At 41.8% G+C, this 57671-nt stretch carries 55 protein-coding genes and 1 tRNA gene (2 of these 56 running past the window's edge); 43 read left to right on the top strand and 13 right to left on the bottom strand.

What is annotated here, in order from left to right; genetic code table 11:
- The 6 genes in view from PAN94_RS05130 to PAN94_RS05105 are tightly spaced (at most 28 nt apart) and all read left to right on the top strand, a layout consistent with a single transcriptional unit that may run on beyond the window.
- Nucleotides 1-19 carry the 3' end of a PspC domain-containing protein gene (locus PAN94_RS05130; protein WP_285874968.1) on the top strand. Its footprint begins 335 nt before the window's first position, so 19 of the gene's 354 nt are visible here — the last part of the coding sequence; its start codon lies beyond the left edge, outside the window; the stop codon is at nucleotides 17-19.
- 15 nt (nucleotides 20-34) lie between these two features.
- Nucleotides 35-775 (top strand): DUF3169 family protein, encoded by a 741-nt coding sequence (locus tag PAN94_RS05125; protein WP_285874967.1) that lies wholly within the window; start codon nucleotides 35-37, stop codon nucleotides 773-775.
- A 28-nt stretch (nucleotides 776-803) separates the two neighbouring features.
- Complete coding sequence (locus PAN94_RS05120; protein ID WP_247950733.1) at nucleotides 804-965, top strand: hypothetical protein; 162 nt, start codon at nucleotides 804-806, stop codon at nucleotides 963-965.
- Nucleotides 966-984: 19 nt separating this feature from the next.
- Nucleotides 985-1818 carry an ABC transporter ATP-binding protein gene (locus tag PAN94_RS05115; RefSeq protein WP_285875009.1) on the top strand — a complete coding sequence of 278 codons (834 nt, stop codon included), beginning with the start codon at nucleotides 985-987 and terminating at the stop codon, nucleotides 1816-1818.
- Nucleotides 1811-2503, top strand: a complete 693-nt coding sequence (locus PAN94_RS05110; RefSeq protein WP_285874964.1) for an ABC transporter permease — start codon at nucleotides 1811-1813, stop codon at nucleotides 2501-2503. Before PAN94_RS05115 ends, PAN94_RS05110 begins: the two co-directional genes overlap by 8 nt.
- A gap of 13 nt (nucleotides 2504-2516) precedes the next feature.
- Nucleotides 2517-3077 carry a DUF3267 domain-containing protein gene (locus PAN94_RS05105; protein ID WP_285874963.1) on the top strand — a complete coding sequence of 187 codons (561 nt, stop codon included), beginning with the start codon at nucleotides 2517-2519 and terminating at the stop codon, nucleotides 3075-3077.
- Nucleotides 3078-3265: 188 nt separating this feature from the next.
- Here PAN94_RS05105 and ald read toward each other — a convergent pair whose 3' ends face one another.
- On the bottom strand, nucleotides 3266-4378 hold the full coding sequence (gene ald / locus PAN94_RS05100) for an alanine dehydrogenase (protein ID WP_285874962.1): 1113 nt from the start codon (nucleotides 4376-4378) through the stop codon (nucleotides 3266-3268).
- Nucleotides 4379-4553: 175 nt separating this feature from the next.
- Here ald and PAN94_RS05095 point away from each other — a divergent pair, with 175 nt between their 5' ends.
- From PAN94_RS05095 to PAN94_RS05015, 17 genes are all read left to right on the top strand, one after another.
- A complete protein-coding gene (locus tag PAN94_RS05095; protein ID WP_285874961.1) occupies nucleotides 4554-5123 on the top strand; it encodes a GNAT family N-acetyltransferase in 570 nt (189 codons plus the stop codon).
- A gap of 49 nt (nucleotides 5124-5172) precedes the next feature.
- Nucleotides 5173-5245: transfer RNA gene (locus PAN94_RS05090), tRNA-Thr, on the top strand.
- A gap of 139 nt (nucleotides 5246-5384) precedes the next feature.
- Nucleotides 5385-5882 (top strand): rRNA maturation RNase YbeY, encoded by a 498-nt coding sequence (gene ybeY / locus PAN94_RS05085; RefSeq protein WP_015605451.1) that lies wholly within the window; start codon nucleotides 5385-5387, stop codon nucleotides 5880-5882.
- Nucleotides 5863-6267: a diacylglycerol kinase family protein gene (locus PAN94_RS05080; RefSeq protein WP_045499229.1), complete on the top strand. Its 405-nt coding sequence runs from the start codon at nucleotides 5863-5865 to the stop codon at nucleotides 6265-6267. The genes ybeY and PAN94_RS05080 overlap by 20 nt, the downstream gene beginning before the upstream one ends.
- A 15-nt stretch (nucleotides 6268-6282) precedes the next feature.
- On the top strand, nucleotides 6283-7182 hold the full coding sequence (era, locus tag PAN94_RS05075) for a GTPase Era (RefSeq protein WP_285874958.1): 900 nt from the start codon (nucleotides 6283-6285) through the stop codon (nucleotides 7180-7182).
- A gap of 13 nt (nucleotides 7183-7195) precedes the next feature.
- On the top strand, nucleotides 7196-9220 hold the full coding sequence (locus tag PAN94_RS05070) for a hypothetical protein (protein ID WP_285874957.1): 2025 nt from the start codon (nucleotides 7196-7198) through the stop codon (nucleotides 9218-9220).
- Nucleotides 9221-9392: 172 nt separating this feature from the next.
- Nucleotides 9393-10217 carry a DNA-formamidopyrimidine glycosylase gene (gene mutM, locus PAN94_RS05065; protein ID WP_285874955.1) on the top strand — a complete coding sequence of 275 codons (825 nt, stop codon included), beginning with the start codon at nucleotides 9393-9395 and terminating at the stop codon, nucleotides 10215-10217.
- 5 nt (nucleotides 10218-10222) lie between these two features.
- Nucleotides 10223-10819: a dephospho-CoA kinase gene (gene coaE / locus PAN94_RS05060; RefSeq protein ID WP_285874954.1), complete on the top strand. Its 597-nt coding sequence runs from the start codon at nucleotides 10223-10225 to the stop codon at nucleotides 10817-10819.
- A gap of 4 nt (nucleotides 10820-10823) precedes the next feature.
- Entirely contained in the window at nucleotides 10824-12026 is a 1203-nt protein-coding gene (locus PAN94_RS05055) for a multidrug efflux MFS transporter (protein ID WP_285875007.1), read from the top strand.
- Nucleotides 12026-12175 (top strand): 50S ribosomal protein L33, encoded by a 150-nt coding sequence (gene rpmG / locus PAN94_RS05050; protein WP_005590723.1) that lies wholly within the window; start codon nucleotides 12026-12028, stop codon nucleotides 12173-12175. Before PAN94_RS05055 ends, rpmG begins: the two co-directional genes overlap by 1 nt.
- A gap of 41 nt (nucleotides 12176-12216) precedes the next feature.
- The gene (gene secG, locus PAN94_RS05045) at nucleotides 12217-12450 is read left to right on the top strand and encodes a preprotein translocase subunit SecG (protein WP_005590722.1); all 234 of its coding nucleotides are present in this window, start codon (nucleotides 12217-12219) and stop codon (nucleotides 12448-12450) included.
- Nucleotides 12451-12533: 83 nt separating this feature from the next.
- A complete protein-coding gene (gene rnr, locus PAN94_RS05040) occupies nucleotides 12534-14882 on the top strand; it encodes a ribonuclease R (RefSeq protein WP_285874952.1) in 2349 nt (782 codons plus the stop codon).
- The gene (gene smpB, locus PAN94_RS05035; RefSeq protein ID WP_002894882.1) at nucleotides 14845-15312 is read left to right on the top strand and encodes an SsrA-binding protein SmpB; all 468 of its coding nucleotides are present in this window, start codon (nucleotides 14845-14847) and stop codon (nucleotides 15310-15312) included. The genes rnr and smpB overlap by 38 nt, the downstream gene beginning before the upstream one ends.
- A 152-nt stretch (nucleotides 15313-15464) precedes the next feature.
- Nucleotides 15465-16430, top strand: coding sequence for a hypothetical protein (locus tag PAN94_RS05030; RefSeq protein WP_285874949.1), 966 nt, complete (start codon nucleotides 15465-15467; stop codon nucleotides 16428-16430).
- Between the two features lie 312 nt (nucleotides 16431-16742).
- Nucleotides 16743-17606 carry an SAM-dependent methyltransferase TehB gene (tehB, locus tag PAN94_RS05025; RefSeq protein ID WP_285874947.1) on the top strand — a complete coding sequence of 288 codons (864 nt, stop codon included), beginning with the start codon at nucleotides 16743-16745 and terminating at the stop codon, nucleotides 17604-17606.
- A gap of 324 nt (nucleotides 17607-17930) precedes the next feature.
- On the top strand, nucleotides 17931-19637 hold the full coding sequence (locus tag PAN94_RS05020; RefSeq protein ID WP_285874944.1) for a C69 family dipeptidase: 1707 nt from the start codon (nucleotides 17931-17933) through the stop codon (nucleotides 19635-19637).
- A gap of 208 nt (nucleotides 19638-19845) precedes the next feature.
- On the top strand, nucleotides 19846-21132 hold the full coding sequence (locus tag PAN94_RS05015; RefSeq protein ID WP_285874942.1) for a peptidase U32 family protein: 1287 nt from the start codon (nucleotides 19846-19848) through the stop codon (nucleotides 21130-21132).
- Between the two features lie 146 nt (nucleotides 21133-21278).
- Here PAN94_RS05015 and PAN94_RS05010 read toward each other — a convergent pair whose 3' ends face one another.
- Nucleotides 21279-21635 (bottom strand): hypothetical protein, encoded by a 357-nt coding sequence (locus PAN94_RS05010; protein WP_285874941.1) that lies wholly within the window; start codon nucleotides 21633-21635, stop codon nucleotides 21279-21281.
- Between the two features lie 89 nt (nucleotides 21636-21724).
- On the opposite strand from PAN94_RS05010, the gene PAN94_RS05005 reads away from it, so the two are divergent.
- On the top strand, nucleotides 21725-21940 hold the full coding sequence (locus PAN94_RS05005; protein ID WP_005590703.1) for a YdbC family protein: 216 nt from the start codon (nucleotides 21725-21727) through the stop codon (nucleotides 21938-21940).
- A gap of 9 nt (nucleotides 21941-21949) precedes the next feature.
- Here the strand turns inward: PAN94_RS05005 and PAN94_RS05000 are convergent, their stop codons facing one another.
- Nucleotides 21950-22504: a biotin transporter BioY gene (locus PAN94_RS05000; protein WP_285874939.1), complete on the bottom strand. Its 555-nt coding sequence runs from the start codon at nucleotides 22502-22504 to the stop codon at nucleotides 21950-21952.
- 644 nt (nucleotides 22505-23148) lie between these two features.
- The gene (gorA, locus tag PAN94_RS04995; protein WP_285874938.1) at nucleotides 23149-24498 is read right to left on the bottom strand and encodes a glutathione-disulfide reductase; all 1350 of its coding nucleotides are present in this window, start codon (nucleotides 24496-24498) and stop codon (nucleotides 23149-23151) included.
- Nucleotides 24499-24711: 213 nt separating this feature from the next.
- Between gorA and PAN94_RS04990 the strand changes: the two genes are divergently transcribed.
- Genes PAN94_RS04990 through PAN94_RS04980 form a run of 3 tightly spaced genes read left to right on the top strand, consistent with a single transcriptional unit; the run spans nucleotide 24712 to nucleotide 27801 of the window.
- Complete coding sequence (locus tag PAN94_RS04990) at nucleotides 24712-25863, top strand: efflux RND transporter periplasmic adaptor subunit (protein ID WP_285874937.1); 1152 nt, start codon at nucleotides 24712-24714, stop codon at nucleotides 25861-25863.
- Complete coding sequence (locus PAN94_RS04985) at nucleotides 25847-26545, top strand: ABC transporter ATP-binding protein (RefSeq protein ID WP_285874936.1); 699 nt, start codon at nucleotides 25847-25849, stop codon at nucleotides 26543-26545. The genes PAN94_RS04990 and PAN94_RS04985 overlap by 17 nt, the downstream gene beginning before the upstream one ends.
- The gene (locus PAN94_RS04980) at nucleotides 26545-27801 is read left to right on the top strand and encodes an ABC transporter permease (protein WP_285874934.1); all 1257 of its coding nucleotides are present in this window, start codon (nucleotides 26545-26547) and stop codon (nucleotides 27799-27801) included. The genes PAN94_RS04985 and PAN94_RS04980 overlap by 1 nt, the downstream gene beginning before the upstream one ends.
- Nucleotides 27802-27900: 99 nt before the next feature.
- Here PAN94_RS04980 and lysS read toward each other — a convergent pair whose 3' ends face one another.
- The 5 genes from lysS to PAN94_RS04955 all read right to left on the bottom strand — a co-directional run bounded on the left by lysS (nucleotide 27901) and on the right by PAN94_RS04955 (nucleotide 32456).
- Nucleotides 27901-29391, bottom strand: a complete 1491-nt coding sequence (gene lysS, locus PAN94_RS04975) for a lysine--tRNA ligase (protein ID WP_285874933.1) — start codon at nucleotides 29389-29391, stop codon at nucleotides 27901-27903.
- A 92-nt stretch (nucleotides 29392-29483) separates the two neighbouring features.
- On the bottom strand, nucleotides 29484-30125 hold the full coding sequence (locus PAN94_RS04970) for a histidine phosphatase family protein (protein ID WP_285874930.1): 642 nt from the start codon (nucleotides 30123-30125) through the stop codon (nucleotides 29484-29486).
- 33 nt (nucleotides 30126-30158) lie between these two features.
- On the bottom strand, nucleotides 30159-30635 hold the full coding sequence (locus PAN94_RS04965; RefSeq protein WP_005590691.1) for an aminoacyl-tRNA deacylase: 477 nt from the start codon (nucleotides 30633-30635) through the stop codon (nucleotides 30159-30161).
- The gene (locus PAN94_RS04960) at nucleotides 30635-31477 is read right to left on the bottom strand and encodes a DUF368 domain-containing protein (protein WP_247950746.1); all 843 of its coding nucleotides are present in this window, start codon (nucleotides 31475-31477) and stop codon (nucleotides 30635-30637) included. Before PAN94_RS04960 ends, PAN94_RS04965 begins: the two co-directional genes overlap by 1 nt.
- Nucleotides 31478-31610: 133 nt before the next feature.
- The gene (locus PAN94_RS04955; protein WP_285874928.1) at nucleotides 31611-32456 is read right to left on the bottom strand and encodes a glycoside hydrolase family 25 protein; all 846 of its coding nucleotides are present in this window, start codon (nucleotides 32454-32456) and stop codon (nucleotides 31611-31613) included.
- Between the two features lie 227 nt (nucleotides 32457-32683).
- Here PAN94_RS04955 and ftsW point away from each other — a divergent pair, with 227 nt between their 5' ends.
- The 6 genes from ftsW (at nucleotide 32684) to pyk (ending at nucleotide 44110) form a co-directional block, all read left to right on the top strand.
- Nucleotides 32684-33898, top strand: coding sequence for a cell division peptidoglycan polymerase FtsW (ftsW, locus tag PAN94_RS04950; protein WP_062005754.1), 1215 nt, complete (start codon nucleotides 32684-32686; stop codon nucleotides 33896-33898).
- A gap of 47 nt (nucleotides 33899-33945) precedes the next feature.
- Entirely contained in the window at nucleotides 33946-36792 is a 2847-nt protein-coding gene (ppc, locus tag PAN94_RS04945) for a phosphoenolpyruvate carboxylase (protein ID WP_125382491.1), read from the top strand.
- Nucleotides 36793-37019: 227 nt separating this feature from the next.
- Nucleotides 37020-38024, top strand: a complete 1005-nt coding sequence (gene ccpA, locus PAN94_RS04940) for a catabolite control protein A (protein WP_005590686.1) — start codon at nucleotides 37020-37022, stop codon at nucleotides 38022-38024.
- A 322-nt stretch (nucleotides 38025-38346) separates the two neighbouring features.
- The gene (locus PAN94_RS04935) at nucleotides 38347-41457 is read left to right on the top strand and encodes a DNA polymerase III subunit alpha (RefSeq protein WP_285874924.1); all 3111 of its coding nucleotides are present in this window, start codon (nucleotides 38347-38349) and stop codon (nucleotides 41455-41457) included.
- An 84-nt stretch (nucleotides 41458-41541) separates the two neighbouring features.
- On the top strand, nucleotides 41542-42552 hold the full coding sequence (gene pfkA / locus PAN94_RS04930) for a 6-phosphofructokinase (protein WP_005590682.1): 1011 nt from the start codon (nucleotides 41542-41544) through the stop codon (nucleotides 42550-42552).
- Between the two features lie 52 nt (nucleotides 42553-42604).
- The gene (pyk, locus tag PAN94_RS04925) at nucleotides 42605-44110 is read left to right on the top strand and encodes a pyruvate kinase (RefSeq protein WP_285874923.1); all 1506 of its coding nucleotides are present in this window, start codon (nucleotides 42605-42607) and stop codon (nucleotides 44108-44110) included.
- Between the two features lie 265 nt (nucleotides 44111-44375).
- On the opposite strand, the gene PAN94_RS04920 is transcribed toward pyk, so the two are convergent.
- Nucleotides 44376-44756, bottom strand: coding sequence for a hypothetical protein (locus tag PAN94_RS04920; RefSeq protein WP_285874922.1), 381 nt, complete (start codon nucleotides 44754-44756; stop codon nucleotides 44376-44378).
- Between the two features lie 356 nt (nucleotides 44757-45112).
- On the opposite strand from PAN94_RS04920, the gene cshA reads away from it, so the two are divergent.
- The 10 genes from cshA (at nucleotide 45113) to lacD (ending at nucleotide 54472) form a co-directional block, all read left to right on the top strand.
- Nucleotides 45113-46687 (top strand): degradosome RNA helicase CshA, encoded by a 1575-nt coding sequence (cshA, locus tag PAN94_RS04915; protein WP_285874920.1) that lies wholly within the window; start codon nucleotides 45113-45115, stop codon nucleotides 46685-46687.
- A 287-nt stretch (nucleotides 46688-46974) separates the two neighbouring features.
- Nucleotides 46975-47721: a DeoR/GlpR family DNA-binding transcription regulator gene (locus PAN94_RS04910; protein ID WP_005590674.1), complete on the top strand. Its 747-nt coding sequence runs from the start codon at nucleotides 46975-46977 to the stop codon at nucleotides 47719-47721.
- 327 nt (nucleotides 47722-48048) lie between these two features.
- A complete protein-coding gene (locus tag PAN94_RS04905; RefSeq protein ID WP_125379349.1) occupies nucleotides 48049-48525 on the top strand; it encodes a PTS sugar transporter subunit IIA in 477 nt (158 codons plus the stop codon).
- A gap of 20 nt (nucleotides 48526-48545) precedes the next feature.
- Nucleotides 48546-48851, top strand: a complete 306-nt coding sequence (locus tag PAN94_RS04900) for a PTS sugar transporter subunit IIB (RefSeq protein ID WP_005590672.1) — start codon at nucleotides 48546-48548, stop codon at nucleotides 48849-48851.
- Nucleotides 48852-48903: 52 nt separating this feature from the next.
- The gene (locus PAN94_RS04895) at nucleotides 48904-50379 is read left to right on the top strand and encodes a PTS galactitol transporter subunit IIC (protein ID WP_125370638.1); all 1476 of its coding nucleotides are present in this window, start codon (nucleotides 48904-48906) and stop codon (nucleotides 50377-50379) included.
- Between the two features lie 157 nt (nucleotides 50380-50536).
- Nucleotides 50537-51433 (top strand): aldose 1-epimerase family protein, encoded by an 897-nt coding sequence (locus PAN94_RS04890; protein WP_285874916.1) that lies wholly within the window; start codon nucleotides 50537-50539, stop codon nucleotides 51431-51433.
- Nucleotides 51434-51578: 145 nt separating this feature from the next.
- Nucleotides 51579-52004 carry a galactose-6-phosphate isomerase subunit LacA gene (gene lacA, locus PAN94_RS04885; RefSeq protein WP_285874914.1) on the top strand — a complete coding sequence of 142 codons (426 nt, stop codon included), beginning with the start codon at nucleotides 51579-51581 and terminating at the stop codon, nucleotides 52002-52004.
- 30 nt (nucleotides 52005-52034) lie between these two features.
- The gene (gene lacB, locus PAN94_RS04880) at nucleotides 52035-52550 is read left to right on the top strand and encodes a galactose-6-phosphate isomerase subunit LacB (RefSeq protein WP_125370635.1); all 516 of its coding nucleotides are present in this window, start codon (nucleotides 52035-52037) and stop codon (nucleotides 52548-52550) included.
- Nucleotides 52551-52560: 10 nt separating this feature from the next.
- Nucleotides 52561-53490 (top strand): tagatose-6-phosphate kinase, encoded by a 930-nt coding sequence (locus tag PAN94_RS04875; RefSeq protein ID WP_285874912.1) that lies wholly within the window; start codon nucleotides 52561-52563, stop codon nucleotides 53488-53490.
- Between the two features lies 1 nt (nucleotide 53491).
- The gene (gene lacD / locus PAN94_RS04870; RefSeq protein WP_285874910.1) at nucleotides 53492-54472 is read left to right on the top strand and encodes a tagatose-bisphosphate aldolase; all 981 of its coding nucleotides are present in this window, start codon (nucleotides 53492-53494) and stop codon (nucleotides 54470-54472) included.
- Between the two features lie 39 nt (nucleotides 54473-54511).
- On the opposite strand, the gene PAN94_RS04865 is transcribed toward lacD, so the two are convergent.
- The 3 genes from PAN94_RS04865 to PAN94_RS04855 all read right to left on the bottom strand — a co-directional run.
- Nucleotides 54512-54775 carry a GIY-YIG nuclease family protein gene (locus tag PAN94_RS04865; protein ID WP_285874909.1) on the bottom strand — a complete coding sequence of 88 codons (264 nt, stop codon included), beginning with the start codon at nucleotides 54773-54775 and terminating at the stop codon, nucleotides 54512-54514.
- Nucleotides 54765-55511 carry a tRNA1(Val) (adenine(37)-N6)-methyltransferase gene (locus tag PAN94_RS04860; RefSeq protein WP_285874908.1) on the bottom strand — a complete coding sequence of 249 codons (747 nt, stop codon included), beginning with the start codon at nucleotides 55509-55511 and terminating at the stop codon, nucleotides 54765-54767. Before PAN94_RS04860 ends, PAN94_RS04865 begins: the two co-directional genes overlap by 11 nt.
- A 92-nt stretch (nucleotides 55512-55603) precedes the next feature.
- Nucleotides 55604-57671 carry the 3' portion of a cation-translocating P-type ATPase gene (locus PAN94_RS04855; protein ID WP_285874906.1) on the bottom strand. The gene runs 272 nt beyond the window's last position, so only the last 2068 of its 2340 coding nucleotides appear in the window; its start codon lies beyond the right edge, outside the window; its stop codon occupies nucleotides 55604-55606.

Genomic DNA, 57671 nt, shown 5'->3' with positions numbered 1-57671 from the left:
GCTGACTGCGCTTATTTAAGAATAGGAGAAAACAATGTCAACAAAGAAAAGAATATTGAGAAATATCGGCATCTTAATTCCTGCTGTTATATTAGGAGGGGTAGTTGGTTTTATGATGGATCATTTTGAGCATATTTCTTGGCCGACCGTCTTAAATGTTGAGCTGCTGAAGAACATTGGTCGAGCGAGTTTGTTCATTCTCTATCCCGTAACCTTTTTCTTGCTCTATCAGACGCATAAAGTTCACGGAGCTTACCAGAGAGAAGAAGATGATGACAGAAGCTATGAGCTCTATCGTCAAACTTTCAAAACCCTAGAATATGCGACGATTTTATATAATATCTCGTCTGCTCTGACTCTATTCACCCTCTTTGTAGGAGTGAGCTACCTAGGTCCGCTACTAAGGTCAGAAACGGCGATTCACATTCCGTTTTATGATATTGCACTGTTTCTTGCTTTGATTTTAGGTCAAATTCTTGTATTGAAAACCACTCAGAAGGTTCGTCAATATAAATTATCTGCTATGCCAACCATTGAGGAGATGAAGGACTATGCTCTGTCTTATGATGAAGGGGAGTTGCAGGCTCATTATGAGCAAAGCTTTTTAACTCTCTTTAATCTCAATCAGCGCCTCATTCCAGGTCTTTATATCTTGCTCTTTATTCTTGGAGTTGGGACACCGATGCAGGTCGTATCTGGCATGATTGTCTTAACCATTATTTTTGTCTATATCAATGTGGACTCCTATCAAGCAGTTAAAAGATATTTCAAATAAGCTGTTTGTCGGCCAAAAAGGAGTTCGTTTGAAACTAGTGAGCTTTATCTTTCCTAGTATCTATATTGGACTGATACTGCTAAACTTCCTATTCCAGTTGGATACGATTTTGGCTTGGATTGCGGTATCGGTCATCTATCTTTATGTTACTGTCAGCCAGTACAAAATCGTTAAACGTTATTACAAGTAAGAAAGTGAGAAGAAGCCTTATGTCACAAGTGATTCAAGTAGAGAATATTTCTAAAAGTTTTGGAGATAAAAAAGCTTTAGAACGGATTAATTTTCATATCAATCAAGGAGAGATTTTCGGATTTTTAGGACCATCTGGATCGGGAAAAACAACCTTAATTAATATCCTAACAGGCCAGCTTGATGCCGACAATGGTCAAAGTAAAATCCTTGGTAAGGCCTCAAATACTATTAATGCTCAGGATTTGGTGAAAATTGGCCTAGTATCTGATACAAGTGGCTTTTATGAGAAGATGTCTCTCTATAAAAACCTGCAGATATATGCGAAATTATACGGTTTAAAAAATGAGCGGATAGATGAAGTTTTAGAGCAGGTTGGTTTGTTAGAAAGCAAAAATATTGTAGCAGAGAAGCTTTCGACAGGTATGAAGCAGCGGATGTTTCTAGCTCGGGCTCTTTTAAATAATCCTGAGGTCTTATTTTTGGATGAACCAACTAGTGGACTTGATCCCCGTACTTCCAAGGTGATTCATGAGCTTTTGCTTGAGCTGAAGAAAAAGGGAACAACCATTTTTCTGACGACGCATGATATGCATGAAGCGAGCGCCCTTTGTGATCGACTGGCCCTGCTAAATAAGGGAGTATTAGTAGAATATGGCAAGCCGAAAGCTATTATTCAAAAATATAACGCAGCCAAGAAAGTTAAAATTAGCTATGAAAATGGAGAAACTGAGCAAATTTCATTCTCAGAATTGGCTACAAAAGACCTAAAATTAGCTATTACAGTACATTCTTGCGAACCTACATTAGAAGAAATCTTTATTCAATTAACAGGAGAAAAACTAGATGTATAAAAAAATTAAAGCTCTCACATGGCTGCGTACTCAGATTCTATTGACAAATTCTTCTTTGCTTATGTCCGTCTTGCTGCCCTTTGGCCTCCTCTTTTTGTACAATATGATTTTAAATAAGAATGGCAATGCAGGTCAAGGGCTATTGAAGATGATCCTGCCTATGACCTTTGCCATGAGTGGCGGCTACATGGTGTCTATTATGATGGCAGAGGACAAGGAGAAGCGTAATCTAAAAACCTTGATGCTGAGCGGGGTTCGTTCTGGCGAATACCTCTTATCCATGTTGGTTTATCCCTTCCTATTTACAGTCTTTGCCTTGTTTTTTTTCCCATATTATTTGCATGTAGATCTGTCTGGCAAATGGCCTATCTATCTTTTGATCAATCTCTTAATTATTGTTATTATCCTTTTAATCAATCTTTTTATTGGTGGTATTTCCAAGACACAATCACAAGCTCAGGTTTATAGTTTATTTCCGCTGTTGCTGATTAGTTTCGTACCATTATTTGCTAGTTTTGATAAAACAATACAGCACATTCTACGTTTTACTTTTATGAATCCTTTTATCAACTTCTTTGAAGCAGGAGACTATTCATTTAAAATTGAAGATGTCTCTAATTTGGTGATTTGGCTTCTTATTTTTATCAGTGCAAGCACCTATGTCTTGAGTAAAGGTCGAAAATGATGGAGGAGATTTTATGAAACTCATTAAAAAAATTAATTTTATGGAAGAAAAGAAATATGTAATCGGTTTAAATGTAGCGGGGCTCTTACTGATTTTTCCTTTCTCCATGCTTTTTGCGAAATTGACCCAGCTAATCTTCCGTGCAGACCATTATGATTTTTCGGGTCTAGATCTTGCCTATTTTTTAGTTTTTACCTTTATCCTTATCGTCATCCACGAGTACATTCACGGTTTCTTCTTCAAGTTTTTTGGTAAAGGGAAAGCCAAGGTCAAGTTTGGTTTTAAAAATGGGATGGCCTATGCGACTAGTCCAGGAACCTTCTACCATCGTAAGGACTTCTTGGTCATTGGTTTGGCTCCCTTTGTTTTGATTAGCCTGTTTCTGACCTTATTGGCCATGCTTGGCTTGCTCAGTTCAACTCTCTACATGCCTCTAGCTAGTATTCATGCAGCGGGCTGTGTTGGTGACTTTTACATCGCTTTGCTGCTGTTGGGCCAGACTGATGATATTCTGGTCGAGGATACTGAGGTTGGGATGAACTTTTACCAGAAAGAAGAGCCTAGTCAGGGCTAGAAATCACTTGTGTTAGATACTTCTTGTAAAATGTCTATTAAAGAGTAATATACTTGATAATTTAAAGATGTGGAGCAATGTCGATCCTGCCTAAATGGATGGTAGCGTGATACTAAATTCAAATTTAAAATAAATGAAACCCGAAGGACTAGAAGTTCCTTCGGGTTTTGTATATAAGATAAAAATGATTAGACAAGTTCGTCAATAGAAGTGTAATCGAGATTCAAGCCTTCTGCAACAGGTCGGCTTGTGATGTGGCCGTGATAGGTTGTGACACCTTCACGCAATCCAGCATCGTCTGCAATAGCTTGTTTGAAGCCTTTGCCAGCCAGCGCTTCGATATAAGGAAGGGTGACATTGGTCAGGGCGATAGTAGAAGTGCGAGCCACGGCACCAGGGATATTGGCTACCGCATAGTGGAGAACACCGTGTTTCTCATAAACTGGCTCATCGTGGGTTGTCACGCGGTCAGCAGTCTCGATAACGCCACCTTGGTCAACGGCCACGTCAACAATGACAGAACCAGGGTGCATTTGCTTCACCATATCGTCAGTCACCAGTTTTGGAGCTTTAGCACCAGGAATAAGCACAGCTCCAATCACGACATCTGCTTCACGGACGCTTGCCTCAATGTTAAATGGATTGGACATGAGGGTTTGAATTTGGTTGCCAAAGACTTCTTCCAGCACGGATAGACGTTTGGCACTAATATCGAGAATCGTAACTTGAGCGCCTAGTCCCAGAGCGATACGGGCTGCATGAGTTCCTACAACACCGCCTCCGATAATGGTAACTTTACCTTTTGGCACTCCTGGTACACCGCCAAGGAGAACGCCAGAGCCACCTGTTTGCTTGGTTAGGAAATGAGCTCCGATTTGAACCGCCATACGACCAGCAACCTCACTCATAGGTACTAAGAGTGGTAGTTGTCCTTGTCCGTCACGTACAGTCTCGTAGGCTACCCCGGTAGTTTTAGCTGTTACCATAGCTTGGGCTAATTCGGGAGCAGCGGCCATGTGCAGGTAAGTGAAGAGGAGGAGGTCGTCACGCAAGTACTGATATTCAGTTTCCAGCGGTTCTTTAACCTTAACAACCAACTCAGCTGCCCAAGCTTCAGCAGCAGTGGCAACGATTTTTGCACCTTGCTTTTCATAGTCTGCATCTGCAAAGCCAGATCCAAGTCCAGCATTTGTCTCGATCAAAACCTGATGGCCTTTTCCTACAAGACTGTGTACACCAGCTGGCGTCAGAGCAACGCGATTTTCATTATTTTTAATTTCTTTTGGAATTCCGATTAACATAGAGCTTTACTCCTTTTTCTAACGCTAGGATCTCCGAATACAGGACTACAAAGGGACCTAGGTCAATTATTGTGATGTTTTCATTTTAAAGGAAACTATCGCAAAAAGCAAGAAAAAAAGGATTGTTTTAGATGGGGAATTATGCTATTCTGTTAAGAAAAATTAGGAGGAAGAGATGGAAAATATTTACGTTAAGCTGAGCCAGCATTCCAGAATTGAGACGGAGCGATTGATCTTGCGTCCAGTGACCTTGGAAGACGCTCCAGCCATGTTTGAATATGCTTCAGACGAGGAGAATGTTCGCTATACCTTTGCGACCAACAAAACTTTAGAGGAAACCCGCAATAATATCGCCCTGTTTTACCTAGCTAATCCTTTGGGTCGCTGGGGCATTGAGCTGAAGGAGACTGGCGACTTTATCGGGACGATTGACCTGCATAAGATCCGCTTGGACTTGAAAACGGCAGCTATCGGCTATGTGATCCATAAAAAATACTGGAATCAGGGCTACACAACTGAGGCCACTCGGGCGGTAATCAAGCTAGTTTTTGAAGAAATTGACATGAACAAATTGGTTGCCCTACACGATATTGATAATCCTGCCTCCGGCCGTGTCATGCAAAAGTCAGGCATGATCTTTTCGCACGAAGAGCCTTACGCAGCCTTGGACAAGCATGAGGAAGGGCGCATCGTGACGCGGCTGCATTACTATCTGACCAGAGACCAATATTTCGCAAAAAAGTGAGAAAGAATATTGACAAGTACCTGTCTACATGATATAGTAGATGGGTAATGCTGATTTAGCTCAGTAGGCAGAGCGCATCCATGGTAAGGATGAGGTCGCCGGTTCGATCCCGGCAATTAGCACTAGATAAAGAGGTTGAGATTTTCTCAGCCTTTTTTGGTTTTAAATTAGGATTTCTCCTCGTTTAAATGCAATGCTTGTGGCTCTCATAGGCGCCCAAATATGATATAATAAAAGTAATATTAGCAAGGCAGGTAAAATATGTATATCGAAATGGTGGATGAAACCGGTCAGGTTTCTCAAGAAATCATCAAGCAGACTCAGGAAATCTTGGAGTTTGCGGCTCAGAAAACGGGCAAAGAGAATAAGGAAATGGCTGTAACCTTTGTGACTAATGAGCGCAGCCATGAGCTCAACTTGGAATATCGAGACACAGATCGGCCGACGGATGTCATCAGCTTGGAATACAAGCCAGAGCTGGATATTGCCTTTGACGAGGAAGATTTGGCGGATAATCCTGAGTTGGCTGAGATGCTGGAGGATTTTGATGCTTATATCGGTGAGCTCTTCATTTCGGTGGACAAGGCGCGGGAGCAGGCAGAAGAATACGGGCACAGCTTTGAGCGAGAGATGGGTTTTTTGGCGGTGCATGGTTTTCTGCATATCAACGGCTACGATCATTATACACCGGAAGAAGAAGCAGAAATGTTTGGCTTACAGGAAGAAATTTTGACAGCTTATGGACTTACAAGACAATAAAAATAACAAACGCAAGTGGAAAAATCGAGATGTCATATCGAGTTTGGAGTTCGCTCTGACGGGGATTTTCACAGCTTTTAAGGAAGAAAAGAATATGCGGAGTCATGTTCTTTCAGCTGTAGCTGCCATCATTGCAGGTTTGATCTTTCGGATTTCAGCGACGGAGTGGCTTTTCTTGCTGCTAAGTATTTTTTTGGTAATCGCTTTTGAAATCATGAATTCAGCCGTTGAAAATGTTGTGGATCTAGCTAGTGATTATCACTTTTCTATGCGGGCTAAGAATGCCAAGGATATGGCGGCTGGTGCAGTTTTGGTAGTTTCTGGTTTTGCAGTTATCACAGGTTTAATTATCTTTCTGCCAAAACTGTGGGATATTATTTTTTAGAGAAGGAATAGAACAATGACTTTTAAATCAGGCTTCGTAGCCATTTTAGGTCGACCAAATGTCGGCAAATCAACTTTTTTGAATCATGTTATGGGGCAAAAAATTGCCATCATGAGCGATAAGGCTCAGACCACTCGCAATAAAATTATGGGGATTTACACGACGGATAAGGAGCAGATTGTCTTTATTGATACGCCGGGAATCCACAAGCCCAAGACAGCTCTAGGTGATTTTATGGTGGAAGCAGCCTACAGCACCCTGCGTGAGGTGGATACCGTTCTCTTCATGGTGCCAGCTGATGAGCCGCGTGGCAAGGGTGATGATATGATTATCGAACGTCTGAAAGCGGCTAAGGTGCCGGTGATCTTGGTAGTTAATAAGATTGATAAAGTCCATCCGGATCAGCTCTTGGCGCAAATTGATGATTTCCGCCAGCAGATGGACTTCAAAGAAATCGTTCCAATTTCAGCTCTGCAGGGCAACAATGTTTCCCGTCTGATTGACATCCTTAGTGAGAATCTGGAGGAGGGTTTCCAATATTTCCCAGAAGACCAGATTACCGACCATCCAGAGCGTTTCTTGGTTTCAGAAATGATCCGCGAAAAGGTTCTACACCTGACTCGTGAAGAAATTCCCCATTCAGTCGCAGTGGTTGTTGACAGCATGAAGCGAGACGAGGAGACGGACAAGGTCCATATCCGAGCGACGATCATGGTCGAGCGTGACAGCCAAAAAGGCATTATCATCGGTAAAGGTGGTTCCATGCTCAAGAAAATCGGATCCATGGCTCGCCGTGATATCGAGCTCATGCTGGGGGACAAGGTCTTCCTCGAAACATGGGTCAAGGTCAAGAAAAACTGGCGGGACAAGAAGCTGGACTTAGCGGACTTTGGCTATAATAAGAAGGAGTATTGAAAAATAAATAAAAATGGAGCATAGGGTTAAGTTTTATGGGGCTAATGATTTTTCAATTTCTTATTACCTTAGTAGAATGGAAATAATCTTTGATTTATTTATAGAGAAAAAGAAAGAGATTAGTAATTTTACAGATGCCATTGAACTTGAGAATACTTTTAAAATCTTTGATTCAGGAAATTATTCTACAAATTGGTCAAAAGAATATATTGACAAAGTTAATTCTTATAAAAATGTATTAAAAAGTAAAATTAATGAATTTTATGGTAGAGCATCCAGTGAATTGATTTTAAAATATATGATTCTGTTGAAATATGAATACAAATATCGAGAAGATTTTTTTGACATTTTTTGTAGGTTTAACTATGGTTCAAAGATATCTGAAAATGAATTTGAAGATAATTTTTGGAAAAGTGAGTTGCCAATATATTATTTATTAAAGGATAAATATTTTAGCATTGTCTACCCAAAATTTATTAAAGAAAGTTTTCTTGCAAAAGCGAAACATCTTGAATATTTATTAAGCAACTATATAAATTCGACTAAATGCTTCTACCATATACCTAGTAATATATCTTCAGATGAGTGGAACGAACTTTTAGATGATTATATAAATTGTTTAGAAGTAAATCCAAATTATCTTAGACTTCTTTTAAAGCCAATTCGAGGGCTTGGTACCAAATATTTTGAAGTTACACGACATCAGAAGTCAGAAATTCAAAAAATATTAACATTATTTTATCAAAGCTTTGATAGTTCAGAATTAGGACTTCATGTAATTTTTGAAGTATATTTTGATAGAAATTTATATGAAAAAAAGATTGTTGAATTAAATGAGAAAAGCCCATTGTCACCGCCAGAATTGATTGATAATAGTATTATTAATAATTTAATGAAATCTTCTGGGGAAAAAGTTGCTGAGCAATTGACCTTGTATATGGTTTCTTTGGTTGATTACGAAAAAATAAAAGACAAATGTGATTATAATAGTTTATTTACATATTTCTTAAATGATTCTGATCTTTTTTCAAGGAAAAGAATGTCAGAATTACCAAGTTTTCCAAATAAAGAGACATTAGGAGTTACAAAATCTATCGGAGTTTTAACTAGGAATTCTTATCAAGATACTCAATATTTTAAACTAAAGCAAAAGTTAGTCTCATTGAAAATTTGTGCTTATCAGAGATTATTTAGTGAGTTTGATTTAAGTATCGAACAGGTAGTGGATTGGTTTTTCTTTCACTACTGTGATGAAGGAAAAATAAAATGGTTACCTTTCAGTTTTTCACCTCTTGATGATAAGACCGATAACAAAACAGCAACAATTTTTAGAAATGAAGAAAAAATAAGGAAACAATATTTTTTACTGATGGAAGATGGGGAGATTAGCATTGAACAATATAATTTGTTAGACTCAACTCCAAGTATAGTGAGTCTACCTAGCAATATTCCTAAAAAGTATGCCTATATTGTTGATAATTCCGATATTAAAAATATTTTGTTTTTATTATTTTCTGATCAATCTCATTTGACATTCATTGATGAACGAAAAAACGGTAAAACTTTTGTAGAATTAATCAAAAATAATATTGTAAGGAAAGAAGATTTTCCAAGAGTTGATAGAGGCAAAATACAATTTTTGGTTGACAATAAAATACTTTCTGAAAAAAATGATAGGCTTGTTTTTTTAAATTATAAAGAAATTGATGTATTACAAGACTTATTTCAGTATGATGAATTAAGTTATTTTAACTCAAACAATGATGAAAAAGTAATTTTAGATTGCCTTTCTGAGAAAGGTATGATTGAATTTGAGAGTAATCTTTTTTCAAAAAGCGAAGCAAATTATCTAAATTTCCTATTAAACAACAGTAAGTTTGATAATAGTTGGGCGATAAGGAATAAGTATCAACATGGTTCCCCGTCTTATGAATCAGAAGAACTGTATCAAAGTGATTATTCTTTCGCTTTATTAATTTTAGTAATGTATATGATTAAGATTGATGAAGAATTATCTTACAAATTATCTGTCACTTGATTAAAGATATTGATTTATAAGTATGAACTAAAACTTTATTTCCTTTATTCACTCCAAGATGAGAGATGATAAGATTATCCCTAGTTTTGCTGGCTATCTGTGACACGTTGGATTGTCAGCCTTCGATATTTTAGAGTATATCTCTGACTAAAAGAAGATAGAAAGGAGCTTTATGCCTGAATTACCTGAAGTGGAAACGGTTCGGCGCGGTTTGGAGCGTCTGGTTGTTGGCAAGACGATTGGGCAGGTGCAGGTCCGCTATACCAAGATGATTGGAACGGGAGTGGATAGCTTTGTCCATGACTTGCCAGGTCAGACCATTGAAAAGATTGGCCGTCGGGGCAAGTATTTGCTCTTTTATCTGACGGGTGGAGTGCTGGTTTCCCATCTGCGAATGGAAGGTAAGTATCTTTTTTATCCTGATGCGGTACCTGAGCGTAAGCATGCTCATGTCTTTTTCGAGATGACGGATGGTGGGACGCTTGTTTATGAGGATGTCCGAAAGTTTGGGACTATGGAGCTATTGAGAAAGGAACAGCTAGAGGCCTATTTTACTGCCAGAAAGCTTGGTCCTGAGCCGACAGAGGCGGACTTTCTTTTGTCGCCTTTTGCTGCAGCTTTGAGTCGTTCCAAGAAGCCCATCAAAGCCTATTTGCTAGAGCAGACCTTGGTCGTTGGGCTGGGCAATATCTATGTAGATGAAGCCCTTTGGCGGGCGCGGATTCATCCGGCCAGGCCAGCAGATAGTCTAAAGCCTGCTGAAGTGAGGCGGCTGCGTGAGCAGATTATAGAAGTTTTGCAGCTTGGGATTGAAAAGAGAGGATCGACCATTCGGACTTACCGCAATGCTTTGGGCGAAGATGGCACAATGCAGGATTTTCTGCAGGTCTATGGAAAGACTGGTCAGCCTTGTGCTAGATGTGGCAGTCCCATTGAGAAAATCAAGCTAGGCGGACGTGGTACTCATCTCTGTCCTCATTGTCAGAAAGCGAGGTAGCTGTTGTGACAAGAATTATTGGTATCACCGGCGGCATTGCTTCGGGTAAGTCAACAGTGACAGAGTTTTTGCGGCAGCAGGGCTACCAAGTCATCGATGCGGATCAAGTGGTGCATGAGCTACAGGAACCGGGCAGCCGACTTTATCAAGCTCTTCTATCTGCTTTTGGGCCGAGTATATTGCAGGAAGATGGCCGCTTGGACCGTCCCAAGCTGGGAGCTATGATTTTTGGGAATCCTGAAGTCTTGGCGCGGTCCAGCCAGCTTCAGAACGAAATAATCCGAGAGGAACTGGCTCACCGGCGTGACCTACTAGCAGAGACAGAAGCTGTCTTTTTCATGGATCTTCCCTTGTTGTTTGAGTTAGAATATGATAACTGGTTTGACCAAATCTGGCTGCTGGACGTGACGGAGGAAACTCAGCTCAGTCGCCTTATGGCGCGAAATACTCTCAGTCAGGAAGAGGCAGAAAAACGCATAGCAGCTCAGCTATCTCTCCAAGAAAAACGAAAGAGGGCGGATGTGCTCATTGATAATAATGGCTCGCTTGAGGGAACACGACAGCAGCTTCGCGATGCTTTGCAGAAATTAGAAAGAAGATGATTCTATCACGGTAAAAGTAAATTGGAAACACAATCTGAAAATCGCCTGGTTTGGGAACTTCCTGACAGGTGCCAGTATTTCTCTAGTCACTCCTTTTATGCCCCTTTTTGTGGAGCAGCTAGGAGCGCGTGGTCACGAAGTGGAGTACTATGCTGGTCTGGGTATTGCCCTTTCGGCTGTTTCAGCGGCCGTTCTCTCTCCTGTCTGGGGCAGTCTGGCTGACCGCTATGGCCGTAAGCCGATGATGATTCGGGCTGCTACGGCTATGGTCTTTACCATGGGCGGTATTGCCTTTGTGCCCAATATTTTTTGGCTCTTGGTCTTACGCTTTCTCAACGGCGTTTTTGCGGGCTATGTGCCAAACAGCACAGCCTTGATTGCCAGTCAGGTTCCTAAGGAAAAGACTGGTTATGCGCTGGGAACTTTGGCAACAGGTGTTGTTGCGGGTAATCTTATGGGGCCCTTGATTGGTGGAGTGATTGCTGAAGTCTTTGGTATCCGCAATGTCTTTCTACTGATTGGCTTTTTCTTTCTGATTGCGACTCTGATGACGGCTGCTTTCATCCGAGAAGATTTTAGGCCAGTCACTAAGGAAGAGGAGATTGGCTTCGGGGAACTCATTCGCCAGATTAGATATCCCAAGCTCTTGCTCACTCTTTTTCTGACCAGTTTTGTGATCCAGTTTGCAGCCCAGTCCATCGGCCCAATTCTCTCCCTTTACATTCGGGAGTTGGGTCAAACGGACAATCTGATTTTTGTATCTGGCCTGATTGTTTCGAGTATGGGCCTGTCCAGTATGCTGAGCTCGAGTATTCTAGGTCGCATGGGGGATCGCATGGGCAATCATCGCTTGCTTGTTCTGGCTCAGTTTTATTCCATTATCATTTACCTGCTTTGTGCTCATGCAGGCTCTTCGCTCCAACTCGGTTTTTACCGTTTCTTGTTTGGTTTAGGGACCGGAGCTTTGGTGCCGGGGGTCAATGCTCTATTGAGCAAAATTACGCCTAAGTTTGGAATTTCTCGAATCTTTAGCTACAACCAGATTTTCTTTTATCTGGGTGGCGTCATCGGCCCCATGTCAGGTTCGGCTATTGCAGCGACAGCAGGCTATCATTCAGTTTTTTATGCTACAGCAGGCTTAGTGGGACTGAGTCTTCTTATCAACCTTTTTTGTTTTGGAAATTTATTGAAAAAGAAGGAAATCTAGTGCGCGTTAAAATTCATTTGAAATGCTCCAGTTGCGGCAGTCAGAACTACCTGACTAGTAAGAATAGTAAGACTCATCCTGATAAGATTGAGGTATTGAAGTACTGCCCCAAGGAAAGAAAAGTAACCTTACATCTTGAATCTAAATAGATTTTATGATAAAATAGAAAGGATTTTAAGGAGTTTTATTTATGTATAGCCTATTATTAACGATTTTAGTCATTTTATCAGGTTTTATCGTCATTGCTATTTTTATGCAACCGACTAAAAACCAATCTAGTAACGTGTTTGATTCGAGTGCCAACGACCTTTTTGAGCGGTCTAAAGCACGTGGATTTGAAGCTGTAATGCAGCGTCTGACCGGATTTCTGATCTTTGTCTGGTTGCTGATTGCCTTGATTTTGGCAGTATTATCTAGTAAATAAAATGGGCTCTGACTATGTCTTGGCCTTTTTTTAAAGTTTAAAAGGGGGAATATCAAGAGCCCCTCATAGTATAGAAAGAAAGTATGAAAGCAGAAATTATAAAATATTTAAAAGACAGGCAGCAGGCTAGCGTACATGAGCTGGCGGCTGCTTTGGGGAAAGAGTCTTCCAAGGACTTTAGTAGCTTGGTCAAGACCATCTCCCAGATGGAAAGAAAGCATCAGCTTCGCTTTGATAACGAGGGGCTGATTGAGCTTTATGAGGAGAAAAAGCAGGAGCGTCTGACGCTCAAGGGTGTTTTTCATGCCCACAAGAATGGCTTTGGCTTTGTCACCTTGAATGAGGAAGAGGATGACCTCTTTGTCGGCCGCAATGATGTCAATCATGCCATTGATGGGGATACGGTGGAGGTGGTCATTACCAAAGTAGCAGACCGTATCAAGGGAACGTCAGCTGAGGCTAAGATTATTGATATTTTGGAGCACAGCCTAACTACGGCAGTTGGCCAGTTGGTTCTGGATGAGGAAAAGCCCAAGTACGCGGGCTATATCCGCTCGAAAAATCAGAAAATCCGCCAGCCTATTTATGTCAAAAAACCAGCCATGGTTTTGGACGGCACAGAGGTGCTTAAGGTCGCTATTGACAAATATCCGACCAAGAAACACGATTTCTTCGTGGCTAGTCTGGTTGATGTGGTCGGTCATGTCAATGACCCAGGTATTGATGTACTGGAAGTGCTGGAGTCGATGGACATTGTCTCCGAATTTCCAGAAAAGGTCTTGGAAGAAGCCGAGCGAGTTCCAGATGCACCGACAGAAAGTGATTTGGAAGGACGTTTAGACCTGCGTGAAGAGATTACCTTCACCATTGATGGAGCGGATGCCAAGGACTTGGACGATGCGGTCCATATCAAGCGCTTGAAAAATGGTAATTTTGAGCTGGGCGTCCACATCGCAGATGTATCCTACTATGTCCAAGAAGGCTCTGAGCTGGACAAGGAAGCCCTCAATCGGGCGACTTCAGTCTATGTGACCGACCGCGTGGTGCCTATGCTGCCAGAGCGCCTGTCCAACGGTATCTGCTCCCTCAATCCCAATGTGGACCGACTGACCCAGTCGGCTATCATGGAGATAGATGCCAAGGGGCGCGTGGTCAAGCATACCATTACTCAGTCTGTCATTAAAACGACCTTCCGCATGACCTACAGCGATGTCAACGACATCATCGCAGGTGATGAGGAAAAAGCTGAGCAGTTCAAGGCCATTGTGTCTAGTATTGACAGCATGGTTCAGCTGCATGAGATTCTGGAAAGCATGCGATTTAAACGTGGTGCGCTCAACTTTGACACCAATGAAGCTAAAATCATCGTCAACAAGGAAGGCCGGCCAGTGGATATTGTCCTGCGTCAGCGGGGGATTGCTGAGCGGATGATTGAGTCCTTTATGCTGGTAGCGAATGAAACGGTAGCTGAGCATTTTGCTAAGCTAAATCTGCCCTTCATCTATCGGATCCACGAGGAGCCTAAGGCGGAGAAGGTGCAGAAGTTTATCGACTACGCCTCTAGCTTTGGGATTCGGATATACGGTACGGCTAGCTCTATGAGTCAGCAGGCTCTGCAGGATATTATGGAGGCGGTCAAAGACCAGCCTTATGAGGATGTCCTGTCCATGATGCTTCTGCGCTCCATGCAGCAGGCTCGCTACTCTGAGCACAATCACGGCCACTATGGTCTGGCAGCGGAGTTTTATACGCATTTCACCAGTCCGATTCGCCGCTATCCAGACCTTCTGGTTCACCGGATGGTACGGGATTATGGACAGTCTAAAGAAATAGCAGAGCATTTTGAGCAAGTAATTCCAGAGATTGCCAGTCAGTCTTCCAGCCGGGAGCGTCGGGCTATCGAGGCCGAGCGTGAAGTCGAAGCCATGAAGAAGGCTGAGTACATGGAAGAATTCGTTGGAGAAGAGTTTGACGGTGTAGTTTCAAGCGTGGTAAAATTTGGACTCTTCGTCGAACTGCCCAATACGGTCGAAGGCTTGATTCATGTTACAAACTTGCCAGAATTTTACAGCTACAATGAGCGGACGATGACCCTGCAAGGAGAAAAGTCTGGCGTGGTCTTCAAGGTCGGTCAGCAGATTCGCATCAAGCTGGTTCGAGCGGATAAGGCTACGGGCGAGATTGACTTTGAATACCTGCCTAGTGAATTTGATCTGGTAGAAAAGACTAGCAAGAGTGGCAGGGGCAGGTCAGGTAGAAAGAGACGCCGTGAAGATGACAAGCGTAGCCATTCTTCCAAAGAAAAAGGCAACAGAGAAAAGAAAGATAAGAAGTCCAAGAAAGGCAAGAGCCAGAAGGCATTTTACAAGGAACTAGTCAAGAAAGGAGCCAAGCATGGCAAAGGGAGAAGGAAAGGTCGTCGCGCAAAATAAAAAGGCCAGACACGATTACACCATCGTAGACACCATAGAGGCTGGCATGGTGCTGACCGGGACAGAAATCAAGAGCGTCCGTGCTGCTCGTATCAATCTCAAAGACGGCTTTGCCCAGATCAAGAATGGCGAGGCCTGGCTCAGCAATGTCCATATCGCTCCTTATGAAGAGGGCAATATCTGGAACCAAGAGCCTGAGCGCCGCAGAAAGCTGCTGCTGCACAAGAAGCAGATCCAAAAGCTGGAGCAGGAGACCAAGGGCACTGGGATGACACTGGTGCCGCTCAAGGTCTATCTCAAGGACGGTTATGCCAAGCTCCTACTGGGTCTAGCCAAAGGGAAGCACGACTACGACAAGCGCGAGTCCATCAAACGCCGCGAGCAAAACCGTGACATTGCAAGACAAATGAAGAACTTTAATACAAGATAAAAGACTGGGCGACCGGTCTTTTTTAACATTCAACTATGATTTTGGATTTATGCTATAATGGAGATAAGGTTTGAGGATGATTGAGAAAAGGAGAATAAAATGAAGAAGCAAGAAATACGTAACTGGAGTTGGTGCAGGAGGAAACTGATACGATGAGGAAGATATTAAAAAATAAGCGTGTTTTTCAATTTGTGTTTGCTAGCCTAATTCTTATCCCTTTTATTATAGTAGGTACTGTTGGGTTACAACAATTATTTAAAGAACCTGAAAAAGTCGAATATTCTATTGAGAAATACCATTCTGTAAAGGAAAACGTATATTTTTTCGGGAATCAACGAAAATTCGTCTTATTGAGAAGAGGTTCTAATGTGAATTTTGGGGGCGAATTTTATCTCTATACAACCGAGCGGAAAGTGATGACAAATAAATATGGAGTTGATTTAACCAAAAGAAAAAACATGCCCAAATCAGATTATTGGAAGATTCGTCTTTATGACTATAGAACAGAAGACTTAGTCGTTAAAGAAGTGGATCTAAACAAAGTAGTCGCAGACTATGATAGTAATTTTTTTCCAATTGATTTCAAGATTTTTACCTATCGTGATAATCCTAAAAACACCATCAATATAGAAGTCAAAGATAATCAAGGTGATAGGAAAATCTTAATTTTAAACATTGATAGTGGAAAAGTAGGAGTAGTGAATCAACTGCGTTCAGATATGTATGAAGCGAGTCCTTACTTTGATTATACGACACTGGATCAGTATGCAGAAGATAAGGGGTATGTAGTAGGTCGGCTCATTAACAGTTCTTTGCCTTTTAAAGAGGAGGGCAAGGTTATTGATACCAACATCAATCTCTTTGAGGAATATCCTGAAATTGAGAAAAAAATAACTGAAGGAGATTGGAGTCTTTATCCTCAAGTAGAATACGTGACCCTAGAGGAATGGTATGACAAAGTTTTGTACTGGATGGCGCCTAAGGGAGAAGAGAAACTGACGATTTATGGTATAGATAGTAAGGGTCAGGTTTCTGATACCCCACTTACGACTTATGCAGAATATCAAGCCTGGGTTGAAAAACAACGATCAGAAAGGAATATAAATGAAACGAATTGATCCTGAGAGAATAAAGAGTATAAAAGCGCGAGTTCACCAAACTCCGCGAGCAAAACCGCAACATGGCAAGACAAATGAAGAACTTTAATACAAGATGAGAGATCTTCAGGACAAGCTGTCGTATAAGATACAGGGATATAATTTATAAAATAAAACTTAATGTATGATATGAGCAAGAATTGACTACTGAATCATTTCTTGCTTTTTTGCTAGTGAGACCTTGAATACCCTAGCACTTGTCAAGTCTGGCTTTTTCGAGTATGATAAAGACAGTTAAAATTTTGAAATTTGGCTTTCAGAGAAAGGATTTTTATGACAGAAAAATTGCTAGCTTATAAACGCATGCCAGTGTGGACAGCTGAGACCATGCCCGAACTGGTCAAGAACAAGCACAATACCAAAGAAGGAACTTGGGGTAAAATCACTGTTCTCAAGGGACGCCTTAAGTTTGTAGAGATGTCAGAAGAAGGTGAGGAGCTAGCTGAGCATATCTTTGAGGCTGGTCAGGATAATCCTTTCGCCCAGCCCCAAGCTTGGCATCGGGTTGAAGCCTTGACAGATGATTTGGAGTGGTATTTGGAATTTTACTGTCGGCCTGAGGATTATTTCCCCAAGAAATACGGCAGCAATCCAGTTCACTCAGAGGTTTTGGAAGCCATGCAGACGGTCCGACCAGGACGGGCCTTAGATCTAGGTTGTGGTCAAGGTCGCAATGCTCTCTTTCTGGCCAAGCAGGGCTTTGAAGTAACGGCCGTAGATCAGAATGAGCTAGCCTTGGAGATCCTACGGAGCATTGTCGAGCAGGAAGATTTGGATCTGCCAGTGGGTAGCTACGATATCAACTCAGCTAGTCTGACTCAGACTTATGACTTGATCGTTTCCACCGTTGTTCTGATGTTCCTGCAGGCAGAGCGGATTCCAGATATTATCCACAATATGCAAGAACATACAACGCTTGGCGGCTACAATCTCATCGTCTGTGCTATGGATACAGAGGATTTCCCTTGCTCTGTTCTCTTTCCTTTTACTTTTAAGGAAGGGGAGCTTGCCGAGTATTATAAAGACTGGGAGCTGGTCAAGTACAATGAAAATCCTGGCCACCTCCATCGCCGTGATGAAAACGGCAATCGAATTCAGCTCCGCTTTGCGACGATGTTAGCTAAAAAAGTGAGATAAATCCTTTAAAGCTCAGGTCGCCTCTGATACAATCTCTAGTGAATTGCTTATAAAGATTTTATAGCAGGATGTTTTCTGATAAGACAAAAAATAATAGCCTTTCCTCTAAAAAAGATGGGGCTATTTTTTTGTTTATCAGCTCTGATTTGAGAAAAAAGTAGAGGAAATATAGATTAGATAAAAAATATACACAATTTTGTGTAAACGCTTGCAAAAAGATTAGAAAGAGAGTATACTAAAATAGGAATGTTAAGGTATTACGGTTTATGTTGTTTAGACTGGGAGTTGATTCCAGCCCCGCAGATAGTCAAAAGGAGATAGACTATGAAGAAAATACTGCTCAGACTAATGTTCCTTGCAATGTTAGTTGCTCTTTTGCCTGTTCATGTGGCACAAGCGTGTTCTGCTTTTATTGTCGGTAAAGATCTGACAGCAGATGGCTCTACTCTATTTGGTCGGACAGAGGACTATCCCTACGCCCCTGACGGCGGTCGGCACAATCAAAACTATGTAGTTGTGCCAGCTAAGACCTATAAAGATGGCGATAAGATAGAAGATGAGTCAAATGGCTTTACCTATCCGCATTTGGCGAATGAAATGAAATACACAGCTGTCTACGACTCTGATCGTGACAACGGAAGTAACGGAAACTTCGCTGCGCATGGCTTTAATGAACTTGGTGTAGCTATGACAGCGACCGTTTCAGCAACACCAAATGATAAAGTGTTAAAAGAAGACCCACTTGTAAAAGATGGTCTTCCAGAAGCATCATTAGTTGACCTTGCTTTGCCTCGTGCAAAAACAGCACGTGAAGTTATTGAGACAGTTGCGAAAGTTCTAGATGAAAAAGGGTCAGCAGAAGGAAATATCATCGTTGCAGCAGATAAAAATGAGCTATGGTATATGGAAATCCTGTCTGGTCACCAATATGTAGCCATCAAATTCCCAACGAATAAGTATGCTGTCTTTGCGAACACTTACTATCTTGGTCACGTTGACTTGAACGATAAGGAAAATGTCATTGCTTCTAAAGATGTGGAAGAAGTAGCTAAAAAAGCTGACAACTATAAGACCGACAAAGATGGCAACTTTATGATTGCTAAATCATACGGACCTGATAAATATATGGAGCGTAACCGTTCTCGGACCTATGCAGGTATCAAGTGGATGGATCCACAAGCAAAAGTAAATTATGACGATGAATCTTTTGATCTTTTGCGCGAACCAACTGATCCAAATAAGAAATACACGGTTCATGATGTGATCGCTGAACAAAGAAATCGTTTTGAACACTTGCCAGAATATAAAGCAGATGACTTAGTTGAAGTCGGTAAGAAGATCGATGGCAATGTTTACAAATATGCGCTAGGTAACGAAAACGTAATCGACGCCCACGTTTATCAAATCAAACCAAACCTACCAAATGCCTTTGGCGGTGTTATGTGGCTGGGTCTGGCACAAAGTCGCAACACACCATATGTACCATTCTATGGTAATGTAGAAGATACTTACGAAGCTTTCAAGAACCGTTCTACTAAATATGACGGAAAATCTTGGTATTGGACTGTTTGGCATATTGACCAAATGGTTATGAAATATCCAGAAATCTTTGGTAACAGCATCCAAGAAAAATGGAAAGAAAAAGAAGCTGAATGGGATAAAGAACAAACCGAACGTGATGCCAAATATGCAAATTACACAGATGAACAAGCCAAAGCCGCTGGACCAGAAGTGACGAAGGAAGCCTTGGAACGCTCAGAAAAAATCTTTAAGGAAATCAAAGCAGTCGAAGCAGAGATGGAAGAAAAGATTAAGAAAGAAAAAGGTAAAGATGCAGATCTTGTCTATACAGGCTACAACAAAGCGAACCTCCTAGCTGAAGCAGAAAAAGGAAAATCAGCGGATAAAGCTAGCGATACGAAGAAAGATAGCTCAAGTCAAACTACTTGGATTGTCATCGGCGTATTGGTTGTGCTAGTTGGTGGATTCTTCGGATACAAACAATTTAATAAGAAGAAGGAGGAAGAATAAATTTTGAAAGAAAAGCTAGAAGTTTAAGACTTCTGGCTTTTTTCCTCTCTCAGATAATAAACTTATATCCTAAAATACTTAGTAAGGAGATGAGAATAGAAGATTAGAATTGTCAAAAAACTAGGCTCCATCTTGCTTTTAGCGGTAAATTGCTATAAAATAGATAGGGTTAAACATCAATACTTTTATATTGCAAATAGGAGAAAAGATGACAAAAAAATTAAAACGTCCAGAGGTGCTGTCACCAGCTGGTACGTTAGAAAAGTTGAAAGTAGCTGTTCGCTATGGAGCAGATGCTGTTTTTATTGGTGGTCAAGCCTATGGTTTGCGTAGTCGTGCGGGGAACTTCACTTTTGAGCAAATGGAAGAAGGTGTCCAATTTGCGGCTGAGCATGGTGCCAAGGTCTATGTAGCGGCTAACATGGTCATGCACGAAGGAAATGAAGCTGGAGCTGGAGAATGGTTCCGCCGTTTGAGAGACATTGGAATCGCGGCTGTCATTGTTTCTGATCCAGCTTTGATTGCTATTGCAGCATCAGAAGCACCTGGTTTGGAGATTCACTTGTCAACGCAGGCTAGTGCAACCAACTATGAAACGCTTGAATTTTGGAAAAATCTTGGTTTGACCCGAGTTGTTTTGGCACGTGAGGTTTCCATGGCTGAGCTGGCTGAGATTCGCAAGCGTACCGATGTAGAAATCGAAGCTTTCGTTCATGGGGCTATGTGTATTTCTTACTCTGGCCGTTGTACCCTTTCCAATCACATGAGTATGCGTGATGCCAACCGCGGCGGTTGTTCGCAATCTTGTCGCTGGAAATATGATTTGTATGACATGCCTTTTGGACAAGAACGTAAGAGCTTGAAGGGGGAAATTCCAGAAGAATTTTCTATGTCAGCTGTTGATATGTCCATGATTGACCGCATTCCTGATATGATTGAAAATGGTGTTGATAGCTTGAAAATCGAAGGTCGGATGAAATCCATTCACTATGTTTCAACGGTAACTAACTGCTACAAAGCAGCTGTAGACGCCTATTTGGAAAGCCCAGAAAAGTTTGAAGCTATTAAGCAAGATCTAGTAGATGAAATGTGGAAAGTAGCTCAACGTGAGCTGGCAACTGGTTTTTACTATCATACGCCAACTGAGAATGAGCAGCTTTTTGGAGCCCGTCGTAAGATTCCAGAATACAAATTTGTAGCAGAAGTAGTTACTTATGATGAGGTTACACAAACTGCAACGATTCGCCAGCGGAATGTTATCCATGAAGGCGATCAAGTGGAATTCTATGGACCTGGTTTCCGCCATTTTGAAACCTACATTACTGACCTCCATGATGAAAAAGGAAATAAGATTGACCGTGCGCCAAACCCAATGGAATTACTGACGATTACAGTTCCGCAGCCTGTCCAACCTGGTGATATGGTCCGTGCCCGCAAGGAAGGTTTAATCAATTTGTATAAAGAAGATGGCACTAGTGTGACTGTTCGGGCTTAATCAGGCGCGAAAGTTGGAGCAATGTGCTTATCAAGTAGGCATCGCCTACATGGTGGATACGAATAGATAGCGGAAGTCCTTATTCTAAAAATTCTGCTATTGCTTTTAAAAAATAAAACTCTTCAAATCGCTTTTGATTTGAAGAGTTATTTTTTGAATTTGCGGCTTTCGAGCCGAATATCTTTTCTCTGGGCTTCACGGATGTTATTAGGGACCAGACTGATGCGATGGATATCAGGCACTCGGATGATGGTCGTCATGCTTTTTTTGAAATTTTTGACAATCAACTGTTGGCGGTCTCGGTCATATTTGACAATATCTCCAGTAAAATTCTTATCCAGAAAAATAACATGGACACCAGAATTTTTCCGCAGAGCCAAGTCAATCGTATGTAGGATATGACTTTTGTCGTCCTCTTCCTGATCTGTCTTTTTATAGTTAATGAACTCATTCGTCTTTTGTAAAATCATTTCGAGATATTTTTTCATAGCTAAAATCTCCATAACTTGTTACAATATATTATATAATAAAATAAGTAAAAAAGTAAAATCTTTTACGAATAATGAGATAGAAAGTAGAAAAGAGGTAAAGTATGGCAGATTTTAAATTTGAAATCGAGGAAAAATTGCTCGTTTTATCGGAAAATGAAAAAGGTTGGACCAAGGAGCTCAACCGCGTAAGTTTTAACGGTGCGCCTGCCAAGTACGATATTCGCACTTGGAGTCCTGACCACAGCAAGATGGGCAAGGGAATCACCCTTTCCAATGAAGAATTTCAAGTGCTTTTAGATGCATTTAAAAACGGGTAGACTTTAAGTCTATCCGTTTTTATTGTCTGAAAAGTAGGGATGAAAAGCTAGGCTTCTAAATATAGGAATGCTGATGAGCGTGATTGCGACAATTTTTAAAAGATCGGGAAGAATGAAAGGTGTGACACCAACGGCAATGGCTTTAGAAAATTCCATATTAGCTAGAAAATGAAGTCCGATTACGCCACCAACGAAGACCAGTGTATCTCCGAGCAGATTAGCCAAAAAGATCGTGTAAAACTTGCTATCCTTGCTTGTAAGACTAGAAGTTACCAGAGCAAAGAGTAGATAGGCCCAAAGATAGCCTGCGCTTGGACCAAAGAGAGCCTGAACTCCACCGCTTCCTCCGGCAAATACCGGCAGACCAATAGCTCCGAGCAGTAGATAAAGCAGAACAGACAAGACAGCTTCGCGGGTTTTAAGAATGGTTGCAATTAAACCCACGGCAAAGGTCTGTAGCGTAATGGGAATGGTCCCAATAGAGAAACTAAGCTGGGAGAGTACAGCTAGGAAAGCAGCGCCAATAGCTGGGAGTGCAAGAAGAAAAGCTTTGTTCTTGTTCATAATAGTAAACCTCTTTTTAAAATTATGGTAACTATTTTAAATCAAAATAAAAAAAAGTCAAGTCTTTTCATATCAGACTAGACAGTTGTTTGTTTATTTCCGCTTTTTGCGGCTCCGAATGAGGAGGAAGATAAAGGCGATTAAACCAAAAATATTAAAGAAAATAATTCCCAGAGCTGCTAGTAATTTTTTTGTTTTGCTCATTTCCAATCCCCTTTCTCTTAGTATTTCTTACTATCATATCAAAAATACGGTTTCTTGAATAGCAGAAAGGGTAAAAGATGGTTGGGAAGTTATAAATATTTCAAGAAAATAGGATCATCTTGACAAGTTACAATTTATAAGCTTGTCTAGAAGAAGTGAGCCAACTAAATAAAAAAGAGGAAGATCCATTAAATAAATCTTCCTCAATTTTAGAAATAATTTAGAATTTCTTGAATGATAATTGAATTTTGTGCTTTAAAATAAAGAAAGAAGTCAAAGAATAAGGCCAGATAGTGTGTTTAGGTCTATTCAAATGGTATAAGACTTCTTTCTTACAAAAATGTAAGATAAAAATCAAAAATGAAAGGATAAGTTATGGTTGCCCTTTATTCTTTATTTTATGATAATAATGAGCTTTAGAAAGGCCAAAAAAGAAGCTTTTAGCGCATGGTGACAAATTCTTCGGAGCCAGTTGGGTGGATGGCTACGGTGGCGTCGAAATCGGCTTTGGTAGCTCCCATCTTAATAGCAACAGCGAAGCCTTGAATCATCTCATCTACGCCATAGCCAATGCCATGGAGGCCGACAACTTTTTCATCCTGACCAGCAGTGATAAGTTTAAACTTGGCTTGTTGGCGGTGCTGGGTGACAGCTGAGTACATGGATGTGAAGCTAGAGGTGTAGACATGAATTTGCTCAGCACCATAATCTCGAATAGCTTCTTCCTCCGTCAGCCCTACTGTGCCAATAGCGGGGTGGGAGAAGACGACAGTCGGAATAGTGGAGTAATCCATCTTGGCATCTGTCTTGCCGTTAAAGAGGCGCTCAGACAGGGTGCGGCCGGCCTTGATTGCTACTGGCGTCAGCTCTTTTTCGCCCGTCACATCGCCCAAGGCATAGATGCCAGGTACGACAGTGTTTTGGTACTCATCCACAGCGATAAAGCCACGGTCATTCAGGGTAACTCCTGCAGCATCAAGATTGAGCCCTTGGACATTTGGCTTGCGGCCAATAGCCCAGATGATCCGATCGGCAATATGGCTACTGCCGTCTTGGAAGTAGAGTTGTAGTTGGCCATCGGCTAGTTTTTCCACTCGTTCGGGTATCTTGTGAGCATGAAGACTAGGACCAGATTTTTCCATCTCAGCTACCAATCCGTCAATCAGATAGCTATCGAAATTGCGGAGAGGACGGTCGCGACGGACAAAGAGATCCGTCTTGACACCTAGAGTATGGAGGACACCAGCAAGCTCCACTGCGATATAGCCTGCTCCGACGACAGCAACAGACTTGGGTAGCTCTTCCCAAGCAAAGACATCATCAGAAGTCTCACCGTATTCGGCACCAGGAATCTGAGGAATAGCTGCATGTGCACCTGTTGCGATAACGATGTGCTTGGCGCGAATCAATTCTCCATTGACTTCGACTGTATGCTTGTCAACGAAATGAGCGCGACCTTCGATCAGTTCAACGCCGTTGCGTTTGAAGCTGCCATCATAGGATGAGCGAGCGCGGTCAATGTAGGCTTCCCGATTCTTTCGTAAAGTAGCAAAGTCAAAGTGCTGATTTTCTGAAGTAAAGCCATAGTCTGGTCCGTAGTGTTGGATGGCCTCGGCAATCTGAGCACCGTACCACATGATTTTTTTAGGGACACAACCGACATTGACACAGGTTCCCCCTAATTTCTTTTCTTCAATGACAGCTGCTTTAGCACCATGCTCACCAGCACGATTCATGGTAGCAATACCCCCGCTACCCCCGCCAATTGCAATAATATCGAATTCTTTCATAGTTAGATAGAAGCTCCTTTAATCAATATGAAGTAATTGTACCTTTTTTAGAAAATGAATGCAAAAATCTGCTATGATTTAGAGATCCTGCAGCGTTTTTAGAGGAAAAATGGTCTTTTAGGGATTTTGTCCCTTTTCCTATCACAATATGTTAGGCATATGATATAATGTAGTATAAAAGAAAAATGGTTTTCATCAAGAGGAGGAAAAAAGATGAAAAAGCTGAAAAAATGGCAGCTATTTAGTATTATCGGAGTTGCTGTTGTAGTTGTAGTAGGAGCAATTTCTGCAATAGTCCTGAGCAATCTTAGTTCTACAACAGAACCTAAGGAAGTTGCCCCAATTGTGCAGCAGGCAAAAGAAGGTAGCATAGCCTCATCTGTCCTGTTGACGGGGACCGTAACGGCTAACTCAGAGCAATATGTTTATTATGATGCTACCAAGGGCGACTTGGAGTCCGTCCTAGTCAATGTTGGCGACCAAGTAGCTGTAGGACAAGCACTTGTTCAATATAAGAGCACAGAAGCTCAAGCAAATTATGATGCAGCAGTTCGTGCTGTCAATAAGGCTGACCGTCAGATTAATGACTTACAGACTAATGGGGCGACAGTAGAAAAAACTGGCGATGAAGAGACGGATAGTAAGTCCCTTGCTTCTGCTCAACGTACCGTCGATTCTCAACTGGCTGATTTGCGTGATGCACGTTCTGACGCTGTGGACAATATGAACAAGGCGCAAGCATTGTTGAATGCAGCGACTGTTACAAGCACTGTTGAGGGAACAGTAGTAGAAGTAAATCGCGATGTATCCAAATCAACAACAGGAACCAACCAAACCTTGGTGCATATTGTCAGCAACGGTAGCCTTCAAATCAAGGGAGAACTCTCTGAGTACAATCTGGCTAATTTATCAGTTGGACAAGAAGTAACCATTACCTCAAAAGTGTATCCAGATAAAAAATGGACAGGTAAAATTAGCTATATTTCCAACTATCCTAAGGACGGACAGCAAGCTTCATCAACCAATACAGGTGGCGCAGCTTCCTCTGCAAAATATCCATTTACAGTCGATATTACAAGTGAAATTGGTGATTTGAAGCAAGGTTTCTCTGTCAGCGTTGAAGTGAAAAACAATACAAAAGGGATTCTTGTACCAGCAAGCAGTATCATCTCAGACGGAGACAAGAACTACGTTTGGACTGTCGAAAAAGGTAAAGCGAAGAAAGTGGAAGTAACCTTAGGGAGTGCTGATGCTGAAAATCAAGAAATCTCATCTGGTTTGACAAAAGACAGTAAAGTTATCACTAATCCAACAGATAGCTTGAAAGATGGTCAAGAGGTGAAAGCGGATGAAAAAACTCATTGATCTACGAAATATTAATAAAACCTATCGGAATGGTGATCAAGAACTTAAAGTTTTAAAAAATATCAATTTGACAGTTGAAGAGGGCGAGTTTGTGGCTATCATGGGGCCGTCTGGTTCCGGGAAGTCCACCCTGATGAATATTATCGGGATGTTGGATCGTCCTTCTACTGGTGAGTATTTTTTAGGAAATGAAGATGTTGCAAACTTGGGTGATAAAAAATTAGCCAAGGTTCGCAATAATCAAATTGGCTTCGTTTTTCAGCAATTTTTCCTCTTATCTAAATTAAACGCACTTCAAAATGTAGAACTCCCGTTGATTTATGCGGGGGTGTCACAAGGAAGTCGAAAAAATCTAGCTAAGCAGTATTTAGAAAAAGTAGATTTGGGCACTCGTATGACTCACTTGCCGTCAGAGTTGTCTGGGGGACAGAAGCAACGTGTTGCCATTGCGCGTGCCTTGGTAAACAATCCTTCGATTATTCTTGCCGACGAGCCTACGGGAGCCCTCGATACCAAAACTGGGGAGCAAATTATGGAACTCTTGACGGAGTTGAACGCTGAAGGAAAAACGATTATCATGGTTACTCACGAACCTGAGATTGCTGCCTATGCTAAGCGTCAGATTGTCATTCGTGATGGAGCCATCTCTTCAGATAGCGCTGAGAAGGAGGAACGTGATTAATGCAAAATTTTAAATTTGCCATTAGTTCCATTCTTGGGCATAAGATGCGGGCTTTTCTGACCATGATCGGGATTATCATCGGGGTTGCGTCTGTTGTCGTCATCTTGGCACTGGGAAATGGAATGCAACAGGGAGTTACCAAGAGCATCACAAAAGAACAGAAGTATGTCAGCTTGCTTTATTCTCCCACTAAAAATAATTATACGATGGGAGTTAATTTGATGGAGGTCAATGGTGGTCAAGATGCAGATAGTGAGATACTAGAGGAACCACCTGTTGTCCAAGAGTCTTGGGTCAAGGAACTACTCAAAATTGACGGCGTAAAGGGCTATTATGTGACCAATGGTTCGACAGCTGACTTTTCTTATCAGAACAAGAAGTCTGATAAGGTCAACATTACGGGTGTGAATGCTACATTCTTTAAAATTAGAAAATATGAGCTTTTAGCTGGGCGGACTCTCTTGCCTAGTGACTATCAAAGTTTTTCTAATGTGATGATGATTGATGAAACAGTGGCAACCAGCCTGTTTGGAAGTAGTGCGGAAGCCCTGAATAAAATAGTTTCAGTCGGTGATAGTAACTATCGGGTTGTTGGTATCTATAAGGATCCCAATGCTGGTCAGAGCATGAGTATGAGCTCGGGTAGCGCCTTGATGGCGAATACACAGGTGGCATCTGAATTTCATACAGATGAAATCTCAACTGTCTATATCTATGTGCCAGAAGTGGATCGTATCAACGAAGTTGGTGTAGAAGCGGCCAAAGAATTGACGGCTCTTTCAGGAGCTCGTCAAGGAGAATATCAAATCCTGAATATGGATACCTTGCTGGAGCAGTACAATCAAATCACAGGAACTATGACCGGTGTTATCGGAGCTATTGCAGGAATTTCCCTCTTTGTTGGTGGTATCGGTGTGATGAATATCATGCTAGTATCCGTTACAGAGCGGACACGGGAAATTGGTTTGCGAAAAGCTCTTGGAGCAACGCGTGGAAATATTCTCACACAGTTCTTGATTGAATCCATGGTATTGACCCTTATCGGTGGCCTGCTTGGTCTTAGCCTTGCCTATGGAATCAATGCTCTGCTAGCTGCAGTCGTGCCTGAAAACGTATTTGGAGGCCCACCAGTTGTCTCCGTTACTGCAGCAGTGGGAAGCCTTGTCTTCTCAGCCATGGTTGGGATTGTCTTTGGTATCTTGCCAGCTAATAAAGCCTCTAAACTAGATCCGATTGAAGCGCTGAGATATGAATAATGTTAGCAAAAGTCTGGGAGACCAGACTTTTTGTCATGTGAAAAATCCCGATGGAATTCCAGCGGGATTTGTTTTTTTTAAAATTTTGTAAGTTTGAGATTACTTCATTGTTGGGAAGAGCAATACATCACGAATCGTAGTCACATCTGTGAGCAACATTACGAGCCGGTCGATACCGATTCCGAGGCCTCCAGTTGGTGGCATACCGTATTCCAAGGCTTCAACGTAATCATAGTCGATGCCAGTTGCTTCGTCATCGCCAAGTTCTTTAGCTTTTGCCTGTGCTTCAAAACGAGATAATTGATCGATTGGATCGTTCAACTCAGTGAAGGCATTAGCATATTCTTTGGTCATGATGAAGAGCTCAAAGCGGTCTGTGAAGCGTGGGTCTTCTGGGTTTTTCTTAGCCAGAGGTGACACAGCAACGGGATGACCGTAGACAAAGGTTGGCTGAATCAAGGTCTCTTCAACAAATTCTTCAAAGAAAGCATTGATGACATGGCCTACTTCAGTGAAGTGCTTTTCAAGCGGCACTTTCTTTTCCTTAGCCAAGGCAGCAGCTTCTTCAAAGCTCATATCTTGCCAGAAGTCTACGCCAGTGATTTCCTTGATGGCATCTACCATATGAACACGTTTAAATGGCTCGTTGATCTTGATCTCAGTACCTTGGTAGTTGACTGGTCCATCTCCTTTTACAGAAATGGCAGCATGTTGGATAATGCCTTCTGTCAAGTCCATGATATCTTGGAAGTCCGCATAGGCTTGGTAAACTTCGATGGATGTGAACTCAGGGTTGTGAGTGGCGTCCATACCTTCGTTACGGAAAATACGGCCAATTTCATAAACGCGTTCCATACCACCGACGATGAGACGTTTCAAGTGAAGCTCAGTTGCAATCCGCAGTACCATGTCAATGTTTTGAGCATTGTGGTGAGTAATGAATGGACGAGCAGCAGCACCGCCTGCTTCGTTGTGGAGAACAGGTGTTTCAACTTCAAGGAAGCCTTGACCATCAAGATAGCGACGAATTTCTGAGATAATTTTTGAACGAGTGACAAAGCGCTCAAAGCTTTCACGGTTGGAAATCAAGTCCAAATAACGTTTACGGTAGATAGTTTCAACGTCAGTCAAACCGTGAAATTTCTCTGGAAGGGGACGCAGAGCTTTTGAAAGGTGAGTAATATGCGTTGCTTTGATAGAGAGTTCTCCCATATCTGTGCGCATCACATCACCTTCAATTCCCAAGAAGTCACCCAAGTCAGCTTTTTTGAAAATCTCATAGTTTTCTTCACCAACTTCGTCCTTACGAACGTAAATCTGGATTTGGCCTTCACGGTCTTGGATGTGGGCGAAGCCGACTTTCCCTTTTCCACGTTTAGTCATCAAACGACCAGCAATAGTTGCTGTTTCGTTCAATTCATGTAATTCTTCTTTGGATTTGTCGCTGTATTTTTCTTTAAGTTGAGCAGAATTTGCAGTGCGTTCAAATCGTTTTCCGAAAGGATCAATTCCTTGCTCAGCCAGCGCAGCCATTTTTTCACGGCGAATAATCTGCTGGTCATTTAGTTCTTCAATATGTTCAGTAGTCATTTTCTTCCTCCTAAGGCTTTCCCTTCTATTCTATCACAAAATAAAAGGAAATTCAGCAATAATTAGATATAAAAATATAAAAACTGCGATGTTTAAAGATTCGCAGTTTCATCAGTTAGCATGTAATCTAAGTTGTTCCAAGTAAGTAACTTGAAAGAGTCAAAGTCGTCTGTTTCCAAAATGGTGACACTAGCATTGGCCAAGCCTCCGTTCTTACGGAGCAAAGATGTTTCGTAACCGAGCAGGCGACGAATGCTGGCAGTTAGGTTAGCTCCATGTCCGACAATCAAGACATTTTGATAACCTTTCCCTTTGAGAGACATCACGAAGGCAATTGTCCGATTGGTGGTTTGAGCGACGGATTCTGCATCAAATAGTTGGTGATCAAACTGGGATAGATCGTGGCGAAAAGCCCACATCTGCTGAGGATAGGTGGCTTCTACAGTAGCAATTTGGGCTCCTTCCAGTTTTCCAAGGGCCCACTCTCTTAGTTCAGGAGTCGAAACAATATCGGTTTGATATTGGTTTTCACTTTGGATAATTTCTGCAGAACGGTAAGCGCGCGGCAAATCGCTAGAGTAGATTTTATCGAATTGAACGTTTGATAAATGCTTGCCCAAGCGCTTGAGCTCATCAATGGATGTCGCCAGCAGTGGAGAATCTCCGCTTGCCCCTTGGAAACGCATTTCTAGATTCCATTCGGTTTTTCCATGTCGGATAAAATACAATTTCATATCAAGATCCTTTTTCCTTTTGAAGCGAATAGCCTAGTCCTCTTTCAAGTCTGCGAACTGCGCTTGAACAAAGTCAGCCAAATCCTGAGCTTTGATCTGGATGCTACGGCCGACTTCACCAGCAGAAACAATAATACTTTCGCGACTCAGAGCTGTTTGGTCGATGAAAATGGGGAAGGAGTGCTTTTGGCGAATGCCGACAGGATTATTGGCACCATGGATATAACCAGTCGTTTTTTCTAAATCTTTCTGCGGAATCATGCTAACTTTTTTATTACCTGAAATTTTTGCTAATTTCTTTTCCGACAGATGTTCGGTGATAGGCAGGATGCCAATGACTGTTCCTGTTTTATCTCCGTTTAAAGCCAGTGTTTTATAAATTTGCGAGCGGTCAAATTCCTCTGTCAGGCTATCATCTAAAGCATTAATCTGCAAACCTTGGTGTTCGATTTTTGCCTTGTTTAAAATTTGCTCAACTAGTGTTTTTTTGAGTTTTGTTTTTTTAGCCATTATTTATATTTCTCTTCTAATTGGGACATCCAAATTCCTAGCCAGATACCTAGTCCAAAGAAAAAGGCAGCAAGAACAAGTGTGAAAATGGATACGCCTGCATAACTAATGCTCTCACTGTTGCCACTTTGAGGGAGAACAATGAGCAAGGTACTGGACAATACAATGCCAATGATAAAATGGTAAACGCGGGAATGATAATGCTTCAAAATGTAATCCATGGCTTTTGAAAAGAGAATCAGAGCCAGAGCGCCGCCGATACCGATTGGCAGGAAGGTTCCAAATAAATCTAGGCGTTTAAATCCTGTCAGCATGGGAGTATAGAGCCCTAAAATCAATAGCAGATTTGAAGGACTGAGTCCCGGAATCAAGATTCCTAAGGCGATAAGAGCACCCGCTAAAACAAAGGATAAGAAGTTAGCTGGTAGTGTTCCCACCATTCCATTCAGCGAGTAAAGAAAGATCCCTGACAAGATGAAACTAAGCCAGAAGGTAACAGTGTCGGCTCGATCTCTGTCGGATTCTTTGACGGATTCTTTGATCAGGCTGGGAATGGTACCGATGATGGCTCCAGCAAAGCCCCAGAGAACGATAACCTTGTAATTATCCAGCAAGAGATTGACTGGATAGGAGAAGGCTGCGATCCCTAAAACCATCCCAATAGCTACAGGAGTGAAGTAGAGAACATTCTCGACAAAATTTTCTTTGATATGGGCTAAAAAGCGAATCATTCGCTCATAAATCCCCAAAATCGCGGCCAATACACCGCCAGACACACCTGGCAAGATGAAGCCAAGCGCGATAATCATTCCTTTTAAAACTCTAGCAATCCATGAAATCATAATATCTCCCTACAAGTTTTTTCATTAAACTATTGTACCATAAAGCTACATACTTTTCTGAAAAAAGCAAGAAAAATATCTTGTACAGAGAAAAAAAGATACAAGATTTCCTAACAATTATCTTGCATCTTTTTTATTTTGGTGTTGAAAATAATTTCTTATAAGTCGCTTTTTTATCCTGTACAGGAGAGAGCTGATTGAGGTCTAAGTTATGTGGGAAACCTTCCAATTTACCTTCTGAGGTGTATTGATGTAGGTCATAGGGCTGTTCAGTATTTGGAGCAGCGTTATAGTAGCCGTCATTATAGCCATAAGTTGGAATCCAAACGGCAGTAAATTTCTCAGTTGAGATACTATGCTCTTCCATGAAATAGGTCCCAATGTAGATACCAATATTTTGAGCTCCAAGACTTTCAAGCTTGGCACGAAAGGCCTCAATTCCTGCGTTCATGTCGCCCATGGTCTTTTCTTCAACATCAAGCCAGTAAAAGGTAGGTTTATATTTCGAAGAGGCCTTGTAGAAGCTTTCAGCTTCTTTTTCCATTTCTTTGATATTGCCTGCCGCTATATAAGCATAGACAGCTACAGGAATCCCCCGTTTTTGAAACTCTTGGATATGGGTAGCAAATGATTTGTCAAGTCCATTTAAATGAGTGGCAACATTTTCTTTTTTTGCTTGAGCTCCACTATGCACGCGAATGATAGCACCAGAAATATTTGTTGATAAGGTATCATAGTCTATTTCGCTGGGCAATTGCCAACCGGAAAGGTCAACGATAGGCTTATTAAGCAATTCTTCCTCAGGTTCGTCTGAAGGAGTTTCCTCCTTTTTTTTCTTGCTTGTCACCTGACTGACTTGAGATTTTTTTGTTTGGGCTTGTTTAATTTGCACATCAAGATGGTGCTTACTTATGACAATATATAGAATAAAGCAAGCAAAGAATAGCAAGAGTGCAAGCGGTTTAATCCTTTTTCTCATACTGTTTCATTGTAACGTAAAATAAATAGAAAAGCAAAGTATTTATCTATATTTCCAGCGAAATACGAAAATGTAATCTGATTGCAATAGAAGATAAAACAATTTGAAATAATTGGATTTTTGAGGCGATAAATAAGTAAATATCTCTTGAGGCCATCCTAATGCTTTTTTTTCGAATCAAAAAGTGGTATAATGAAGTTTGAATTTTTAGAATAAATTGGTGAAATATGAAAATTGACAAAAAGCATTTATTGAATTACTCAATTTTGATTCCGTACATGCTCTTATCTGGCATTGGCTTGATTGTCGTTTATTCCACGACGAGCCCCATCCTCATTCAAAATGGGCTCAATAGTTTTCGAATGGTCGCCACTCAAGCAGGTTTTTGGCTCTTCAGCTTGGTGATGATTGGGATTATTTACCGAATGAAGCTGGATTTTCTGAAGAGGCCAGGAGTGATTACGTTTGTTATCATAGCTGAAATTATTCTGCTTTTACTCTCACGCTTTATCACAGGAACGATCAATGGGGCACACGGTTGGCTCAAAGTCGGTCCAGTTACTGCTCAGCCAGCAGAATACCTGAAGATTATTTTGGTATGGTATTTGGCCCTACAGTTTTCTAAGAAACAAGAACAAATAGAAGTATATGATTATCAAGCAATCACCTTTAATCAGTTGATTCCGCGTGCTGTTACGGATTGGCGGGTTATTGTTGCTTTCTTGATAGGCCTGGTGGTTATCATGCCCGACTTAGGAAATGCGACTATTTTGCTCTTAACAGTTTTGATTGTAATTTCCACCAGCGGAATTGCTTACAGATGGTTCTCGACCATGCTTGGTGCTGTTGTAGGAGGGTCGGCAGCAGTTTTAGCGAGTATTTGGTTGATAGGTGTCAAGCGTGTTGAGCAAGTTCCTGTTTTTGGATATGTCGCAAAGCGTTTTAGTGCCTTTTTCAATCCATTTGACGATTTGTCTGGCTCAGGCCACCAGCTGGCCAATTCTTACTATGCGATGAGTAACGGTGGTTGGTTTGGCTTAGGCTTAGGAAACTCTATCGAAAAACGAGGTTACCTACCAGAGGCTCATACAGACTTTGTTTTCTCGATTGTTATTGAGGAAGTCGGATTCTTTGGAGCTACTTTAATTTTAGCCCTGCTCTTTTTCTTGATTTTACGGATTATTCTCGTAGGTACAAGGGCCAAGGATCCATTTAATTCTATGATGGCTTTGGGAATTGGCGGTATGATTCTGATGCAAACCTTTGTCAATATTGGTGGTATTTCGGGCTTGATCCCTTCAACCGGTGTAACCTTCCCATTCTTATCTCAGGGGGGAAACAGTTTATTGGTTCTATCAGTTGCCATTGCCTTTGTTTTAAATATTGACGCCAATGAGCGACGAAACGCCATGTATCAGGAACTAGAAGTAAGTCAATCCTAAAAGATCTTCTTGTATGTTAGCTCTTCAACAATAGAAAGGTGTAAATAATGTCATTTACAAAATTAGAAAATTATAGCAATAAAGAAATGATTCGAGAAGAAGTTTCTATTTTAACGGACTTGTTGGTGGATATTACCCGGGATATTCTCAGTCCTGACACTTTTGCTAAAATCTCCATGATTGAAGAACTAGCAGTTCAATCTAAATACCAAGAGCTGAAAGCAGTAGTAGAAGAATTATCTACGGATGATATGGTCTATATCTCACGCTATTTTGCTATTTTACCTCTACTCATCAATATTTCTGAAGATGTTGACTTGGCTTATGAGATCAATCATCAAAATAATATTGACCAAGACTACCTTGGTAAGCTTTCGACGACGATTGATTTGGTTTCAACACGAGAAAATGCACAAGAAATCCTGGAAAATCTAAATGTTGTTCCTGTTTTGACTGCTCATCCAACTCAGGTTCAGCGCAAGACCATGTTGGATTTGACTAATCATATTCACACACTGTTGCGCCAGCATCGTGATGTTAAAGCTGGTCTGGTAAACGAAAAGAAATGGTTAGCCAATCTCCGTCGCTATATCGAGCTGATGATGCAGACTGATATGATTCGGGAAAAGAAACTTAAGGTTACCAATGAAATCACTAACGTTATGGAATACTATAACAGTTCTTTTCTTCAGGCAATCACGAACCTGATGCTAGAGTATAAACGCTTAGCAGAAGAAAAAGGAATCCATTTGGAAAATCCTAAGCCCATCACCATGGGAATGTGGATTGGTGGTGACCGGGATGGAAATCCATTTGTAACCGCTGAAACTCTGAAATTGTCTGCAACGGTACAGAGCGAAGTTGTTCTGAATTATTACATTGATAAGGTTTACACGCTCTATCGTAACTTCTCCCTGTCTACTAATCTTTCAAAAACAAGTGAAGCTGTATCCAAGATGGCAGCTTTGTCAAGCGACAAGTCTGTTTATCGGGAAAATGAGCCTTATCGCCGTGCTTTTCATTACATTCAGTCCAAGTTGATTCAGACCTTACTTTATCTGAAAGAAGGTAATTTCTCTGGTGAAGGGCATCGTTTGGCTGATAAAGCTGAAGCCGTCCTGCATGCAAATTCAGCCACTTCAGTCAGCCATAATGGTAGAGAAATCATTCCAAATTATATCCAGTCTAAACTTAGTGGTAGTTTGGATGAATTACGAAAAGAACAACTTCCATCTTACAAAGATGCGCAAGAGTTTAAGGAAGATCTTCTTGTTATTCGTGATTCTTTGCTGGAGCACAATGGACAAGCTCTGGTGACTGGAGAACTTACTGAATTGCTACAAGCAGTTGACATTTTTGGTTTCTTCTTGGCCAGCATTGACATGCGTCAGGATTCTAGTGTCCATGAGGCTTGTGTGGCTGAGCTCTTGGCTTCTGCTAATATTGTGAAAGATTACAGCAGCTTGTCAGAGGAAGAAAAATGCCAAGTCCTTCTCAAGCAGCTTCTGGAGGATCCACGGATCCTGTCAGCCACTCACGCACCTAAATCTGAACTTCTACAAAAGGAATTAGAGATTTTCAAGACGGCTCGTCAGCTTAAGGATGCGATTGGCGAAGATGTTATCAAGCAAAATATTATTTCCCATTCCACTAGCGTATCAGACTTACTAGAGTTGGCAATTATGCTCAAGGAAGTCGGCTTGATCGATGAAGAAGGTGCGCGTGTGCAGATTGTTCCACTTTTTGAAACGATTGAGGACTTGGATAACTCCTGCGATACTATGGAGAAATATCTATCTCTGCCGATTGCTCAAAAATGGATTGCTTCTAAAAACAACTATCAAGAAATCATGCTGGGCTACTCAGACAGTAACAAGGACGGTGGCTACTTATCGTCTTGCTGGACTCTCTACAAGGCTCAGCAACAACTGACAGCTATTGGTGATAAGTTTGGCGTCAAGATTACCTTCTTCCATGGTCGTGGAGGAACTGTCGGTCGTGGCGGTGGCCCAACCTATGAGGCAATCACTTCGCAACCATTGCGAAGTATCAATGATCGTATCCGCCTGACAGAGCAGGGTGAGGTCATCGGCAATAAATACGGTAATAAGGACGCTGCTTACTATAATCTGGAAATGCTTGTATCGGCAGCTATTAACCGCATGATAAGCTATAAGAAGAGTGATAGTAATACGACCAATGAATACGAGAGAGTGATGGATCGAGTGGTCGATCGAAGCTACCAAATCTATCGCGACCTAGTCTTTGGCGACGAACGTTTCTATGACTATTTCTTTGAGTCTAGTCCTATTAAGGCCATTTCTAGCTTTAATATCGGTTCTCGTCCAGCAGCCCGTAAAACGATCACTGAGATCGGTGGCCTAAGAGCTATTCCTTGGGTCTTCTCATGGTCTCAAAGTCGGGTGATGTTCCCTGGTTGGTATGGCGTTGGCTCTAGCTTCAAAGAATTTATCGATGAAGATCCTGAAAAGAATCTTGCCTTCCTTCAATTTATGTATCAGAGATGGCCATTCTTCCAGTCCCTCTTGTCAAATGTTGATATGGTGCTGTCCAAGTCCAATATGAATATCGCTTTTGAATATGCGCAACTTTGTGAAGACCAAAATGTACGCGATATTTTCAATACAATCCTAGATGAATGGCAGCTGACCAAGGATGTTATCTTGGCGATTGAAGGCCATGACGAGCTCTTAGCAGAAAATGCCTATCTCAAGGATAGCTTGAACTATCGGATGCCTTATTTCAATGTTTTGAACTATATTCAGCTTGAGCTGATCAAGCGTCAGCGCCGAGGAGAACTTTCACCAGAACAAGAACGTTTGATCCACATTACCATCAATGGAATTGCGACAGGGCTACGAAATTCTGGTTGATGCACAGGCAGCTTTAAATGATATCAATAAAAATCGGCTTTTGAGCCGATTTTTTTGAGTTTAAACTATTTTGAGTCCATAACTCATTTCCTGCGATTCGTGTAAATAAAAAATGAAAAAGTTTTCATATCTGTGCGCTAAAATACTTGAAAGTGTTTACAATTAGTGATACAATGATAAGTGTAGAAAAATGAAAACGATATTTTCAACAAAAGAAAGGAAACTATATGAACACAGACGACACAGTAACCATTTATGATGTCGCCCGTGAAGCGGGAGTTTCAATGGCGACAGTCAGCCGAGTTGTAAATGGTAACAAGAATGTAAAAGAAAATACACGAAAGAAAGTACTAGAAGTAATTGAACGTCTTGACTATCGTCCTAATGCAGTTGCCCGTGGTTTGGCCAGCAAAAAGACGACCACTGTTGGTGTTGTAATTCCTAATATCACGAATAGTTACTTCTCTACTTTAGCCAAAGGGATTGATGATATTGCCGAAATGTATAAGTACAATATCGTCCTGGCAAACAGCGATGAAGATGATGACAAGGAAGTTTCGGTTGTTAATACCCTTTTCTCTAAGCAAGTAGATGGTATTATTTTTATGGGCTACCATCTGACAGAGAAAATTCGCTCAGAATTTTCACGTTCACGGACACCAGTGGTTCTAGCGGGCACGGTGGATGTAGAACATCAGTTACCAAGTGTCAATATTGATTATAAGCAGGCAACCGTTGATGCTGTGGAACTATTGGCTAAGCGCAACAAGAAAATTGCTTTTGTCAGCGGTCCTTTGGTAGATGATATCAATGGTAAAATCCGCTTGTCTGGCTACAAAGAAGCTCTGAAAGGCAAGAAAATTTCGTACAGCGAAGGCTTAGTCTTCGAGTCTAAGTATAGCTACGATGATGGTTATCATCTAGCTGAACGTCTGATTGCTTCAAAGGCTACGGCGGCCTTTGTGACCGGAGATGAGTTGGCAGCAGGTTTGCTTAATGGTTTGGCTGATCGAGGTGTTCGTATTCCTGAAGACTTTGAAATCATTACTAGCGATGATTCGCAAATTGCTCGCTTTACTCGCCCTAATCTGTCTACTATCGGACAACCTCTGTATGACATCGGTGCGATTAGTATGCGGATGCTGACAAAGATCATGCATAAAGAAGAGTTGGAAGAGCGTGAAGTTCTCCTAGCTCATACGATCAATGAACGTAAATCAACTCGTAAATAATAAATTGATACGGAATGGGACAGAATTAAATTTTGAAAGAATTTAGTTCTGTCTCGTTTTTTTATTTTGGTTAAACACAGTCGCCGAATATAAGAGACTCTGAGTTTCTTCTTTACAGAAATTTAGGTATAATAGAAGCAGGAATGCTGAAATTAGTTCTTGTTCTACTTACTTGACTGACGAAGGTTAAGAAGAAATAGGCTAGTTAGAGCTTGGGATAGATTTTCAGTAAAACGAAAAAATTAAGAAGTGGAAACGCATTTTTTCTGTCTTCTTTTTACCAGTAGGCATCATTTATCGTAGCTGTATCAAGGAGAATTTTGTGATTACACAACTAGATACCAAGACTGTTTATAGTTTTATGGATAGTTTAGTCTCTATCAAAAAATATGTTCAACGGGCCAAGGACTTGGGCTACAAAAGTTTGGGCATGATGGATGTGGACAATCTTTATGGGGCTTATCATTTCCTAGAGGAGGCAAAAGCGGCAGGACTTCAGCCCTTGCTAGGTCTGGAAATGGAAATCTATAAAGATGGAAATCCTCTCAATCTGAGACTGCTAGCCTTGGATAGTCAGGGCTATCGCAATTTGATGAAGATTTCGACTCTGAAAATGATGAATCGTCAAAATTGGGAAGACTTTCAACATCTTTTTAAAGGGCTGGCTCTGATTGTGCCAATTTTTGAGGGCGTGGATCAACTAGATCTTGGTTTAGACTTTTATGTTGGAGTCTTTCCAGATACGCCAAGGCAGGCATTAAGCAGGCCAGTCCTGCCCTTGCATACGGTTCGCTACTTTGAGCAAGGAGATTTAGAAACCTTGCAAATGCTGAGGGCGATTCGGGATAACATTAGCTTGCGGGAGGTCGGTCATCTGTCGAGCCATGAATTTTTATTAGCGCCAGCCTCTTTAGTGGAAGCTTTCGCTGAAAACTTTCCAGAGAGTTTGGACAACTTAGAGAAATTGATAGCTGATGTCCACTATGAAATCAATACCGAGCTGAAGCTTCCGCGCTTCAATCCAGAGCGACCTGCTGTAGAAGAGCTGAGGGAATTGGCTGAGATGGGATTGGCCAAGCGAGGACTTGCGGGTGAAGTCTATCAAGCAAGGCTGGATCAGGAGCTGGATGTTATTCATCAGATGGGCTTTGATGATTATTTCCTCATTGTCTGGGATTTGCTGCGCTTTGGCCGCAGTCAAGGTTATTACATGGGGATGGGACGTGGCTCTGCAGTTGGCAGTTTAGTAGCCTATGCTTTGGAAATTACAGGCATTGATCCAGTAGAAAAGAACCTGCTGTTTGAACGTTTCCTAAATCTAGAGCGCTATACCATGCCCGATATTGATATTGATATTCCCGATGTGTATCGGCCAGAGTTTATCCGCTATGTCCGAGATCGCTATGGCAGCATGCATGCGGCTCAGATTGTGACCTATTCAACCTTTGGAGCCAAGCAGGCCATCCGAGATGTTTTTAAGCGCTTTGGTTTGCCAGAGTACGAGCTGACCAATATGACCAAAAAAATCGGTTTTCGAGATAATTTAACCACTGCTTATGAGCGAAATATAGCCTTTCGTCAGATTATCAATAGCAAGCTAGAATACCAGAAGGCCTTTGAAATTGCTAAGAAAATCGAAGGCAATCCACGTCAGACCTCAATCCATGCTGCTGGTGTCGTCATGAGTGACGATGATTTGACCAATCAAATCCCCTTAAAATACGGGGAAGACATGTATATCACCCAGTACGATGCCCATGGTGTGGAAAGTAATGGACTGCTTAAGATGGACTTTCTAGGCCTGCGCAATTTGACCTTTGTCCAGCGGATGAAAGAAGCGACTCTAGACAAATACGGAGTTGATATTGATATTGCTGGTATTGACCTGGAAGATGAGGAAACTCTACGCCTCTTTGCAGCGGGTAATACCAAGGGTATTTTCCAGTTTGAACAAGCGGGTGCCATCAGTCTTTTGAAAAGAGTCCAACCCGTCCAGTTTGAAGAAGTAGTGGCTACCACCTCTCTCAATCGTCCCGGAGCTAGTGACTATATTGATAACTTTGTCAAGCGCAAGCATGGTCGCGAGCGCGTGGAGATGATTGATCCGAGCTTGGAGGATATCTTGGCTCCAACCTATGGCATCATGCTTTACCAAGAGCAGGTCATGCAGGTCGCCCAGAGTTTTGGTGGTTTTAGTCTGGGGAAGGCCGATATTTTACGGCGAGCGATGGGTAAGAAAAATGCTGCTGAAATGCATAAAATGGAGGAAGAATTTGTCAGGGGAGCCGTCAAACTAGGGCACTCAGAGACCAAAGCCAAGGAAGTCTTTGCGGTCATGGAGAAATTTGCTGGTTATGGCTTCAACCGCAGTCATGCCTATGCTTACTCAGCCCTAGCTTTTCAGCTGGCCTATTTCAAGGCTCATTATCCAGACATCTTCTTTGATGTTAAGCTCAACTACTCGAGCTCGGACTATATCACGGATGCACTCGGCTTTGGCTTTGAGCTAGCTCCCTTGACCATCCATAACATTCCCTATAAAGATAAGTTTCAGGAGCGGAAAATCTATCTTGGTTTGAAAAATATCAAGGGCTTGCCAAGAGATTTTGCATTCTGGATCATAGAAGAGCGTCAAAAAAATCCCTTTAGCAGTGTGGAAGATTTCATTTTACGCCTGCCTCAGAGTTATCATAAGTTGCCACTTTTAAGTCCTTTGGTGCAATTAGGGCTCTTTGATGTTTTTGAGCCCAATCGCCAGAAGATTTTGCACAATCTACCGAATCTTTTTGTCTTTGCAGATGAGTTGGGGAGTTTATTTGCTGATACTAGCTATTCATGGACGGATGCCGAGGATTTTACTGCTGCAGAAAAGTTTGAGCAGGAGCAAGCCTTGATTGGAATTGGCCTTAGTGATCACCCGCTCATTAGCCTAGCCAAGAAAGCCAATCGTTCTTTTGTCTGGATTGAAGAGTTGGCCGATAATAGTAAGGCGACCATTCTAGTAGAAGTCCAGTCTATCAAGGTTATTCGCACAAAAAATGGTGAAAACATGGCCTTTATGCAAGTGACAGATACGAAGAAAAAGTTAGATGTCACTTTATTTCCAGAGGTTTACCGCCGCTTTGCTCAACTAATCCAAGAAAAAGGCTATTACTATCTGACTGGAAAAATTCAGGAGAGGGATGGCCGACTACAGATGGTTCTAGCAGAGGTGGAAAAAGCAAGCTCAGAACGCTTTTGGATCCAATTAGCTGATACTAGTCACGACAGGCAGATTGCGGAGATCCTGCAGCGATACCCAGGGGATATCCCCGTGGTGCTACGCTATGAGAATGACAAGAAAACGGTTCCTGCATCAGGCTTTCAAGTTCAAAAATCAGACCAACTTCAAGCTGAACTAGAAAATTACAGCATGAAAACGGTTTTTCGGTAAAAAATCAGGAAAATAAGAGAATTTTTATTCTGATTGTGGTATAATCTATAAGAATGTTAAAAAGATAAAGGAGCACATTACGAAATGAAACGTATTGCTGTTTTGACCAGTGGTGGAGATGCCCCTGGTATGAATGCTGCTATTCGTGCAGTTGTTCGTAAAGCAATTTCCGAAGGAATGGAAGTTTATGGGATTTATGGCGGCTACGCTGGAATGGTTGCTGGTGATATTTATCCACTTGATGCGACTTCAGTTGGAGACATTATTTCTCGTGGAGGAACTTTCCTTCATTCAGCGCGCTACCCCGAGTTTGCAAAACTTGAAGGGCAATTAAAGGGAATCGAACAACTGAAGAAACACGGTATTGAAGGTGTAGTTGTTATCGGTGGAGATGGTTCTTACCATGGTGCGATGCGCTTAACAGAGCATGGCTTCCCAGCTGTTGGTGTACCTGGAACTATTGACAATGACATTGTCGGAACAGATTTCACTATCGGTTTTGATACTGCTGTTACAACTGCAATGGACGCGATCGACAAGATCCGTGATACATCATCCAGTCACCGTCGTACTTTCGTTGTTGAAGTAATGGGACGTAACGCTGGTGATATTGCACTTTGGGCAGGTATTGCTACAGGTGCAGATGAAATTATCATTCCTGAAGAAGGCTTCAAGATTGAAGATATCGTTGCCAGCATCAAACGTGGCTATGAAAAAGGTAAGAAGCATAATATCATTGTTCTTGCTGAAGGTGTTATGTCAGCAGATGAGTTTGGTAAAAAGCTGAAAGAAGCTGGTGATACTAGCGATCTTCGTGTGACTGAACTTGGTCACATCCAACGTGGTGGTTCACCAACTGCTCGCGACCGTGTATTGGCTTCTCGTATGGGAGCGCATGCCGTTAAACTACTTAAAGAAGGTATCGGTGGTGTTGCCGTAGGTATCCGTAATGAAAAAATGGTGGAAAGCCCAATCTTGGGAACTGCTGAAGAAGGCGCACTCTTTAGCCTGACTGCAGACGGCAAAATCGTTGTCAACAATCCACATAAAGCTGATATCGGCTTAGCAGAGCTCAATCGCAGCATTAATATTTAATTGGTCAATCAGGGGTGAAATCCCCAAATAGTAGAAGGAGTTTCTTAATATCATGAACAAACGCGTAAAAATCGTTGCAACTTTAGGTCCTGCGGTAGAAATCCGTGGCGGTAAAAAATTCGGTGAAGACGGATACTGGGGCGAAAAACTGGACGTTGAAGCTTCAGCTCAAAATATTGCCAAATTGATTGAAGCAGGAGCAAACACTTTCCGTTTCAACTTCTCACACGGTGACCACCAAGAACAAGGTGAGCGTATGGCAACTGTTAAACGTGCGGAAGAAATCGCTGGTAAAAAAGTTGGTTTCCTTCTTGACACTAAAGGTCCGGAAATCCGTACAGAATTGTTCGAAGGTGACGCAAAAGAGTACTCATACAAAACTGGTGAAAAAATCCGCGTTGCGACAAAACAAGGAATCAAATCAACTCGCGATGTGATTGCTTTGAACGTTGCTGGTGGACTTGATATCTACGATGACGTTGAAGTAGGTCGCCAAGTATTGGTTGACGATGGTAAACTTGGTCTTCGCGTTGTAGAAAAAGATGATGCAAGCCGTGGATTTGTAGTTGAAGTTGAAAATGACGGTGTTATCGCTAAACAAAAAGGTGTAAACATCCCTAACACTAAAATTCCTTTCCCAGCACTTGCTGAGCGTGACAATGACGATATCCGCTTCGGTCTTGAGCAAGGAATCAACTTCATCGCGATTTCATTTGTACGTACTGCAAAAGACGTTAACGAAGTTCGTGCAATCTGTGAAGAAACTGGCAATGGACACGTTCAATTGTTCGCTAAAATCGAAAACCAACAAGGTATCGACAACTTGGATGAAATCATTGAAGCTGCTGACGGTATCATGATCGCTCGTGGTGACATGGGTATCGAAGTACCATTCGAAATGGTTCCAGTTTACCAAAAAATGATCATTACTAAAGTCAATGCAGCTGGTAAAGTTGTTATCACAGCAACAAACATGCTTGAAACAATGACTGAAAAACCACGTGCAACTCGTTCAGAAGTATCAGACGTATTTAACGCTGTTATCGATGGAACTGACGCTACAATGCTTTCAGGTGAGTCTGCAAACGGTAAATACCCACTTGAGTCAGTAACTACAATGGCTACAATCGATAAGAACGCTCAAACTCTTCTTAACGAATACGGACGTTTGAACTCAGATACTTTCGAACGTAACTCTAAGACAGAAGTTATGGCTTCAGCTGTTAAAGATGCTACAAACTCAATGAATATCAAATTGATTGTTACTTTGACTAAGACTGGTCACACTGCTCGTTTAATCTCTAAATACCGTCCAAATGCTGATATCTTGGCATTGACATTCGATGAATTGACAGAACGTGGCTTGATGTTGAACTGGGGTGTTATCCCAATGTTGACAGAAGCACCTTCATCAACTGATGATATGTTCGAAATTGCTGAACGTAAAGCAGTTGAAGCAGGTCTTGTTGAGTCTGGTGACGATATCGTTATCGTTGCAGGTGTACCACTTGGCGAAGCTGTTCGTACAAACACAATGCGTATCCGTACAGTACGTTAATTTATTTCATAGTATGCAAAAACCGATAGATCCATTCTATCGGTTTATTTTTTGTTCTAGAGTTTTTTTATTTTGTAATTATGAAAACTTCAAAATAAGAATATTAACATTTTGCATATCAAAAAAGAGAAGATCCTTATTATCCTCTCCAGATTTTTGACTTTTCAATCGACCACAGTTAATAAGGAGTCAAAGAACCAATAGTGTAAAGATGATAATTATGTATTATCGTTATATTATTGGTTAATAATGGATACTCTCTATATCACTTTTTCTCTTTTCTAGATTCTAATACCCAACCGATGATCCAGCAGCAGACGAGTAGGTAATTTTCAATCCAGCCCAGTAGGTTGGCTTGATTCGCCTTTTCCAGATAGCCTAGCAGATGGTTGGTGCCAAAGCCCAGCCCGCCCAGAATCAGTGCTAGCAAGGTCATACGCAGATAGAACCAATCATACTTTATATTGGCGGCAATGACTAAAGGCAGAATAGCCAGATTCCAGAAACCTATTTCCCGCTGCCAGTAGGGAGCTAGGCCGTAGATGGACTCATTGCCCAATAGCTGGGGCTGGAAAATCTGGATCATAGCTGCGCCCAGCATAGCTAAGATCAGTAAAATGAAAGTCACTCGTAAAAATTTATTCATACCTGTCTCCTTTCTTCTTTATAGATTATATTATTTTTGAAAATGATTTTCAAGTTTTCATTTTTTACAAAAGAATCTCTAATAAAATATTTTACAGCCAAGTCCTATCTTTTTAGGTGCTTTTGTGGTATACTAGATTAGTTGCAGAAATACAGTTTTTCTATTCAGTGGGAACTAGCGACCGAGTCGGCGCTTTTTTAGTGCCTAGACTTGAGAGACCATATTTATGAAGAGAAGAGCGAATACTCTCAAAAAATCGAGATTTAGCAAGGGAAAAGAGCTTGGTATGTTTCGATAGTTGAGTATCAAAAGCCTTATAAGGTGGCTTCGCACCGCCTTTAGAAAGAAGAAGAACATTGAAATTTAATGAATTACATTTATCTGCTGAATTACTAGCAGAGATTGAAAAAGCTGGCTTTGTAGAAGCAAGCCCTATTCAAGAGCAGACCATTCCACTTGCTATGGCAGGTAAGGATGTTATTGGTCAGGCCCAGACAGGGACAGGAAAGACAGCGGCCTTTGGCTTCCCAACTCTGGAGAAGATTGATACAGATAATCCTGCTGTGCAGGCTTTGATTATCGCTCCAACCCGTGAATTGGCTGTTCAGAGTCAGGAAGAGCTTTTCCGTTTTGGCCGCAGCAAGGGTGTCAAGGTGCGTTCTGTCTACGGTGGCTCCAGCATCGAAAAGCAAATCAAGGCCCTCAAGTCTGGTGCTCATATCGTCGTAGGAACACCTGGTCGTCTTTTGGATTTGATCAAACGCAAGGCGCTTAAGCTGAATCAGATTGAAACCTTAATCTTGGACGAAGCGGATGAAATGCTTAACATGGGCTTTTTGGAAGACATTGAGTTTATCATTTCCCGTGTGCCAGAAGAGCGTCAGACCTTGCTCTTTTCAGCGACCATGCCGGATGCTATCAAGCGCATCGGTGTCAAGTTCATGAAGGAGCCTGAGCATGTCAAGATTGCTGCCAAGGAATTGACAACGGAGCTGGTAGACCAGTATTATATCCGTGTCAAAGAAAATGAAAAATTTGATACCATGACTCGCCTGATGGACGTGGAGCAGCCTGAGCTGTCAATCGTCTTTGGTCGGACCAAGCGCCGGGTGGATGAGCTGACTCGCGGTCTGAAAATCCGTGGTTTCCGAGCAGAGGGTATCCATGGTGATTTGGATCAAGGCAAGCGCCTTCGCGTTCTGCGTGACTTTAAAAACGGCAATTTGGATGTGTTAGTGGCGACAGATGTGGCTGCGCGTGGATTGGACATTTCTGGTGTGACCCATGTCTACAACTACGACATTCCGCAGGATCCAGAAAGCTATGTTCACCGGATTGGTCGGACTGGTCGTGCTGGTAAGTCAGGTCAGTCTATTACTTTCGTAGCGCCAAATGAAATGGGCTATCTGCAAATCATCGAAAATCTGACCAAGAAGCGTATGAAAGGCCTCAAGCCAGCGACTGCAGAGGAAGCTTTCCAAGCTAAGAAAAGAGTTGCCCTTAAGAAGATTGAACGCGATTTTGCGGATGAAAGCATCCGTTCTAACTTTGAGAAATTTAGCAAGGATGCCCGCAAGCTGGCAGCAGAATTCAGCCCAGAAGAGCTGGCTATGTATATCCTCAGCTTGACGGTACAGGATCCAGATACCCTTCCTGAAGTAGAAATTGCCCGTGAAAAACCATTGCCATTTAAAGCATCTGGTGGCGGTTTTGGTGGAAAAGGTAAAAGTGGTCGTGGCAACGGTCGTCGAGGCGACCAGGGCCGTGATCGCCGTGGCGGACGTGAAGACCGAGAGGGTGGCCGCCGTGACTTTAAACGCAAGTCAAACAAGAACAGTCGTGACTTCGAAAGCAGAGGAAATAAACGCCCACACCGCACTTCCAGCGAAAAGAAAACCGGCTTTGTTATCCGTAATAAAGGCGATAAATAAACAGAAAATCCGATGTCAGCTGACATCGGATTTTTCTATTGAAAATAATTTGAATATCTTTCAAGATTTGTTTGAAAATAGCACAATGAAAACGCATAAACAAACAATAATCTATTTTTTTGAAAAAAAGTATACATTTTTTTGTTTATATGAAAAAATTGTAGTATAATGATATAAGCAATGGTGCATGGACATTAAAGTGATTTGAGGTGTCCAAGGAACCTAAGAAATCAAAGGGGAAACTTTGATGAGGCGTCTCTAGACATCAACAACAAGGAGGATTGTACATGAAGGAAAGTCGTCATAAAGTGATCTTACAAGAGCTGGACCAGACGGGAGTTGTGTCTGTAAAGAACCTGAAGGAATTGCTGAATGTAACAGATATGACCATTCGGCGAGATTTGATTGATCTTGAGAAGCAAGGACTTTTGATTCGGGTGCATGGTGGGGCTCATAAAAAGGTGAAAGATAGCTTGAATGAAGCTTCGCATTCTGAAAAAACGATGTTAAATATCGAAGAAAAGAAGCTGATTGCTAAGAAATGTGCTGATTTGATTGCTGAAGGAGATACAGTTTTTATCGGATCAGGTACTACAACGGATTTTATAGGCGATTATTTAGAGGGGAAAAATATCAGTATTGTAACCAATTCCCTCCCTATTTTCGAAAAATTGAAGGATTACCCTAATTTTGATTTGATTTTGATCGGAGGACGCTATCGGGTTAAGACCCAGACTTTTGTGGGGCAGTTTGCCAATAAACTTTTACGAGAAATCAAGGTATCGAAGGCCTTTATTGGAGTGAACGGAATCGACGGTCACAATGTGACGACTGCCAATGAAGAAGAAGGGAATGGGAATGCCATTATTCTCAACAATGCAATTGAAAAATACATTGTTGCAGATAATAGCAAATTTGATAGCTATTCTTTCTATAGTTTTTACCGTTTGGACAATATTGATGCGATTGTAACGGATGACCATATCTCTCCGAAAGTGAGAGCAAAATATAGTTCTTACACCAAGGTCCTCTGATTTGATCGCGTTGTCATGAATATTAATTTAAGATTCTGAAAGCTGCGAATTTCGTAGCTTTTATTTCTTATTGCAGATGAATAATTGCATTTTACAGTGGACGAAAAGTTCTTGTATATCAACTTAGACTTGCTAAGGATATTTTTATGACTCGTGTTGTTCTTCAGCCATGCAGAATGACGAAATGTCCCATCTTCATATGAACATTAAAAATTTAAGTTATTAGACAAATAAACAAAAAATAACAAAACAAACTATTGACAGCGCTATCACATAATGATATAATTAATTAAACGAACAAAAAGAAACAAAAGGAGAGATGATAAAATGGCGCTTGCCCAATTATTTGATGAAAATCTAGTATTTTGTTTACATGCGGAAAATCAAGAAGATCTTTTTCATCAAGTAGCTGATTTGTTAGAAGAAAGAGAAATTGTAACTTCTTCTTATCGAAACGCTTTACTTGAAAGAGAAAAGGCGTTTCCAACTGGATTGGATATGGAATTTTTAGGCAAGGACTTGCCGAATGTTGCCATACCTCATACGGATATTGCACATAATTTGACTGAAAACGTGGTAGTTGTTAAGCTAGATCAGCCTGTAACCTTCCACAATATGATTTCTCCTACGCAAACCGTTGAAGTGTCTCTCTTGTTCTTTATTATCAACAACTCTAGCTCAAGCCAGACCAATATCTTAGCACAGTTAATGGATTTCTTCACTAGTGAAGGAAATCTAGCTGGTTTAGCTTCTTTGAACTCAAAAGAAGAGTTGTTCCAATATATTTCAAAAGTTATTAAATAAATAAATCGGAGGATTTTATTATGATTAAAATTTTAGCAGCCTGCGGAGCAGGGGTAAACTCAAGTCACCAAATCAAGAGTGCTCTTGAGGAAGAGTTGTCAAACCGCGGTTATGATGTACATTGTGATGCCGTGATGGTTAAGGATGTCAATGAAGATCTAATGCAAGGTTATGATATCTTCACGCCAATCGCTGCAACAGATCTTGGTTTTGAACCAGGAATCCCAGTTATCGAAGCTGGACCAATCTTGTTCCGTATTCCTGCAATGAGCGCTCCAGTGTTTGACAATATTGAAGCAGCTATTAAAGAGCACGGACTAAGTTAATCTATTCTTTATCTTGTTAACATTCATATAACAAAAAAAGGGAGGAATTATTATGGATGTCATTATTGACCTAGCCAATAAGATTTTTAAACCCATCTTAGATATGGGTGGTCCTATCATCATGCTGATCATCTTGACAGTATTGGCTTTACTTTTTGGAGTGAAATTCTCCAAAGCGCTTGAAGGTGGTATCAAACTTGCCATCGCTCTTACTGGTATCGGTGCCATCATCGGTATGCTTAACGGAGCTTTCTCAGCTTCACTTGCTAAATTCGTTGAAAACACGGGTATCCAGTTGAACATCACTGACGTTGGTTGGGCACCACTTGCAACCATCACTTGGGGTTCTCCATGGACCCTGTACTTCTTGCTCATCATGCTCATTGTCAATGTTGTGATGTTAGCTATAAAGAAAACAGATACATTGGATGTAGATATCTTTGATATTTGGCACTTGTCAATTACTGGCTTGCTCATCAAATGGTATGCAGATAAGAGCCATGTAAGTCCTGCTGTATCACTTTTGATTGCAACTTTAGCAGTTGTCTTGGTTGGTGTCTTGAAGATTATCAACTCTGATTTGATGAAACCAACTTTTGATGATTTGTTGAATGCACCGAGTTCATCACCAATGACTTCAACTCACATGAACTACATGATGAACCCTGTTATCATGGTTTTGGATAAGATTTTTGACAAGTTCTTCCCTGGGTTGGACAAATATGACTTTGATGCTGCCGCTTTGAACAAGAAAATCGGTTTCTGGGGATCTAAATTCTTCATCGGTTTCCTTCTTGGTGTAGTTATCGGTATCATGGGAACTCCGCACCCAGTAGCAGGTGTAGAAGATGGCAACACATGGCAATTGGTTATTAAAGGATGGTTGTCTCTTGGTTTGACTGCCGGTGTCTGCTTGGAGCTCTTCTCACTTATCGGATCATGGTTTATCGCAGCCGTGGAACCACTTTCACAAGGTATTACTAACGTAGCAACAAAACGTTTACAAGGACGTAAATTCAACATCGGTCTTGACTGGCCATTTATCGCTGGTCGTGCAGAAATCTGGGCCTGCGCTAACGTACTTGCCCCAATCATGTTGATTGAAGCAGTTCTGCTTTCTAATGTAGGGAACGGTATCTTGCCATTGGCTGGTATCATCGCAATGGGTGTGACACCTGCCCTTCTGGTTGTTACTCGTGGTAAATTGCTTCGTATGATTGTCTTTGGAACACTCTTGTTACCACTCTTCCTTCTTTCAGGTACCCTGATTGCACCGTTTGCAACAGAACTTGCTAAAGGCGTAGGTGCCTTCCCTGAAGGAGTTAGCCAGTCTCAATTGATCACTCATTCAACACTTGAAGGACCAATCGAAAAACTCTTGGGCTGGACTATTGGTAATACTACTACAGGTGATATTAAAGCTATCATTGGTGCTATTGTCTTCCTTGGTGCTTATATTGGAATCTTTGCTTGGTACAGAAAGCAAATGATCAAACGGAATGCAGAATATGCAGCAAAAGCGAAATAATATCCGTTAACTATTGTTAAATATTGTAAGACTAGGGAAGCTAGATTGTCCATTTCCAAATGGGAATGTTGATAATCTAGCTTTTCCTATGTGATGAATACTAAGCAGAGAGAAGTCAGAAGCCTGCCTTTTTCTCTGAAGTAGAGAGGAGATTTGGATGGTGATTACGCTAGCAAATGATGAATTGACAGTGCAGTTTAAGCAATTGGGAGGAGCGCTTTCTTCAATCAAGGATAAGGATGGTGTAGAATACCTATGGCAGGGGGATGCAAACTATTGGAGTGGTCAAGCTCCAGTTCTTTTCCCCATTTGTGGGAGTTTGCGTAATGACACTGCTCACTATGCATTAAAAGATGGTCAAGAAGCAAGTGGAGTCATTCCTCGGCATGGTCTCGTTCGCAAGAGAGAATTTGAATTAGTAGAACAAACGGATACGAGTGTAACTTTTGCTATTGAGGACACAGAGGAAATGTTTCAGAACTATCCTTATCATTTCCGCCTATCAATTCGCTATAGCTTGACTGGTAAGAAGCTTCGTACCCAGTATATCGTAGAAAATCTTGGAGATAGTGGCGCTATGCCGTACTTCATCGGAGGTCATCCGGGATTTAACTGCCCTTTATTTGATGATGAAAATTATGAGGATTACTATTTGGAGTTTGAACAGGAAGAAACCTGCAGTGTTCCTCTCTCTTATCCTGAAACTGGTATGTTGAACTTTCTGGAACGTACAAGTTTCCTAGATCATCAAAAAGAACTAAATTTGGACTATGCCATCTTTGATAAAGATGCAGTGACCCTTGATGAGCTAAAATCACGGACCGTTGCTCTTCGTTCTCGGAATCATGATAAAGGGTTACGTTTAGATTTTCAAGAATTTCCAAATCTAATTATCTGGTCAACTATTAACAAAGGGCCATTTATAGCCTTGGAACCTTGGTCAGGTTTGTCGACCTCGTTAGAAGAGGGTGATTATTTAGAAAGCAAGAAAAATGTCCGTCTACTCCCAGCAGGAGAAAAAGAAGAAATTGGATTTGATATTACTATTTTTTAAAGAAAAATTTTAAAAATGTTTAAAAACAAACATATAATGTTGACAACGAACACGAAATGTTATATTATAAACTTGTGAATCAAATAACGTTTAATGTTTTAAAACATTTTAGTTCATTATATAGAAAATTAAAGGAGGACTTAATATGTCTATTATCATTGGTGCAGATGCTGCAGGTTTGAGATTGAAAGAAGTTGTGAAAGACTTCTTGGAAAAAGAAAACTTCCACGTTGTGGATGTTACGGCTGAAGGTCAAGACTTTGTCGATGTGACTCTTGCTGTTGCTGCAGAACTAAACAAAGAAGAACAAAACCTTGGTATCGTGATTGATGCCTATGGTGCTGGTCCATTCATGGTCGCAACTAAAATCAAAGGAATGGTTGCTGCAGAAGTTTCAGATGAACGTTCAGCTTATATGACTCGTGGACACAACAACTCACGTATGATCACTATGGGTGCACAACTTGTTGGTGATGAATTGGCTAAAAATATTGCTAAAGGTTTTGTTAATGGTAAATACGACGGCGGACGTCACCAGATTCGGGTTGATATGTTGAACAAAATGTGCTAATTAGATTACAGTAAGAAAGGTAAGATAAAAATGAGAATTGCAATTGGATGTGACCACATCGTAACAGATGAAAAAATGGCGGTTTCAGAATTTTTGAAATCAAAAGGATATGAAGTCATCGACTTTGGTACATATGACCACACACGTACTCACTACCCAATCTTTGGTAAAAAAGTTGGTGAGGCTGTAACTAGCGGTCAAGCTGATCTTGGGGTATGTATCTGTGGTACTGGTGTTGGTATCAACAACGCTGTAAATAAAGTTCCAGGAGTTCGTTCTGCCTTGGTTCGTGATATGACAACAGCTCTTTACGCAAAAGAACAATTGAACGCCAACGTTATTGGTTTTGGTGGTAAAATCACTGGCGAATTGCTTATGTGCGATATCATTGAAGCTTTCATCAATGCTGAATACAAACCATCTGAAGAAAACAAAAAATTAATTGCTAAAATTGAGCACGTTGAAAGTCACAATGCTCATCAAGCAGATGCAAACTTCTTTACAGAATTCCTTGAAAAATGGGATCGCGGTGAGTACCACGACTAAGAGGTGACGCATGATTTTAACAGTCACAATGAATCCATCCATTGATATTTCTTATCCTTTGGATGAATTGAAAATTGACACTGTCAACCGTGTGGTGGATGTGACCAAGACAGCTGGTGGTAAAGGTCTCAATGTTACACGAGTTCTTTCAGAATTTGGTGATTCTGTTGCTGCTACAGGTTTAGTTGGGGGCAAACTTGGTGAGTTTTTAGTAGAGCATATCGATGATAAAGTAACGAAACGTTTCTTCTCGATTCAAGGAGAAACACGTAACTGTATCGCTATCCTACACGGAGACAACCAAACAGAAATTCTTGAGAAAGGGCCTGAAGTTCTGGAACAAGAAGGTCAAGATTTTTTGGCTCATTTCGAGAATCTCCTTGACACTGTGGCAGTAGTGGCTATCTCTGGTAGTCTGCCAGCAGGTCTTCCAGTTGACTACTATGCAAGCTTGGTAGAACTTGCTAATCAAGCTGGCAAGCCTGTTGTTTTGGACTGCTCTGGTGCAGCACTTCAGGCGGTTCTTGAATCACCACATAAACCAACAGTCATCAAACCAAATAACGAAGAATTGTCTCAGCTTCTTGGGAAAGAAGTTTCTGAGGATTTGGATGAATTAAAAGAAGTTCTTCAAGAGCCTCTATTTGCAGGGATTGAGTGGATTATCGTTTCACTTGGTGCAAATGGTGCTTTTGCAAAACATGGGGATACTTTCTACAAGGTAGATATTCCAAGAATTCAGGTAGTTAATCCTGTCGGATCTGGAGATTCTACTGTAGCAGGGATTTCATCAGGACTTCTTCATAAGGAATCGGATGCAGAACTCCTCATCAAGGCAAATGTCCTTGGTATGCTCAATGCTCAAGAAAAGATGACAGGTCATGTCAATATGGCTAACTATCAAGCTCTATATGATCAATTAATAGTAAAAGAGGTATAAAATGGCTTTAACAGAACAAAAACGTGCACGCTTAGAAAAACTTTCAGATGAAAATGGAATCATCTCAGCCCTTGCCTTTGACCAACGTGGCGCTTTGAAACGCCTCATGGCTCAATACCAAACAGAAGAGCCAACAGTCGCTCAAATGGAAGAACTCAAGGTCTTGGTTGCAGATGAATTGACCAAATACGCATCCTCTATGCTTCTCGACCCTGAGTATGGACTTCCAGCTACAAAAGCGCTTGATGCCAATGCTGGTCTTCTCCTTGCTTATGAAAAAACAGGCTACGACACAACTAGCACCAAGCGCTTGCCTGACTGCTTGGATGTTTGGTCTGCCAAACGCATCAAAGAACAAGGCGCTGACGCTGTCAAATTCTTGCTTTACTACGATGTAGATAGCTCTGACGAACTCAACCAACAAAAACAAGCCTACATCGAACGCATTGGTTCAGAGTGTGTGGCAGAGGACATTCCATTCTTCCTTGAAATCTTGGCTTACGATGAAAAAATCGCTGACGCAGGTTCTGCAGAATACGCTAAAGTAAAACCACACAAGGTTATCGGTGCCATGAAGGTCTTCTCAGACCCACGTTTCAACATCGATGTCTTGAAAGTGGAAGTTCCAGTCAACGTCAAATACGTTGAAGGCTTTGGCGATGGTGAAATTGTGCATACACGCGAAGAAGCAGCAGCCTTCTTCAAAGAGCAAGATGAAGCGACTAACTTGCCATATATCTACTTGAGTGCAGGTGTATCAGCTAGACTCTTCCAAGAAACACTTGTCTTTGCCCATGAATCAGGCGCGAATTTCAATGGTGTTCTTTGTGGCCGTGCAACATGGGCTGGATCAGTTGAAGCTTACATCAAAGACGGTGAGGCGGCAGCTCGTGAATGGCTTCGCACAACTGGATTTGAGAACATTGATGAACTCAACAAGGTTCTTCAAACAACAGCGACTTCATGGAAAAAACGCATCTAATTTAATCTTGAATGTAGAACTCAAAAAACGTAGTAAGTTTCAGGACTTACTACGTTTTTCTTCTATAAAAGCTAGTTTTTCAGCTCGTTTCTTCTTTTTGAAGAGGGCTTCAGCCGACATGGCTGCAGATTTGTCGGGATGTTCCTCTTGATAGATGAGTGTGACGGGCAATCGGGCGCGAGTGTACTTGGCTCCTTTTCCAGCCTGATGTGTTTTGAGGCGAGCTTCTACATCGGTGGTATAGCCTGTGTAGAGGGTGCCGTCTCCGCATTTAAGGACATACATATAGGCTTTATTTTCCATAGTAAATCTCTTGAATTTCTGGTGTATAGCTGCCGTCTTGCTCGTGTATAAAGAGGGGCGGGAGGATTTTCAGGCCGTCTGGTGAACCATCTTTAATAGCCTCAATTAAGAGCATATTGGCTTCTCTCCCCTGCTTGGGATAGACAAACTGGATGCGCTTGGGCGCTAGATTATGGTTTTTCATAGTTTCTAAAATATCCAAAAATCGGTCAGGACGGTGAACCATTGCTAAGCGACCATTGGACTTGAGAACTCGCTGGGCAATCGTGCAAATTTCTTCTAAATTCGTAGCAACTTCGTGACGCGCTAGCAGATAATGCTCACTGCCGTTAAGATTGGAATGTTCATCTACCTTGAAATAGGGAGGATTGCAGAGAATGATGTCAACCTTACTGCCAGGTATATGGGCGCCTAGATTTTTCAAGTCGTCATGGATGACCTGCATCTGTTGAGTAAGGTGATTTAATTCAATGGAACGCTGGGCCATATCGGCCAAACGTTCCTGAATTTCCACCGCTAGAATCTGGGCCCGAGTCCGTGTGCTAGCAAAGAGACCAACAGCCCCGTTTCCAGCGCAGAGATCGACGATGAGCCCTCGTTTGGGTAAGTTTGGAAAGCGAGAAAGCAGGACACTATCGACTGAATAGCTAAAAACCTCGCTATTTTGAATGATTTTTATATCAGTGGAAAAGAGTTGGTTGATTCTTTCTCCGTCTTTTAATTTTGCTTCTGTCATACCAACATTATAGCATGATTAAGTGCTATTCCAAAGAAGAAAGAGAAATTTTATAGGAAAAAACACCTGACAGAAACAGTCAGGTGCGAATATTAGTTGAATTCATATTTTTGCTTGATAGTACAAGCGATGAAAATTCCGATAAAGAAAACCATGAGAATCAGATAGACTGGCAAGGTTGCGGCTGTCAGCGTTGCAATTTCCAAAAGGTGTTGCAGAACAAAGGCGGATAGATAGAAGCCTGCGACTGAAAAAATGATCAGAAGAGCGCGCCAGAGGTTGAGTGGTAGGCAGGCCCGGATGACGGACAGGAAGCTGATGCTGCCTAGTAAGTAGTAGGTCAGAGTGGCCATTTCAATGTCGCTCCAGCCATGGCTGCTGCCCCAGATACGGACAAATAGCACACTGAAGATAATCATGAGGGAACTTGGCAGAGCTAGCTGCAGGGAGCGTTTGAGGAAGTGCTTTTCAACCGGCTTAATATTGCGCTCAAAAGTGAGGACAAAGGGTGGGAAACCTTCGACAAACTGGTCAATCAAGGTGATTTGAATCGGGATGAATGGGAAAATCAAGAGGTATTCCGGTTTTCCTAGCAGGATACTGGCAATACAGATGATAGCCAGGATGAAAGAATAAATGGTCTTGATGAAGAAAATCGGAGCAATCCGGCCGATATTGTTAACGACCCGGCGACCTTCAAAAAGAATCTCAGGGACATCGTTAAAGTCGGAGTTAAGAAGGACCAAGTTGGCAATCTGCCGAGTTGCGGGGTCGCCCTCCGCCATGACGATGGAGCAGTCTGCTTCGCGCAAGGCCAAGATATCATTAACACCATCTCCGGTCATGGCTGTTGTCCGACCAGCAGCCTTAAGAGTCTGGATGAGCAGCTTCTTCTGATGAGGAGAAACACGACCGAAGATGGCTGTTTCTTCTGCTTGCTCAACTAGTTCTTGGTCGCTGATTTTAGAGCAGTCGATGTAGCTGTCGTAGTTGGCAAATCCAGCCTGGCTCGCGATATGCGAAACGGTCACAGGATTGTCACCAGAGATGATTTTCAGATCAACATCCTGAGAACGCAGATAGTCCAGTGTCTCAGCCGCTCCCTCACGAATAGGATCAGTGATTTCCAGAACAGCTAAAGCGGTCATATCTTCAGGCAGTTGGATACTGTGTTTGTCTAGCACTTGGTCGCTGTGAGCCAGTACCAAAACCCGCGATCCTCGTTTTTGAGCCTCTCCAACCGCTGCAGGATTGCTGTCCAGCAGCATTTCAGGTGCTCCCAAAAAGATAGTTCCGACACTGGATAAATGCATAGCGCCCCATTTTCGGTCACTAGAAAATGGGATGACATTGTCGCTAGTATAGGCATGGTCCAGATGGCCGTAGCCCTTGCGGATAGCCTGGGCGGTTGGGTTATTATCCTCGCTGGTTTGGATGTAGGCTGCTAAGATTTGACCGACTGTCTCATTAGAAAACTTATCTGACAGGCTATGCAAGGCTTCAACAGTCATCTTACCTTGGGTAATTGTCCCGGTCTTGTCCAGACAGAGAGTATCCACCCGAGCCAGTGTTTCAACAGAATACATTTCCTGAACAAGAACCTTGCGCATACCTAGCTTGATGACAGCTGTCAGAAGTGACGTGACTGTCAGCAGGGCGATTCCCTTTGGCAGCATACCCAAAAGGGCTGTCGAGCTGGTAATGACAGAGTTCTTGACAGGCAGTCCCTTTATCATCAGGGCTTCAAAGAAGAGAGCCAATCCGAAAGGAATGATGATTTTTCCAGTAAAGCGGGAAATTTTCGCAAGATTGTATAGAATGCGCGAGTTGATAGGCTTGAGTGTTTTAGCCTCAGTCATGAGCTTGTTGGCATAGTTGTCTGCACCGACATGGTGTACCTCAGCATAAATCTGACCACTAGCCAGAAAGCTACCAGACAGCAGCTCAGCGCCTTCTTCCTTGAGAACCAAGTCGCTCTCCCCTGTCAGCATGGCTTCATTGGCCTCGGCAACCCCCTCTACCACACGGGCATCACTGGGAATTTGCTCACCAGCTGACAGCTTGATTAGGTCACCCAGTACAATTTCTTCTGGCTGAATTTTGACTTCCTGGCCGTCGCGGATGACTGTGACTAGCTCTCGGCTGACTAGATTGAGCTTG

Origin of the sequence: Streptococcus sp. SC1 (assembly GCF_030272855.1) — a bacterium.
In the GTDB taxonomy this organism is placed as follows: Bacteria; Bacillota; Bacilli; order Lactobacillales; family Streptococcaceae; genus Streptococcus.
Note: the sequence above shows the minus strand (reverse complement) of the source record. Positions and strands in the feature narration are given on the sequence as shown.

What these genes read in the sequence shown, in the direction of transcription:
- PAN94_RS05125 (WP_285874967.1), top strand. Translation starts at nt 35, where the DNA reads ATGTCAACAAAGAAAAGAATATTGAGAAATATCGGCATCTTAATTCCT.
- PAN94_RS05115 (WP_285875009.1), top strand. Translation starts at nt 985, where the DNA reads ATGTCACAAGTGATTCAAGTAGAGAATATTTCTAAAAGTTTTGGAGAT.
- PAN94_RS05110 (WP_285874964.1), top strand. Translation starts at nt 1,811, where the DNA reads ATGTATAAAAAAATTAAAGCTCTCACATGGCTGCGTACTCAGATTCTA.
- PAN94_RS05105 (WP_285874963.1), top strand. Translation starts at nt 2,517, where the DNA reads ATGAAACTCATTAAAAAAATTAATTTTATGGAAGAAAAGAAATATGTA.
- ald (WP_285874962.1), bottom strand. Translation starts at nt 4,378, where the DNA reads ATGTTAATCGGAATTCCAAAAGAAATTAAAAATAATGAAAATCGCGTT.
- PAN94_RS05095 (WP_285874961.1), top strand. Translation starts at nt 4,554, where the DNA reads ATGGAAAATATTTACGTTAAGCTGAGCCAGCATTCCAGAATTGAGACG.
- ybeY (WP_015605451.1), top strand. Translation starts at nt 5,385, where the DNA reads ATGTATATCGAAATGGTGGATGAAACCGGTCAGGTTTCTCAAGAAATC.
- PAN94_RS05080 (WP_045499229.1), top strand. Translation starts at nt 5,863, where the DNA reads ATGGACTTACAAGACAATAAAAATAACAAACGCAAGTGGAAAAATCGA.
- era (WP_285874958.1), top strand. Translation starts at nt 6,283, where the DNA reads ATGACTTTTAAATCAGGCTTCGTAGCCATTTTAGGTCGACCAAATGTC.
- PAN94_RS05070 (WP_285874957.1), top strand. Translation starts at nt 7,196, where the DNA reads ATGGAGCATAGGGTTAAGTTTTATGGGGCTAATGATTTTTCAATTTCT.
- mutM (WP_285874955.1), top strand. Translation starts at nt 9,393, where the DNA reads ATGCCTGAATTACCTGAAGTGGAAACGGTTCGGCGCGGTTTGGAGCGT.
- secG (WP_005590722.1), top strand. Translation starts at nt 12,217, where the DNA reads ATGTATAGCCTATTATTAACGATTTTAGTCATTTTATCAGGTTTTATC.
- rnr (WP_285874952.1), top strand. Translation starts at nt 12,534, where the DNA reads ATGAAAGCAGAAATTATAAAATATTTAAAAGACAGGCAGCAGGCTAGC.
- smpB (WP_002894882.1), top strand. Translation starts at nt 14,845, where the DNA reads ATGGCAAAGGGAGAAGGAAAGGTCGTCGCGCAAAATAAAAAGGCCAGA.
- PAN94_RS05030 (WP_285874949.1), top strand. Translation starts at nt 15,465, where the DNA reads ATGAGGAAGATATTAAAAAATAAGCGTGTTTTTCAATTTGTGTTTGCT.
- tehB (WP_285874947.1), top strand. Translation starts at nt 16,743, where the DNA reads ATGACAGAAAAATTGCTAGCTTATAAACGCATGCCAGTGTGGACAGCT.
- PAN94_RS05020 (WP_285874944.1), top strand. Translation starts at nt 17,931, where the DNA reads ATGAAGAAAATACTGCTCAGACTAATGTTCCTTGCAATGTTAGTTGCT.
- PAN94_RS05015 (WP_285874942.1), top strand. Translation starts at nt 19,846, where the DNA reads ATGACAAAAAAATTAAAACGTCCAGAGGTGCTGTCACCAGCTGGTACG.
- PAN94_RS05010 (WP_285874941.1), bottom strand. Translation starts at nt 21,635, where the DNA reads ATGGAGATTTTAGCTATGAAAAAATATCTCGAAATGATTTTACAAAAG.
- PAN94_RS05005 (WP_005590703.1), top strand. Translation starts at nt 21,725, where the DNA reads ATGGCAGATTTTAAATTTGAAATCGAGGAAAAATTGCTCGTTTTATCG.
- PAN94_RS05000 (WP_285874939.1), bottom strand. Translation starts at nt 22,504, where the DNA reads ATGAACAAGAACAAAGCTTTTCTTCTTGCACTCCCAGCTATTGGCGCT.
- gorA (WP_285874938.1), bottom strand. Translation starts at nt 24,498, where the DNA reads ATGAAAGAATTCGATATTATTGCAATTGGCGGGGGTAGCGGGGGTATT.
- PAN94_RS04990 (WP_285874937.1), top strand. Translation starts at nt 24,712, where the DNA reads ATGAAAAAGCTGAAAAAATGGCAGCTATTTAGTATTATCGGAGTTGCT.
- PAN94_RS04985 (WP_285874936.1), top strand. Translation starts at nt 25,847, where the DNA reads ATGAAAAAACTCATTGATCTACGAAATATTAATAAAACCTATCGGAAT.
- PAN94_RS04980 (WP_285874934.1), top strand. Translation starts at nt 26,545, where the DNA reads ATGCAAAATTTTAAATTTGCCATTAGTTCCATTCTTGGGCATAAGATG.
- lysS (WP_285874933.1), bottom strand. Translation starts at nt 29,391, where the DNA reads ATGACTACTGAACATATTGAAGAACTAAATGACCAGCAGATTATTCGC.
- PAN94_RS04970 (WP_285874930.1), bottom strand. Translation starts at nt 30,125, where the DNA reads ATGAAATTGTATTTTATCCGACATGGAAAAACCGAATGGAATCTAGAA.
- PAN94_RS04965 (WP_005590691.1), bottom strand. Translation starts at nt 30,635, where the DNA reads ATGGCTAAAAAAACAAAACTCAAAAAAACACTAGTTGAGCAAATTTTA.
- PAN94_RS04960 (WP_247950746.1), bottom strand. Translation starts at nt 31,477, where the DNA reads ATGATTTCATGGATTGCTAGAGTTTTAAAAGGAATGATTATCGCGCTT.
- PAN94_RS04955 (WP_285874928.1), bottom strand. Translation starts at nt 32,456, where the DNA reads ATGAGAAAAAGGATTAAACCGCTTGCACTCTTGCTATTCTTTGCTTGC.
- ftsW (WP_062005754.1), top strand. Translation starts at nt 32,684, where the DNA reads ATGAAAATTGACAAAAAGCATTTATTGAATTACTCAATTTTGATTCCG.
- ppc (WP_125382491.1), top strand. Translation starts at nt 33,946, where the DNA reads ATGTCATTTACAAAATTAGAAAATTATAGCAATAAAGAAATGATTCGA.
- ccpA (WP_005590686.1), top strand. Translation starts at nt 37,020, where the DNA reads ATGAACACAGACGACACAGTAACCATTTATGATGTCGCCCGTGAAGCG.
- pfkA (WP_005590682.1), top strand. Translation starts at nt 41,542, where the DNA reads ATGAAACGTATTGCTGTTTTGACCAGTGGTGGAGATGCCCCTGGTATG.
- pyk (WP_285874923.1), top strand. Translation starts at nt 42,605, where the DNA reads ATGAACAAACGCGTAAAAATCGTTGCAACTTTAGGTCCTGCGGTAGAA.
- PAN94_RS04920 (WP_285874922.1), bottom strand. Translation starts at nt 44,756, where the DNA reads ATGAATAAATTTTTACGAGTGACTTTCATTTTACTGATCTTAGCTATG.
- PAN94_RS04910 (WP_005590674.1), top strand. Translation starts at nt 46,975, where the DNA reads ATGAAGGAAAGTCGTCATAAAGTGATCTTACAAGAGCTGGACCAGACG.
- PAN94_RS04905 (WP_125379349.1), top strand. Translation starts at nt 48,049, where the DNA reads ATGGCGCTTGCCCAATTATTTGATGAAAATCTAGTATTTTGTTTACAT.
- PAN94_RS04900 (WP_005590672.1), top strand. Translation starts at nt 48,546, where the DNA reads ATGATTAAAATTTTAGCAGCCTGCGGAGCAGGGGTAAACTCAAGTCAC.
- PAN94_RS04895 (WP_125370638.1), top strand. Translation starts at nt 48,904, where the DNA reads ATGGATGTCATTATTGACCTAGCCAATAAGATTTTTAAACCCATCTTA.
- PAN94_RS04890 (WP_285874916.1), top strand. Translation starts at nt 50,537, where the DNA reads ATGGTGATTACGCTAGCAAATGATGAATTGACAGTGCAGTTTAAGCAA.
- lacA (WP_285874914.1), top strand. Translation starts at nt 51,579, where the DNA reads ATGTCTATTATCATTGGTGCAGATGCTGCAGGTTTGAGATTGAAAGAA.
- lacB (WP_125370635.1), top strand. Translation starts at nt 52,035, where the DNA reads ATGAGAATTGCAATTGGATGTGACCACATCGTAACAGATGAAAAAATG.
- PAN94_RS04875 (WP_285874912.1), top strand. Translation starts at nt 52,561, where the DNA reads ATGATTTTAACAGTCACAATGAATCCATCCATTGATATTTCTTATCCT.
- lacD (WP_285874910.1), top strand. Translation starts at nt 53,492, where the DNA reads ATGGCTTTAACAGAACAAAAACGTGCACGCTTAGAAAAACTTTCAGAT.
- PAN94_RS04865 (WP_285874909.1), bottom strand. Translation starts at nt 54,775, where the DNA reads ATGGAAAATAAAGCCTATATGTATGTCCTTAAATGCGGAGACGGCACC.
- PAN94_RS04860 (WP_285874908.1), bottom strand. Translation starts at nt 55,511, where the DNA reads ATGACAGAAGCAAAATTAAAAGACGGAGAAAGAATCAACCAACTCTTT.